The sequence below is a fragment of the Pseudochelatococcus sp. B33 genome, assembly GCF_053570585.1.
Map to the genome: position 1 here is coordinate 228,621 of NZ_JBSEFH010000005.1, position 56,772 is coordinate 285,392.

The 56,772-nt window shown below is 64.9% G+C and carries 52 protein-coding genes and 1 tRNA gene (1 of these 53 cut by a window edge); 35 read left to right on the forward strand and 18 right to left on the reverse strand.

Features of this window, described 5'->3' with window-relative positions; translation table 11 throughout:
- Positions 1–438: 438 nt before the first annotated feature.
- The 3 genes from adhP to adh all read right to left on the reverse strand — a co-directional run bounded on the left by adhP (position 439) and on the right by adh (position 3,525).
- Positions 439–1,464 carry an alcohol dehydrogenase AdhP gene (gene adhP / locus ACUSIJ_RS07425; protein ID WP_449307743.1) on the reverse strand — a complete coding sequence of 342 codons (1,026 nt, stop codon included), beginning with the start codon at positions 1,462–1,464 and terminating at the stop codon, positions 439–441.
- A 59-nt stretch (positions 1,465–1,523) separates the two neighbouring features.
- Positions 1,524–1,895: a DUF779 domain-containing protein gene (locus ACUSIJ_RS07430; RefSeq protein WP_449307744.1), complete on the reverse strand. Its 372-nt coding sequence runs from the start codon at positions 1,893–1,895 to the stop codon at positions 1,524–1,526.
- Between the two features lie 109 nt (positions 1,896–2,004).
- Complete coding sequence (adh, locus tag ACUSIJ_RS07435; protein ID WP_449307745.1) at positions 2,005–3,525, reverse strand: aldehyde dehydrogenase; 1,521 nt, start codon at positions 3,523–3,525, stop codon at positions 2,005–2,007.
- Positions 3,526–3,775: 250 nt separating this feature from the next.
- Between adh and ACUSIJ_RS07440 the strand changes: the two genes are divergently transcribed.
- Positions 3,776–5,728, forward strand: coding sequence for a sigma-54-dependent Fis family transcriptional regulator (locus ACUSIJ_RS07440; protein WP_449307746.1), 1,953 nt, complete (start codon positions 3,776–3,778; stop codon positions 5,726–5,728).
- A gap of 80 nt (positions 5,729–5,808) precedes the next feature.
- On the opposite strand, the gene ACUSIJ_RS07445 is transcribed toward ACUSIJ_RS07440, so the two are convergent.
- Entirely contained in the window at positions 5,809–6,243 is a 435-nt protein-coding gene (locus ACUSIJ_RS07445) for an energy transducer TonB (RefSeq protein ID WP_449307747.1), read from the reverse strand.
- Complete coding sequence (gene irr / locus ACUSIJ_RS07450; protein ID WP_449307810.1) at positions 6,243–6,770, reverse strand: Fur family transcriptional regulator Irr; 528 nt, start codon at positions 6,768–6,770, stop codon at positions 6,243–6,245. The genes ACUSIJ_RS07445 and irr overlap by 1 nt, the downstream gene beginning before the upstream one ends.
- A gap of 1,390 nt (positions 6,771–8,160) precedes the next feature.
- Here irr and ACUSIJ_RS07455 point away from each other — a divergent pair.
- The 3 genes from ACUSIJ_RS07455 to repB all read left to right on the forward strand — a co-directional run bounded on the left by ACUSIJ_RS07455 (position 8,161) and on the right by repB (position 11,879).
- Positions 8,161–9,153: a hypothetical protein gene (locus tag ACUSIJ_RS07455; protein WP_449307748.1), complete on the forward strand. Its 993-nt coding sequence runs from the start codon at positions 8,161–8,163 to the stop codon at positions 9,151–9,153.
- Between the two features lie 361 nt (positions 9,154–9,514).
- Entirely contained in the window at positions 9,515–10,762 is a 1,248-nt protein-coding gene (repA, locus tag ACUSIJ_RS07460) for a plasmid partitioning protein RepA (protein WP_449307749.1), read from the forward strand.
- 109 nt (positions 10,763–10,871) lie between these two features.
- Positions 10,872–11,879 (forward strand): plasmid partitioning protein RepB, encoded by a 1,008-nt coding sequence (gene repB, locus ACUSIJ_RS07465; protein ID WP_449307750.1) that lies wholly within the window; start codon positions 10,872–10,874, stop codon positions 11,877–11,879.
- A 94-nt stretch (positions 11,880–11,973) separates the two neighbouring features.
- On the opposite strand, the gene ACUSIJ_RS07470 is transcribed toward repB, so the two are convergent.
- The 8 genes from ACUSIJ_RS07470 to dusA all read right to left on the reverse strand — a co-directional run bounded on the left by ACUSIJ_RS07470 (position 11,974) and on the right by dusA (position 20,240).
- Entirely contained in the window at positions 11,974–12,855 is an 882-nt protein-coding gene (locus ACUSIJ_RS07470; RefSeq protein ID WP_449307751.1) for an alpha/beta hydrolase, read from the reverse strand.
- Between the two features lie 159 nt (positions 12,856–13,014).
- Positions 13,015–14,031, reverse strand: coding sequence for a hypothetical protein (locus tag ACUSIJ_RS07475; RefSeq protein WP_449307752.1), 1,017 nt, complete (start codon positions 14,029–14,031; stop codon positions 13,015–13,017).
- Positions 14,032–14,196: 165 nt separating this feature from the next.
- The gene (locus tag ACUSIJ_RS07480; protein ID WP_449307753.1) at positions 14,197–15,228 is read right to left on the reverse strand and encodes a peptidoglycan -binding protein; all 1,032 of its coding nucleotides are present in this window, start codon (positions 15,226–15,228) and stop codon (positions 14,197–14,199) included.
- Positions 15,229–15,230: 2 nt separating this feature from the next.
- On the reverse strand, positions 15,231–16,241 hold the full coding sequence (locus ACUSIJ_RS07485; RefSeq protein ID WP_449307754.1) for a flagellar motor protein MotA: 1,011 nt from the start codon (positions 16,239–16,241) through the stop codon (positions 15,231–15,233).
- 133 nt (positions 16,242–16,374) lie between these two features.
- The gene (locus ACUSIJ_RS07490) at positions 16,375–17,175 is read right to left on the reverse strand and encodes an inositol monophosphatase family protein (RefSeq protein ID WP_449307755.1); all 801 of its coding nucleotides are present in this window, start codon (positions 17,173–17,175) and stop codon (positions 16,375–16,377) included.
- A gap of 142 nt (positions 17,176–17,317) precedes the next feature.
- Positions 17,318–18,487, reverse strand: coding sequence for a tetratricopeptide repeat protein (locus ACUSIJ_RS07495; protein ID WP_449307756.1), 1,170 nt, complete (start codon positions 18,485–18,487; stop codon positions 17,318–17,320).
- Entirely contained in the window at positions 18,484–19,143 is a 660-nt protein-coding gene (locus tag ACUSIJ_RS07500) for a thiamine phosphate synthase (protein ID WP_449307757.1), read from the reverse strand. The genes ACUSIJ_RS07495 and ACUSIJ_RS07500 overlap by 4 nt, the downstream gene beginning before the upstream one ends.
- Positions 19,140–20,240, reverse strand: coding sequence for a tRNA dihydrouridine(20/20a) synthase DusA (gene dusA, locus ACUSIJ_RS07505; protein ID WP_449307758.1), 1,101 nt, complete (start codon positions 20,238–20,240; stop codon positions 19,140–19,142). The genes ACUSIJ_RS07500 and dusA overlap by 4 nt, the downstream gene beginning before the upstream one ends.
- 664 nt (positions 20,241–20,904) lie before the next feature.
- Between dusA and ypfJ the strand changes: the two genes are divergently transcribed.
- Positions 20,905–21,792 (forward strand): KPN_02809 family neutral zinc metallopeptidase, encoded by an 888-nt coding sequence (gene ypfJ, locus ACUSIJ_RS07510; protein ID WP_449307811.1) that lies wholly within the window; start codon positions 20,905–20,907, stop codon positions 21,790–21,792.
- 15 nt (positions 21,793–21,807) lie between these two features.
- Here the strand turns inward: ypfJ and ACUSIJ_RS07515 are convergent, their stop codons facing one another.
- Complete coding sequence (locus tag ACUSIJ_RS07515; RefSeq protein WP_449307759.1) at positions 21,808–23,013, reverse strand: FAD-dependent monooxygenase; 1,206 nt, start codon at positions 23,011–23,013, stop codon at positions 21,808–21,810.
- A gap of 28 nt (positions 23,014–23,041) precedes the next feature.
- Positions 23,042–23,317, reverse strand: coding sequence for a zinc-finger domain-containing protein (locus tag ACUSIJ_RS07520; protein ID WP_449307812.1), 276 nt, complete (start codon positions 23,315–23,317; stop codon positions 23,042–23,044).
- Positions 23,318–23,685: 368 nt separating this feature from the next.
- On the opposite strand from ACUSIJ_RS07520, the gene cydD reads away from it, so the two are divergent.
- From cydD to cydX, 5 genes are read left to right on the forward strand one after another with little or no spacing between them, the layout of a single operon-like run.
- Positions 23,686–25,461 carry a thiol reductant ABC exporter subunit CydD gene (gene cydD, locus ACUSIJ_RS07525; protein WP_449307760.1) on the forward strand — a complete coding sequence of 592 codons (1,776 nt, stop codon included), beginning with the start codon at positions 23,686–23,688 and terminating at the stop codon, positions 25,459–25,461.
- The gene (cydC, locus tag ACUSIJ_RS07530; protein ID WP_449307761.1) at positions 25,458–27,176 is read left to right on the forward strand and encodes a thiol reductant ABC exporter subunit CydC; all 1,719 of its coding nucleotides are present in this window, start codon (positions 25,458–25,460) and stop codon (positions 27,174–27,176) included. The genes cydD and cydC overlap by 4 nt, the downstream gene beginning before the upstream one ends.
- Before the next feature lie 57 nt (positions 27,177–27,233).
- Positions 27,234–28,826, forward strand: coding sequence for a cytochrome ubiquinol oxidase subunit I (locus tag ACUSIJ_RS07535; protein ID WP_449307762.1), 1,593 nt, complete (start codon positions 27,234–27,236; stop codon positions 28,824–28,826).
- A gap of 5 nt (positions 28,827–28,831) precedes the next feature.
- Positions 28,832–29,983, forward strand: coding sequence for a cytochrome d ubiquinol oxidase subunit II (gene cydB, locus ACUSIJ_RS07540; protein ID WP_449307763.1), 1,152 nt, complete (start codon positions 28,832–28,834; stop codon positions 29,981–29,983).
- Positions 29,984–30,007: 24 nt separating this feature from the next.
- Positions 30,008–30,136, forward strand: a complete 129-nt coding sequence (gene cydX / locus ACUSIJ_RS07545) for a cytochrome bd-I oxidase subunit CydX (protein WP_449307764.1) — start codon at positions 30,008–30,010, stop codon at positions 30,134–30,136.
- Positions 30,137–30,201: 65 nt separating this feature from the next.
- Here the strand turns inward: cydX and ACUSIJ_RS07550 are convergent, their stop codons facing one another.
- The gene (locus ACUSIJ_RS07550; RefSeq protein ID WP_449307765.1) at positions 30,202–32,559 is read right to left on the reverse strand and encodes a hypothetical protein; all 2,358 of its coding nucleotides are present in this window, start codon (positions 32,557–32,559) and stop codon (positions 30,202–30,204) included.
- A gap of 154 nt (positions 32,560–32,713) precedes the next feature.
- Entirely contained in the window at positions 32,714–33,883 is a 1,170-nt protein-coding gene (locus ACUSIJ_RS07555) for a hypothetical protein (RefSeq protein ID WP_449307766.1), read from the reverse strand.
- 327 nt (positions 33,884–34,210) lie between these two features.
- Between ACUSIJ_RS07555 and ACUSIJ_RS07560 the strand changes: the two genes are divergently transcribed.
- From ACUSIJ_RS07560 to ACUSIJ_RS07675, 24 genes are all read left to right on the forward strand, one after another.
- Complete coding sequence (locus tag ACUSIJ_RS07560; RefSeq protein WP_449307767.1) at positions 34,211–34,615, forward strand: hypothetical protein; 405 nt, start codon at positions 34,211–34,213, stop codon at positions 34,613–34,615.
- A 19-nt stretch (positions 34,616–34,634) separates the two neighbouring features.
- A complete protein-coding gene (locus tag ACUSIJ_RS07565) occupies positions 34,635–36,659 on the forward strand; it encodes a hypothetical protein (protein ID WP_449307768.1) in 2,025 nt (674 codons plus the stop codon).
- 157 nt (positions 36,660–36,816) lie between these two features.
- On the forward strand, positions 36,817–37,413 hold the full coding sequence (locus tag ACUSIJ_RS07570; RefSeq protein WP_449307769.1) for a hypothetical protein: 597 nt from the start codon (positions 36,817–36,819) through the stop codon (positions 37,411–37,413).
- Between the two features lie 53 nt (positions 37,414–37,466).
- Positions 37,467–38,477, forward strand: coding sequence for a type III secretion system translocon subunit SctE (gene sctE / locus ACUSIJ_RS07575; RefSeq protein ID WP_449307770.1), 1,011 nt, complete (start codon positions 37,467–37,469; stop codon positions 38,475–38,477).
- A 55-nt stretch (positions 38,478–38,532) separates the two neighbouring features.
- The gene (locus ACUSIJ_RS07580) at positions 38,533–39,465 is read left to right on the forward strand and encodes a hypothetical protein (RefSeq protein WP_449307771.1); all 933 of its coding nucleotides are present in this window, start codon (positions 38,533–38,535) and stop codon (positions 39,463–39,465) included.
- Between the two features lie 469 nt (positions 39,466–39,934).
- Positions 39,935–40,435: a tetratricopeptide repeat protein gene (locus ACUSIJ_RS07585; RefSeq protein WP_449307772.1), complete on the forward strand. Its 501-nt coding sequence runs from the start codon at positions 39,935–39,937 to the stop codon at positions 40,433–40,435.
- Between the two features lie 57 nt (positions 40,436–40,492).
- Complete coding sequence (locus tag ACUSIJ_RS07590) at positions 40,493–41,134, forward strand: hypothetical protein (RefSeq protein ID WP_449307773.1); 642 nt, start codon at positions 40,493–40,495, stop codon at positions 41,132–41,134.
- 120 nt (positions 41,135–41,254) lie between these two features.
- Positions 41,255–41,638, forward strand: coding sequence for a DUF6157 family protein (locus ACUSIJ_RS07595; protein WP_449307774.1), 384 nt, complete (start codon positions 41,255–41,257; stop codon positions 41,636–41,638).
- A gap of 600 nt (positions 41,639–42,238) precedes the next feature.
- Positions 42,239–42,313 (forward strand) — tRNA-Met (locus ACUSIJ_RS07600).
- 62 nt (positions 42,314–42,375) lie between these two features.
- Positions 42,376–42,561: a hypothetical protein gene (locus ACUSIJ_RS07605; RefSeq protein WP_449307775.1), complete on the forward strand. Its 186-nt coding sequence runs from the start codon at positions 42,376–42,378 to the stop codon at positions 42,559–42,561.
- A 114-nt stretch (positions 42,562–42,675) separates the two neighbouring features.
- Positions 42,676–43,074 (forward strand): HNH endonuclease, encoded by a 399-nt coding sequence (locus tag ACUSIJ_RS07610; RefSeq protein WP_449307776.1) that lies wholly within the window; start codon positions 42,676–42,678, stop codon positions 43,072–43,074.
- A 9-nt stretch (positions 43,075–43,083) separates the two neighbouring features.
- Entirely contained in the window at positions 43,084–43,479 is a 396-nt protein-coding gene (locus ACUSIJ_RS07615) for a hypothetical protein (protein WP_449307777.1), read from the forward strand.
- Positions 43,480–43,618: 139 nt separating this feature from the next.
- Positions 43,619–45,232: a terminase large subunit gene (locus ACUSIJ_RS07620; protein ID WP_449307778.1), complete on the forward strand. Its 1,614-nt coding sequence runs from the start codon at positions 43,619–43,621 to the stop codon at positions 45,230–45,232.
- Positions 45,229–46,638 carry a phage portal protein gene (locus ACUSIJ_RS07625; protein ID WP_449307779.1) on the forward strand — a complete coding sequence of 470 codons (1,410 nt, stop codon included), beginning with the start codon at positions 45,229–45,231 and terminating at the stop codon, positions 46,636–46,638. The genes ACUSIJ_RS07620 and ACUSIJ_RS07625 overlap by 4 nt, the downstream gene beginning before the upstream one ends.
- Positions 46,639–47,523 (forward strand): HK97 family phage prohead protease, encoded by an 885-nt coding sequence (locus ACUSIJ_RS07630; protein WP_449307780.1) that lies wholly within the window; start codon positions 46,639–46,641, stop codon positions 47,521–47,523. It abuts the gene before it with no gap.
- A 70-nt stretch (positions 47,524–47,593) separates the two neighbouring features.
- A complete protein-coding gene (locus ACUSIJ_RS07635; protein ID WP_449307781.1) occupies positions 47,594–48,961 on the forward strand; it encodes a phage major capsid protein in 1,368 nt (455 codons plus the stop codon).
- A 62-nt stretch (positions 48,962–49,023) separates the two neighbouring features.
- Entirely contained in the window at positions 49,024–49,416 is a 393-nt protein-coding gene (locus tag ACUSIJ_RS07640; RefSeq protein WP_449307782.1) for a hypothetical protein, read from the forward strand.
- A gap of 11 nt (positions 49,417–49,427) precedes the next feature.
- A complete protein-coding gene (locus ACUSIJ_RS07645) occupies positions 49,428–50,003 on the forward strand; it encodes a head-tail connector protein (RefSeq protein ID WP_449307783.1) in 576 nt (191 codons plus the stop codon).
- Positions 50,004–50,042: 39 nt separating this feature from the next.
- A complete protein-coding gene (locus ACUSIJ_RS07650; RefSeq protein ID WP_449307784.1) occupies positions 50,043–50,357 on the forward strand; it encodes a phage head closure protein in 315 nt (104 codons plus the stop codon).
- 72 nt (positions 50,358–50,429) lie between these two features.
- Positions 50,430–50,621, forward strand: coding sequence for a hypothetical protein (locus tag ACUSIJ_RS07655; RefSeq protein ID WP_449307785.1), 192 nt, complete (start codon positions 50,430–50,432; stop codon positions 50,619–50,621).
- Positions 50,608–51,117 (forward strand): HK97-gp10 family putative phage morphogenesis protein, encoded by a 510-nt coding sequence (locus tag ACUSIJ_RS07660; protein ID WP_449307786.1) that lies wholly within the window; start codon positions 50,608–50,610, stop codon positions 51,115–51,117. Before ACUSIJ_RS07655 ends, ACUSIJ_RS07660 begins: the two co-directional genes overlap by 14 nt.
- On the forward strand, positions 51,118–51,528 hold the full coding sequence (locus tag ACUSIJ_RS07665; protein ID WP_449307787.1) for a DUF3168 domain-containing protein: 411 nt from the start codon (positions 51,118–51,120) through the stop codon (positions 51,526–51,528).
- Positions 51,529–51,540: 12 nt separating this feature from the next.
- Positions 51,541–51,987: a phage tail tube protein gene (locus ACUSIJ_RS07670; protein WP_449307788.1), complete on the forward strand. Its 447-nt coding sequence runs from the start codon at positions 51,541–51,543 to the stop codon at positions 51,985–51,987.
- 2 nt (positions 51,988–51,989) lie between these two features.
- Positions 51,990–52,448: a gene transfer agent family protein gene (locus ACUSIJ_RS07675; protein ID WP_449307789.1), complete on the forward strand. Its 459-nt coding sequence runs from the start codon at positions 51,990–51,992 to the stop codon at positions 52,446–52,448.
- A 143-nt stretch (positions 52,449–52,591) separates the two neighbouring features.
- On the opposite strand, the gene ACUSIJ_RS07680 is transcribed toward ACUSIJ_RS07675, so the two are convergent.
- Positions 52,592–53,329 carry a DUF4214 domain-containing protein gene (locus ACUSIJ_RS07680; protein ID WP_449307790.1) on the reverse strand — a complete coding sequence of 246 codons (738 nt, stop codon included), beginning with the start codon at positions 53,327–53,329 and terminating at the stop codon, positions 52,592–52,594.
- Positions 53,330–53,966: 637 nt separating this feature from the next.
- Here ACUSIJ_RS07680 and ACUSIJ_RS07685 point away from each other — a divergent pair.
- Positions 53,967–56,772 carry the 5' portion of a tape measure protein gene (locus ACUSIJ_RS07685; RefSeq protein ID WP_449307791.1) on the forward strand. It continues 773 nt past the right edge of the window, so only the first 2,806 of its 3,579 coding nucleotides appear in the window; its start codon is at positions 53,967–53,969; the stop codon falls past the right edge of the window.

Here is a 56,772-nt window from a genome sequence, read left to right on the forward strand (position 1 = left end):
CTCGCCCCAGCATCGCGCATCTCGGCGAGGTCGGGGCGGTTGGGAGGTCCCAACACCTCATGGCTGGATAGTCCCGGCCCGGAAGAGCGGGAACGGCGGTCACGATTGCAATTCGCCAATGATCGCAACCTGTTCGCGCTGGTGCACGTCCTACCGTACACGGACCTTTCCCGCCACGTCTCGTTCAGCCGGAGGAGGAGCGCGTCCGATTGACGTTCGTGACGGGAGTGCCCGGGGCTGCCGTCATATCGGCCGCCGCATGACGAAAGGAACCGGCATCCGTGTCTTTCCGTTACCGTTGTTCCCGCCTTTGGGCAGCGAGCCGGCCGGAGACGCGGGTTGAAGCGCCTCCGAACGGAAACGGCGGACGGACCCTGCCGGGGCCCGCCCGCCGCTTTCATGTCGAACCGCGGATCGTCCGGACGACCCCGCCCCGGCTTACTGCAGGTCGAGCACCACGCGGCCCTCGATCTGCCCCTTCTTCATGCGGTCGAAGATGGCGTTGATGTTTTCGAGCTTGTCGGCGGTCGTGATCGCCTTGACCTTGCCCTCGCCGGCGAAGGCGAGCGATTCCTGCAGGTCGAGGCGCGTGCCGACGATGGAACCGCGAACCGTGATGCCGTTCAGCACCATGCCGAAGATCGGCAGCGGGAACGAGCCCGGCGGCAGGCCGTTCAGCGAGACGGTGCCGCCCCGGCGCACCATGCCGAGCGCCTGCTCGAAGGCGATGTTGGACACCGCCGTGACCAGCACGCCGTGCGCCCCGCCGATCTCTTTCTTGATCACCGCCGCCGGATCGCCGTTCTTCGCGTTCACCGTCAGGCTCGCGCCGAGGCGTTTTGCCAGCGCCAGCTTGTCGTCGCTGACGTCCACCGCCGCCACGTTGAGCCCCATGGCGCTGGCGTATTGCACCGCCATGTGGCCGAGCCCGCCAATCCCCGAGATCACCACCCAGTCGCCGGGCTTGGTGTCGGTCACCTTCAGCCCCTTGTAGACGGTGACGCCCGCGCACAGCACCGGCGCGATGTCGACGAATTCGACGCTCTTCGGCAGATGTCCGACGAAGTTCGGATCGGCGACCACATAGTCGGCGAAGCCGCCGTTCACCGAATAGCCGGTGTTCTTCTGCTCCTCGCACAGCGTCTCCCAGCCGCCGAGGCAGTGCGTGCAATAGCCGCAGGCGGTGTAGAGCCAGGGAATGCCGACGCGGTCGCCTTCCTTGACATGCTTGACGCCGGTGCCCACCGCCGACACGTAGCCGACCCCCTCGTGGCCGGGAATGAAGGGCGGATTGGGCTTCACCGGCCAGTCGCCGTCGGCTGCGTGCAGATCGGTGTGGCAGACACCGGATGCCGCGATCTTGACCTGGATCTGGCCCTGGCCGGGCTCCGGAATCGGCACCTCGTCGATCGTCAGCGGTTCCCCGAACGCGCGCACGACTGCGGCCTTCATGGTCTTGGCCATTGTAGCTCCTGTGGATTTCCTGGGTGAAAAGGATGCGCCGCCGGGCGGCGCATGGGATGTCACAACGCCGGCAGCGCTGCTTCCTCTTCCTCGCTGAACAGACGCGAGCGCGTCAGGAAACGCACGTCGCGGCCGTTTTCGAGGGAGAACATGCCGCCACGGCCGGGCACGACGTCGATGATCAACTGGGTGTGCCTCCAGTATTCGAACTGCGAGCGGCTCATGTAGAACGGCGCGCCGCCGATCTCGCCCATCAGCACGTCGCCGTCGCCGACGAGGAATTCGCCCTGCGGATAGCACATGGGCGAGGACCCGTCGCAGCAGCCGCCCGACTGATGGAACAGGACCGGCCCATAGTCGGCGCGCAAGGCATCAATCAGGTCGAGTGCGGCATCGGTCGCCAGAACGCGGAGTATGGGTGCTTCGGTCATCGCCAGTCTCCCTGCCCGTCCGCCTTTCCCCGCTTGGGGGCGACGGCGGCTCATCGGAGGCCCCGCCGTCGGTCGAGAAACGGCGAGGCATCGTATTCGTTCCGTTTTATCAGAAGAAGCCGAGCTTCTTCGGGCTGTAGCTGACGAGCAGATTCTTTGTCTGCTGGTAATGGCTCAGCATCTGCTTGTGGTTCTCGCGGCCGATGCCGGACTGCTTGTAGCCGCCGAACGCCGCATGCGCCGGATAGGCGTGGTAGCAGTTCGTCCATACGCGGCCGGCCTGGATGGCGCGACCGAAGCGATAGGCGCGCGTGCCGTCGCGCGTCCATATGCCGGCGCCGAGCCCGTAAAGCGTATCGTTGGCAAGGGTGAGCGCTTCCTCGTCGTCCTTGAAGGTGGTCACGGCCACGACCGGCCCGAAGATCTCCTCCTGGAAGATGCGCTGCTTGTTGTGGCCCTTGAACACCGTCGGCTTGACATAGTAGCCGCCGGCGAGATCGCCCTCGAGCGTGGCGCGCTCGCCGCCGATGAGCACTTCCGCGCCCTCCTGCTTCCCGATGTCGATGTAGCTCAGGATCTTCTCCAGTTGCTCGCTCGACGCCTGGGCGCCGAGCGCCGTCGTGGGATCGAGCGGGTTGTCCTGCTTGATCGCCTTGACGCGCGCGAGCGCGCGCTCGATGAAGCGGTCGTAGATCGATTCATGAATGAGCGCGCGGCTCGGGCAGGTGCAGACCTCGCCCTGATTGAAGGCGAACAGCACGAACCCTTCGATGGCCTTGTCGAAGAAGTCGTCGTCCTCCTCCGCAACGTCGGCGAAGAAGATGTTGGGCGACTTGCCGCCGAGCTCCAGGGTGACGGGGATCAGGTTCTGGCTGGCATATTGCGAGATGAGGCGGCCCGTCGTGGTTTCGCCGGTGAAGGCCACCTTGGCGACGCGCGGGCTCGATGCCAGCGGCTTGCCGGCTTCGAGGCCGAAGCCGTTGACGATATTGAGCACGCCGGGCGGCAGCAGATCGGCGATCAGTTCCGCCAGCACGAGAATGGACGCGGGCGTCTGCTCGGCCGGCTTCAGCACGATGGCGTTGCCGGCGGCAAGCGCCGGGGCGACCTTCCAGGTGGCCATCAGGATCGGGAAGTTCCACGGGATGATCTGGCCGACGACGCCGAGCGGCTCGTGGAAGTGATAGGCCACCGTGTCCTGGTCGAGTTCGCTGATGCCGCCCTCCTGCGCCCGGATCACGCCCGCGAAGTAGCGGAAATGATCGGCGGCGAGCGGGATGTCGGCGGCGGTCGTCTCGCGGATCGGCTTGCCGTTGTCCCAGGTCTCGGCCAGTGCCAGCAGGTCGAGGTTCTCCTCGATCCTGTCCGCGATCCGGTTGAGGATCAGCGCCCGCTCGGCGACGCTGGTCCTGCCCCAGGCGTCCTTGGCGGCGTGCGCGGCGTCGAGCGCGAGTTCGATGTCTTCCTTCTGGGAACGGGCGACCTCGGTGATCTTCTTGCCGGTGATCGGCGACGTATTGTCGAAGTAGCGTCCATCGACCGGCGCCACCCAGCGTCCACCGATGAAGTTGTCGTACCGCTCCTTGAACGGCGAGCTGGTCAGGGCGGTAGCGGGTTCGTACTTGTTCACGGCGATCCTCCTGGATATTTGTTGCCATCACCCTACGAGCATCCGTCGTGCCAAGCGGGATCGCGCACTGCGACAATTCGTTGTTGCAGTGCGGCAAGTATTGTCGGAAATGGATAAATCGGCTGCCTTTGAACGTGAGCGCGCGAATCTGCCGCGGCCTCCAGGACGATGTGGCTGGAAAGCCGTTGCAAAATGCATCATGATCCTGCCAAAGGGCTGCGGCAAATAACAACATTTCAGAGGAAACGCCATGGCGACAGACAGGAGGACCATGCCGGCCGGCGACGCGGTGATGGCTGCCCGCCACCAGTTCTTCTCCCAGCGGAAGGTGCCGGAATCGCTTGTCTCCCAGACAATCCTGAATTCCTGGATACGGTGCGCGCGGCTCGGCCACGATGCGGCGCGCACGCCGGTGTTCGAGCCCATCGAGACGTGCAATCTGCGGGAAAAGACGGAGCAGCACGAGCGGCTGCGCCGTCTGTGCCGGGCGGAGATGGAAGCGTTGCGCCGCGAGGCGCGGGCGACCGGCGGCATTGTCGTGCTGTCGGACCCGGACGGCATGGTGCTCGATGCCGACGGCGACGCCTCGTTCGCCGGCAAGGCGGCGGGCGTGGCGCTGCGGCCGGGCGTCGCCTGGAGCGAGGCATCCATCGGCACGAACGCCATCGGCACCGCGCTTTACGAGCGCCGGCCGATCATGGTGCGCGGGGCCGAGCATTTCTACGAGCCCCACCGGGTGATCAGTTGCGCGGCAGCGCCCATTTTCGATCCGACCGGCACGATCATGGGTGCCCTCGATCTGTCGAGCCACGCCTCGGTGATGCCGCCCCATACGCTGTCGATGGTGCGCCTGGTCATCGACCAGGTCGAGCACCGCTTGTTCGACAACGCCTTCGAGGGGCTTGAGGTACTGCGCTTCCACACCGATCCCTCGCTGCTTGGCACGGTGCGGGAGTGCATTCTGGTGTTCGACGACGACCGGCTCGTCGCTGCCAACCGTTACGGGCTCAAGAGCATCGCGCGCGACTGGAACGCCATCGGCCGGATGACCTTCGGCGACGTCTTCGACGGTACGGACGGCAGCAGTCGCCATGGCAATGCCTTGCGCTTTCGGAACGGCGAGGTCGCCCATTGCCGTTCCCAGCTGCGGGATCGCGGCATTTCCGTCCGGAGGAGGATCGATGGCGAGAAGCGCGACCGCGATACGATGGACCGGTTCGGCGATGCACCGCACCGTGAGGGCGCGATCGGGTGGGGGCCGGTTCCATGGCCGAAGCCGGCCTTCGATCCGCAGACCATCACAAGCCTGGATCATGCCATACGCCTCGTCGAAGCCGATGTGCCGCTGCTCATTCAGGGGGAAACCGGCTCCGGCAAGGAGGCGTTCGCGCGTGCCGTACACGCGGCCGGCAGTCGCCGGGACAAGCCCTTCGTGGCCGTCAATTGCGCCGCCATCCCCGAGAGCCTGATTGAATCGGAGCTGTTCGGGCACGAGGAAGGTGCGTTCACCGGCGCGCGCAAGCACGGCGCCAAGGGCCTTTTGCGCGAGGCAGACGGGGGCGTGCTGTTCCTCGACGAGATCGGCGACATGCCGCTGCCGCTGCAATCGCGGCTGTTGCGCGTGTTGCAGGATCGGCAGGTCGTGCCGTTGGGCGGCGGCCGTCCGGTTCCGCTCGATGTGCGCGTCATCAGCGCCACCCACCGCGATATCGGCGAGCTGACGCAGCACAATCAGTTCCGGGTCGATCTGTACTACCGCCTTGCGCAGTTCACGATCACGCTCAACCCGTTGCGGGAGCGCGCCGACAGGCCCCTGCTCATCGACCGGCTATGGGAGGAGGTGTCACGCGGACAGGTGCGTCTGCCCGCCGACGTGCGCGACCGGCTTGCGGCTTATGAATGGCCGGGCAATTATCGCGAGCTCGTGGGAACGCTGCGCGCGCTGGCGGCACTGGCGGGCACCGGCCAGGCGCCCTTGCAGCAGTGCCTGCCGCCGGCATTGCGGGTCTTGCCCGCGACCGCGAGCTCGCCGGCCGAGGTCCCCTCCCCCTCCGAGCCCGGCCTGCTCCAGAACCACACGCGCGAGGTGATGCGCGCCGCGCTGGAGGCATGCGGGGGCAATGTTTCGATGGCGGCACGCAAGCTCGGCATCAACCGCAGCACGCTCTATCGCCATCTGCACCGGCCGGATGCGATGCAATGACGCCACCGGCCCATGTCTGCGACCGATGGAGCGGGCTCGGCCATAAGGCAGAGCGTCTCACCGCACCGTCTGGCCGGTGGCTACTTCTGCTCCGATGCCGGCATCTCTTCCGGCAGTGAAAAGCGTATCGGCAGCGACACCTTCATGTCCACGGCGACGCCGTCGCGCTTTCCGGGATCGAACCGCCAACGGCTCACGGCCGCGACCGCCGCTATGTCGAGCGACGTGACGGAACTGCTGCGCTGTACGCTGATGTCTTCCGGCTCGCCCGTCGCCGTCACCCGCAACGCGACGATCACGGTGCCCTCTTGGCCGGCGGCAAGCGCATCCTCGGGATAGGCGGGCCAATGGCGCATCACGTCGCCCGGATGCGGCCGGGGCGGCTCGATTCTGCTGTCCGCTGTGCCGGGCTGCACTTCCGTACCCTGGGCGAGAGCATCAAACGACGCTACCGGCGCGCCAAGCCAGAAACTCGCCCACAGTACGAGACCTGCGTATCGCGCCAGCCGCCGCATCACGCATCGGCAAGCTGAGCTGCAGCCCGGGAGGTGTTGGTCCGCGCATTCTTGCGGCGCAGGCGGATGATCACCTCGACGCAGACGACCTCGGATCCCTCCGGCGCCTCCGGTACGTTCGCTACGGAGATCAGGCCGTCCGGGACGTCGACGAGGGTCTGGTCGTCCTCCATGAAGAAATGATGGTGCTCGGCCACGTTGGTGTCGAAGTAGCTCTTGGTGCCGTCGACGGCGAGCTGGCGCAACAGCCCGGCCTCGCGAAACTGATGCAGCGTATTGTAGACGGTCGCAAGCGACACGCTGATCCGCGCTTCGCACGCCTCGTCATAGAGCATTTCCGCCGTGATGTGGCGGTGGCCGCGGCCGAACAGAAGCCATCCCAACATGACGCGCTGGCGGGTGGGACGCAGGCCGGCGGCCCGGAGGATCTCGCGAACGTCATGGAAGCCGCATCCCGTTTTGACCGGGCCGGCGACGCTCTGAACAAGAGTTTCGGGATCGGTCTGAACCGGAACGCCGCGAAGCATCATGGCGCGGAAGGGGCTGGACATGGCTAAACCTCAACGGTCGGGTGTCGGAAGACACTTCTTCATACGGAAAGCATACTTATTGAACCCTTATCGGACAAATGTAAACGATAATATGCTTTTATTTTATTATAATAGTTCCAATAAAGATTGAGAAAGACACCTCTGCATGCGTGTTTCATTGCGGGTTGTCCGCCTTTCGGGACACGACAATTCAACCTGCTTTGCCGTTCCGTCATTGGCCGTCATCTTTCGGGCGACGTGTCTTGTGGTTGTGTCTTGTGGCCTTGGGCGAAGCAGGCGCGCGATTCCGTGGCCGTTATTCCCGTGGTCAGCGCTCGCCGTTCCATGCGAGGAAGAACGCGATGATGCATAAAATAACGTATCAGCGTTCGGGGATTCCGTGACCGCCGTTCCCAGAAGTGAGATCGATTTATCTGTTATATATCAACGTGTTGAATTACATGAGCCTCCGATCCACACCGTTTCCGCATGCGTTAACCTCTCCGTAAGGAGATCCAAGCAGTGTGGCGTGATTTGAGGGCGATTCTCTTTTCCTCGCAAATCGGCAACGGCTGAAGCATCCGAAAATGGCAGGTGCGAAGAGCTTTCCGTGACCGCTGTTCCAAATATTATATTGATATTACAGATGGTTACAGAATCGCGGGGAGAAACTCCGACCTTTGTTGTCTCGTCCCGGATGAACACCGGCCGGCTCAGTGGACTGAATGGGCCGATGGGCTGCGGCACGGTTTGCCTTCAGTCGATGTGGCATGTTCCGTGACCGATGTTCCCGCTTATCTGTTTGGTGAATTTGTGGATTTTTTGAGTGCTGATTTTTCGGAAGAGAAGTTTGCTAGCGAATCGGTTGATGGTCTTGCCGCGATTCTGTGACCGTGATTCCCGAAGATGTTGTTTTATATCAGTATGTTATTTTCCGATGGAACTAGATAGGTTCTCATTGGCGAGGCTGGTGGAGATGCTGCGACCATGATTTGTGGGGCTGGCCGGTTTTGATGGTGTCGAGCGGGTGATGGCGCATGTTTTGGGGGACGATGGTCTTTAAGAAAATATCCTTAATTGAATCTTTTAAAAAGAGTCGCATGTGTCGGGTTGTGTTGTTTCAATATCTTAGTCGCCGAATCCGTGACCGCTGTTCCCGGTTTCCGTGACCGTCATTCCTGGTTTCGTGACTGTCGTTCCCGCTGCCGGGGCTGCGGTTCCGGTTGGCGTGACCGCTGTTCCGGTCCGGCATGCCTGTTGAAAACCCGTCGTTTCCGTGACCGCTATTCCCGTTTGCTTGACGCCCATGGCGGATGTCGCCAATGCTGACGTCGTTCAATGACTTCGATCGCGGATCGGGTCGTTTCGCGGTGGCGCGGAGGATGGCATGACTGGGGAACTCAGCGAAGTTGAGCGCAAGCGTCTGGAACGCGACCGCCGCACCCGACAGAACCGGCGCGGCAGGCGCAACCCCGCTCCCGTGCCAGCGAAATTGACCCGCACCTCGGCTTTTGCACCGAAACGCCGTGGCATCATCGATTCGAACATCGAGCGCATCTTCTACGTTCCCGGCCAGTCCGTGGTACAGGTGCGCGGCGGTGAACTTGGCAGCCTGCATCGGGATGTGATCTACGCCCTGTTTCGCCTGAAGGAGCGGATGGCGACGCTGCGTATTCCCAATCCCGATGCACCGCAAAACGGCACGTTGCATGGCGTTCCGACACATTTCGAGGTGATCGAGGTCGTTACGACATGGCGGGAACTGCTCAAGGCCCAGGGATTGACCCAGCACGTCAACAACCTGCTGACGCAAAAGCAGGTGTTTCAGGATCTGCGTCAGGTCGTGATCACCATTTATGAGGGTAATCCCGACCAGATCATGGAAAAGCTGCACCGTGGGCGTCTGGGCGGGCGCGGTATGATCACGGGTATTATCGACACCGTCGAGTGGGACGGCGTGAACCTCGACAGCAGGGTGAAGGTGCGTTTCGGCCGCGGCGTGCTCGCAGCTTTCCGCACCAAGAACCTCGTCTCGCTCAACGCCGAAGTGCAGTTCGCCCTGAAATCCGACTATGCCAAGTCCTTCTGGCCCTATATCGATTCCAAGCCGACGCACCTGTTCATCGACGAGACGATGCTGGCGAGCCTCGTCGATCGGGAGGTGTATGGCGAACGCGAGACCGATTCCACCCGTTCCCAGTTTCGCAAGGATTGCCGTCAGGCGTTCGACGATATGGTGAGAGCCGGCGGGCTCAAGGAATGGACGATCGAGCTGCTGGGCGCGGGCAAGCGCAAGATCCGCCGCTATCACTACAAGCACGCACTGCCGCGCAAGATCGAGCAGGAGCAGATCGAGCTCCCCTTCCAGCTCGCGGTCTGAACGCTCGGGAGCGTTTGCCCTTCGGGTGGAATCATCTGACAGGCCAGCATCTGCCCAAGATTCATGAGGCCAAGATCATGAGTTGTGGAGTCCGACCCGATCCGATGGGATCGGGTCGGGCTTTTCGTATGGGCCGAGGGGGCGTGCAGCTCGAGCGCGGCGGCTTCGGCAAGCGGGTTGCTGCCGCAGTGATTTTTCGCAAGGGATAAAAAGCGTGATCACGCCTAAAAGCGCTGCCGGAATCGAGGGCAGCGTGGAATTTGCCCACATCCGTGTTTTCACGCTGGCGTTATGGGGTAAATTTGCTATCATCACGGAAAATTTGCGGATATAACTCCAAATCCGTGATGGTAGATTGATCATGACAACGCTTCAAGCCGCTGCGCGTCCGCCCAGGACAGCCGTAGACGCGACCATCGGAGAGCATGCCGAACTGCTCAGCAGCCAGTTGCAGGCCATGAGCGACGCGCTGTTTCCGCCCACGTCGCGCAAGACGTTGCGTCGCTTTACATCGGGCGAAACCGCGCGCCTCATCGGCATATCCGATTCCACCCTGCGCAAGTTGTCGCTGGCGGACGAAGGCCCGGCGCCGCAGGTTTCCCCCAGCGGGCGCAGGCTCTACTCGCTGGCGCAGATCAACGAGCTGCGGCAGTTGCTGGCAACGAGCCTGCGCGGGCACGATCCGCGCGCCCTTCTGCCGCATCGGCGCAACGGCGATCATCTGCAGGTTCTCGCGGTGACCAATTTCAAGGGCGGTTCCGGCAAGACCACGACGGCGGCGCATCTGGCGCAATACCTCGCCCTGCACGGCTATCGGGTGCTGGCGGTGGACCTCGATCCGCAGGCGAGCCTGTCCGCCCTGTTCGGTGTAATGCCGGAAATCGACGTCAAGGCCAATGACACGCTTTATGCGGCCATCCGCTACGACGATCAGGCGCGTCCGCTGCGCGAGGTGGTGCGCACAACGCACTTCGACGGGCTCGATCTCGTGCCCGGCAATCTCGAACTCATGGAGTTCGAGCACGATACGCCGCGGGCGTTGGCGGCCGGCGGGGCGGAGGGGATTTTTTATACGCGCATCGCCCGCGCGCTCGACGATGTCGCCGATCGGTACGATATCGTCGTCATCGATTGCCCGCCGCATCTCGGATTTCTCACGCTCAGCGGCCTGTGCGCGGCGACGGCGATGATCATCACCGTGCATCCGCAAATGCTCGACATCGCGTCGATGAGCCAGTTCCTGCTGATGACCCATGACCTGCTCAGCGTCGTGCGCGATGTCGGCGCGAGCCTCGACTATGATTTCGTCCGCTATCTCATCACGCGCTACGAGCCGCAGGACGGGCCGCAGACGAAGGTCGTCGCGCTGCTGCGCAACCTGTTCGGCGATCATGTGCTCACCAGTCCGATGGTGAAATCGGCTGCCGTGTCCGACGCCGGTCTGACCAAGCAGACGCTGTACGAGATCGGGCGCGAGAATCTGACGCGCTCGACCTACGATCGCGCCATGGAGGCGCTGGACGCCGTGAACCGCGAGGTCGAGGGCCTGGTTCTCGCTGGCTGGGGGCGCGCCGCTGCGGGCGACGCAACGATTGGCGGAGACGATTGATGGGCGCGGGGACACGTGTTGGGAGCTCCCAACGGAGGGGCGACGCGAAGCACGCCGCCACCGGATCATGGTCCGATTCTGAGTCATGGTTTGATTCTCGGAGGTCTCGATGAGCCGCAAGGACACCATTGCCGCCCTTTTTACGCAGAAGAAGGCGGCGACGGCCGCGCCCCCGACCGATCCGGAGCGCGAGCGCGTCAAGACCGGCGCCATCTCGGCCATGGGCGCATCGCTGCAGCATTTGACGGAGAGCGCCCGCAATGCGGCCCGTCTGCAGGAGCAGATCGAGGAAGGGACGGTCATCGTGAAGCTCGATCCGGCCGCGATCGACAGCGGCATGGTGATGGACAGGCTGCAACCCGCCGTCGATCCGTCGTTCGATGCTCTGGTCGCCAGCATCAGGGAGAGCGGCCAGCAGATCCCGATCCTGGTGCGCCCGATCTCCGAAGCGCCGCGCCGCTATCAGGTCGCCTACGGCCATCGCCGGCTGCGCGCCGCGCGGCAACTGGGCATCGAGGTCAAGGCCATCGTGCGGCCGATGACCGATGCCGAGATGGTCGTGGCCCAAGGCAAGGAAAATCTGGAGCGCCGCGACCTCTCCTATATCGAGAAGTCGATCTTCGCCCGCCGGCTGGAGGATGCCGGGTTCGACCGGGCGACGATCATCGCCGCGCTCTCCACCGACAAGGCCGATCTCAGCCGCTATATTTCCGTGGCGCGGCTCATTCCGGACGCGCTGGCGCAGGCCATCGGGCCGGCGGACCGCATCGGGCGTGCGCGCTGGCTGGTGCTGGCGGACAACCTCCAACGCCCGGACGCCGCGAAGCAGGCAGAGGCCGTTCTCGCCGGGGAGGCGTTCGCGCGGGCGGACAGCAACGCCCGCTTCGCGCTGGTGCTGAAGGCCGTCAGCGAGCCGGAAGCCGCCGCGAAAAAGCCAGCGGTGCGCATCTGGCAGGACCCCGACGGAAAGAAGGTGCTGCGCATCGAATCGCGCAAGGATGAGACCGCGCTGGTTGTCGATGAGGCGGTTGCGCCGGCTTTCGGTGATTTCCTGCTTGGCGAGATCGAGACGCTCTATCAGCGCTATCTGCAAAGCCGATCCGACAGACGGGACTGACGCTTTCGCGGCAGAGCAAGGGTTTGATTTCCCATCAGGGAACCGCTTATACGGAACGCAACACGCGCTTGCATTCCGTCACCTGAACGCCGGCTCAGATATTGTGCAGGACGACGGCGCCCGGCCACAGGGCAAAGCGCAACCCGCGACCGATGCCTACCATGGCCGAGGATGAATGGTCCTCGCCGGCCAATTCTTCAAAACGCACGATCAGGCGTGGCGCGTGGCCTTCCGACAGGCGGCGGGCGAAGCCGTGGGCCTTGTCGCGCATGGCGCGGGCCTGGCGCATGGCGAGCACGCGGTCGCGGTCGGGCAGGTCTGCTTGCCACGGCGCGAGCGTCTGCTCGAACTCGCCGACGGTGATCATCACCCGCCGGGGCGGAAGGTCCGCCGAAAGGCGCGCGCCGATCGTTGCCGCCTGCGCGAGGAGCCAGTGTTCATCCGCCCACACGGAAGGGCTGATGGCGATGTAGCTTTCGAACGCGGCCGGGTTCTCGACGAGCCGCGAGAGCACGTAGCACCCGCCGAGCGAATGGCCGATCAGGGTCTGGCGGGCGGGATCGAGCGGCGCATCGGCGGCGGCGGTGGGCCGCACCACCTCATCGATCAGGCGAGTCAGCACGCCCGCGCCGCCGGGGACCGGAGTGTCGGGCCGCTCCGGATGGCGCACTTCGCGGGCGAAATCGTGCCTGCGCCGCGCTGTGTCGTAGGCGGCGTCGGTGTCGTGGCCGATGCCGACGACGACGGCCGGCGGAATGCCGGTGGAAGCCTGGCGGCGCACGCGCATGCGCAGCGACTCGACGGTGCTCATGAAGGTGGCGTTGGCATCGAGCAGGAAAACGGCCGGATAGCCGCCTTCCGGTGGCGGCTGTTCGGGCACGGCGACGAAGATGCGATAGGGGACGCCGTTGAACGGGGAACGGATGACGCGCACGCGCGCGCCCGGAAGGAAGAGCGGTTGCGGATCTGCATTCATGTCCGGCCCATCGGAGGTATGAAGGAAGGCGCGGCTATTCGCACCATGGCAGTGGCCATGGCTGCGTCGACGCCTGTCGCCTTCCTCCATACATCATCCGTGTCCGAAAGCGAATCCGGATCAAGCCTTCCATCCAGCCTGCGCCCGTTGCCGTCAGGATCAAGCGGCAAGCCGGCGATATTTGGCGATTTCCTCCTCAAGCTCCTGGCGTCTTTGACTGGCCAGAGCGTATTGATCCCTGACGTGTGGGCTATCGTCGCTCGCCAGAAGCTCGCGCCATTCGGCCTCTGTTTCGCGATAGATTGCCAGTGCTTCATTTGCGTCCGACAGGGCCCTCGCGTAAATATCTTTACGGTCCCTTGGCGCAATTTGTACCTGTGCTGCACGCATCTGCTGCTCGCAGATCAAAACGGTCGATCCGTCCTCCGCGTATCTCAGGCTTGCAGCGTTGAGGCAGTCTTGCGAGGAAGGCCTGGTACGAGCCAGCTTGCCACGTTTCGGTTGAGCGATGTCGCCCGGCTGTAGGGCTATCGTGATTTCTTCGATATCAACCGCGCCTGCCAGCGCCGAGGAGGCGAAGGTATCCCCGGGAGGGAGTTTCAACACGGATGCCCGCACGTTATTCGGCAGCCTGTCGAACTCGCCGAGGTCGAAGCTGGTGGTATCCCCCGCGAAGGCGTAACGGCCATTCGGATCTGCTATTCCACCCATAACGAAGCGAGGCGTTTCCTGCCGCGTGACGACAGCGACCGTTTCGTTGAACGAGATCGTCGTCGGGCAGCCGCGTACGATATCGCCAATGCCGCCGGCAATGAATCCTCCTATCGCCGTGAGGATGGTGCCGACGGCGCGCACGATGGTTGCCGGAATGGCAAGGAAGAACCGCCCCACAAGCTTGCCGATGGTCGATGGGCTGGTGTCGATCTTTCGATCCCCGGCGTCTTCGGCCGACGCAAACATGTCCCGTGCCTGTTTGACAAAGCCGGTGTTGAGCCAATCCGAATTCCACACGGCGCCGGCCGCTGTCTTCGGCCAGGAAACGAACCGGCAGTCTGCCGTGCCGCGCCTTGGAGCGCGCGTCGGTTCAGTCGACTGTTGCCGAAGGCAGGACTTTCTCGCCGGTACTTCGCTCGACTCCTGAAGAGTTCTGCCGTTGATAGCCGACACGGATGACATGATAGGCCCCTGCAATACATAAAATAAGGACGATATCGACAATCTTCAGAGAGATAGCTTCAAACCAAACAATCAAGGCAAAATACATTTCAAGTATGTCGTCAGCTGATGTCGTCTGTCAACCGAGTGCGCGAAAAGCCGCCACACAGGCAGCGCTCCCCCGCCTCACCTCTCCGTCAGCTTCAGCTCGATGCGCCGGTTGCGGCGGAAGGCTTCTTCGTTGTCGGCCACGTCGAGCGGCTGGAACTCGGCGAAGCCCGCCGCCAGCAGCCGTTGCGGCGGCAGGCCGCGCGATTGCAGGTAGCGCACCACCGCGATGGCGCGCGCGGCCGACAGTTCCCAGTTGGAGCGGAACGCGCCCGCGCCCGACAACGGCCGCCGGTCGGTGTGGCCGTCGACGCGCAGCACCCACGGGATGTCGGGCGGGATCTCCTCGGTGAGCTCGGTGAGCGCCTGCGCCACCTTGTCGAGTTCCTGCTGGCCCTCGGGCAGGAGCTCCGCCGCGCCGGTGTCGAAAAACACCTCCGACTGGAACACGAAACGGTCGCCGACGATGCGGATGTCCTGCCGATCGCCCAGGACCTGCCGCAGCCGGCCGAAGAAGTCGGAGCGGTAGCGCGCCAGCTCCTGCACGCGCTGTGCCAGCGCGACGTTCAGGCGGCTGCCGAGATCGGCGATGCGCTCCTGCGACTCCCGGTCGCGCGCCTCGGAGGCCACCAGCGCGTCCTCCAGCGCCGCCAACTGGCGGCGCAGCGCCGCGAGCTGCTGGTTGAGCAGGTCGACCTGCGCCAGTGCGCGGGCGGAGATCTCCCTTTCCCCGGCGAGCGCGCTCGACAGGCGCCCCACCTCCGCCGAGGCGGACGTGCTGGCATCCGTGCCGGCGTCGAGCAGCCCCTGCAGGCGCGACTGTTCCGCCTCGCTCGTCTGCAGCGTGGTCTGCAGCGCGGCGAGGTTGTCTTCGAGCCCCCTGTTCTCCGAGCGCGCCAGGGCGAGCAGATCGGTGAGCTCCGCGATCTGCTGGTTGAGACGGCGCAAGGCCTCGTCCTTGCCGGTCAGCTCCTGCGACAGGAAGAACTGCGTCAGCACGAACACGGACAGCAGGAACACGATGGACAGTACCAGCGTCGACAGGGCATCGACAAAGCCGGGCCAGTAATCGATGCGCCGGCCTTCCCGGCGCGCGCGCGACAGGGCCATGGTCAGTCAATCCGTGGGGCAGGGGGGGCGGTGAGGCGTTCGAGCACCCGCCGGATCTCCTCCTGCTGTCCCGCCTGCGCCTCCACCCAGTCGCGGATGAGCTGCTGCTCGCTGCGCATGTGCGCGACCAGCGACTGGATGCCTTCGGCGAGATTGGCGAGCGCCTGGGTCGCGGCACGGTTGCTCTGGTTCTCGCTCACCAGGGCCGAGAGCTTGTCGAGAGCGTGGGTGATCTCGGCCGTGCCGGGCGCATGGGCGGCGGCGATATCCCGGACGGGCGCGCCCGCGGGCGGCGTGAGCGTCGGCGTGTCGGTGACGGTATGAGCGAGCAGATCCTCGAGCTCGGTGTAGAAACGGTTCTGCGCCTGTCCGGTCTGGAGATCGAGAAAGCCGAGGACCAGCGAGCCTGCGAGCCCGAACAACGACGACGAGAACGAGATGCCCATGCCGGACAGCGGCGCGGCGAGGCCGGTCTTGAGATCGTCGAACATCACCGACGAATCGCCGTCGGTGCGCAGCGTGCCGATGACGTTGCCGATGGAGCTGACCGTCTCCAGAAGGCCCCAGAACGTGCCGAGCAGCCCGAGGAACACCAGAAGCCCGGCCAGGTAGCGGCCGATGTCACGGCTCTCGTCGAGCCGTGCCGCGAGCGAATCGAGCAGCGCGCGCACGGTCAGTGCCGAGGCCGAGGCGCGTTCCAGCCGGTCGCCGAAGATGGCGGCCATGGGCGCGAGCAGCACTGGCGGCGGCGCGATGGCCAGGCCCTCGCCGGTCAGATGCGAGGCGTTGACCCAGTTGACCTCGCGGAACAGCTGCCAGATTTCCCGCAGCGCCAGGACGATGCCGACCAGCAATACCCCGACGATCAGCCCGTTCAGCCCCGGATTGGCCATGAACGCCTCGACGATGCGCCGTTGCAGCACCAGCACGAGAAAACCGATCAGCACCAGAAAAACCGCCGCGCGGATGAGGTAGAGGCGCGGCGCGGACAGTTTGGGGGTGGCAAGCGTCATTGTTTCGATCCAAACCTCATCATCAAAGCCTCGGCATGCTGTGCTGATCGCCATGAAGGCTAAGGTCAAATCGGCGAAACGGCAATGACTATCGGCCCCCGACCATCGTATTTGGCCTGCCGCGTCCGTCGGATCAGCGGGCCTCGCGCGCGCCGCGCAGCAGGCCGAGCAGATCGCGCTGCACCGCCTCGTTGCCGCAGACGATGGAGCCCTTGCCCAGCACGTCCTCGCCGCCGTCGGCGTCGGCGATGAAGCCGCCCGCCTCGCGCAGCAGGACGAGGCCGGCGGCGATGTCCCAGCTGTTGAGGCCGCGCTCCCAATAGGCGTCGTAGCGGCCGCAGGCGACATAGGCGATGTCGAGCGCCGCCGCTCCCATGCGGCGCACGCCGGCCGCGCGCACCATGACGCCGGCGAGTTCCCTGATGAATGTCGCGTGGCCGCTCTTGCCCATGTGCGGAATGCCGGTCGCGATAACGGCGCTGGCGAGGTCGCGCCGGGCGGAAACACGGATGCGGCGGTTGTTGAGATAGGCGCCGGCGCCCTTTTCGGCCACGAACAGCTCGTCCTTGATCGGGTCGTAGATGACGCCCGCGACGATCTGTCCCTGCCGCTCCAGCCCGACCGACACCGCGAAGTGCGGGATGCCGTGCAGGAAGTTGGTGGTGCCGTCGAGCGGGTCGACGTGCCAGCGGTGGGTGGTGTCGGTGCCTTCCACGACGCCGCCTTCCTCCAGCACGAAGCCGTAGCCGGGGCGCGCCTTCTCCAGTATCTCGCGCAGCACCTTCTCGGCCTTCTGGTCGGCGGCGGAGACGAAGTCGCCCGGCCCCTTCAGCGACACCTGCAGGGCTTCGAGCTCGCCGAAATCGCGCTTGAGCGAGCGGGCCGCCTTCATGACGGCGTCGGTCATGACGGTGATGATGGGAGAGCGGATCATGATGGGCGCGCCTTTATGACGGGCCGGAAAAGCACCGGCGCCGGACTGACGGATCGTGCAAAGAACAAACCCGCCACCGGCGGGATGCGAGATCTGGTGAAGGATGTTATCTGCCTTCGCGGGCAGCGATCGTCAAGGGCCGTCATGGCTCCAGGCCGAAGTTGATGTCCTCGGTGCGCTCGCGGGCGAGCGCCTCCGCACGCCCGCGCTCATCGGGCGAGAGGCTTTTCAGCGCGGAGTCGAGCCAGGGGTCGGCGCGGCCCTGCCTCGATGCCATCAGGTGCCACGCGGCGGCGCTGACGAGGTCGCGCGGCAGGCCCCGGCCCGCCGCCTGGATGCGCGCCAGGCGGTTCTGGGCGATGGCGTTGCCGCGCGCCGCGGCGACGGAGAAAAGGCGCGCGGCCCTTCCCTCGCTCGCCTCGATGCCGGTGCCGTTGAACAGCATGATGGCGAGTTCCACCTGGGCGTCGAGATAGCCGTTGGCGGCGGCGCGCGCCATCCACTGTGCGGCTGCGGCGGCGTCCGGTGCCACGCCCCGTCCCTCGCGCAGCAGCACGGCGAGCGCGTATTGCGCGTCCGGCACCTCGCGTTCGGCGGCTTGGCGCAGCAGGTCGATGGCGCGCGCGAGATCCGCCTGCTGGCGCTCGCCGATGAGCGCCACCGCTAGATTGTAGGCCGCGAGCGGGTGGCCGCGATCCACCGCTCTCTGCAGCAGCGCGAGCGCCTCGCCGTGCTTGCGCGACTTCTCGGGCTCGGCTGCGGCGGCGCCGTCTTCCAGCACGAGCATGGCGAGGGCGAACAGGGCGTTGGCGTCGTTCTGCGCGGCGGCGCTCTCGTACCAGCTTCGCGCTTTGGCCGGATCGCTCGCCACGCCGAGCCCATGCGCGTAGATCTCCGCCAGCAGGGTCATGGCGGCACCGTCTTGCGGATTGCGGCCGACGCGCAGCAGCGCACCCTGCAACGCGGCCTTGTAGAAGCCGCGCTGGTAATCGGCGAAAGCGTAGTCCGCCCGATAGTCGGGCAGGGTCGGCACAGCGGCCGCGTTGGCGGGCTGGTTGACCGGGGAGGGGAGGAAGCCCGGGTCCGGGCGCGGGACGGTTTCCAGCGGCGAACGGTTCTTCGACGAGCCGGATCCGTTGATGCCGAAGCCGCCCGTATACGGAATGGTGAGCGGCGGCGCTCCTGCGCCGTCTCCCTGCTGGGCCGGCGCCGTCTCCGGCGGAAGGCCGAACGCGGCCAGCGCCGCGCCCATGAGCGCCGTGCGGATGAACGCCGGCCGCTCCGGCCTCCGGGGCAAGATTTGCCGGCTCATGGGCTGCGACTCTCCGGCTCGTCGTCGCCGACGTCGGTCGTGTCGATGATCGCGCGCGCCTGCGCGATCGCCGCCGCCGGTCCGTCGGCATGCGACCAGACGGCGTGTCCCAGGCCGACGAACTCCGCCCCCGTCGCGGCGATGGCGCCGACGCTGTCGAGATCGGGCGCGAAACCGACACAAGGGACGGCGAAAATCTCCGCCCACCAGCCCACGCGCTCCAGCGTGGTCTCGAAGTCGGGCAGGCCACCGTCGGGAAACGGCTCTCCGAACAGCAGATAGTCGATGTCGGCTTCACCGATCGTCATGGCCTCGTGGCGGGTGTGCAGGCCGCCGACGCCGACGATGCGCTCGGGCTTCAGGGCATCGACGGCCTCGTCGACCGCCTCTCCCCGCGCGGCAACATGGACGCCGTCCGCGCCGCCCCTGGCCGCCACCGACGGGGAAGCCGCGACGAGCACGGCCGTGCCGGCCTTTTGCAACGCCGGCGCGATGGCCTTCAACTGCCTGATCTGCTCGCGTTCGTCGCTGGTGGCGAAGGACAGCACAATCGCGGCGACGTCCCCCGTGGCGCAGGCGGCGCCAAGCCGCTCGAGCGCGGCTGCGACATCGGTGATGGGAGGGGCGATGAGGAATATCTGGGCTTTGTCGGTCATGAGGCCCTCCGCAAGGGCGGGGTATCGGAAAGTTCGCGCTCGCTGTCGCGTTCGAGGTGGGCGATGGCGTTCCTCAGCACCGCGATGCCGGCATCGCGGTGCACGGCCTCGGTGGAGAGGTGGCGGCGGAAGAGCCGCGCCCCGCGCCGGCCGGGGAACAGCCCCAGCAACGGGCGGGTGAGCTGGTGCAGCCGCACGCCGCGCCGCAATGCGCCTTCGACATACGGAATATAGGCATCGAGCGCGGCGAAGCCATCGGCCACCGGCGGGGCCTCTCCGGTGGTGAGCGGATCGACGCCGAGCAGGATTTCCGGGTTCTGGTAGGCGGCGCGCCCGATCATCGCGCCATCAAGGGACATTCCTGCGAGGGGTATTCCTGCGAGCAGGCCATTGGTGCCCGCGATGGCCTCTTCCGCCGCTTCCAGCGAGGCCAAACCGCCGTTGAGCATGATCGGCAGCGCGGGGCGTGCCTGCTTCAGCCGATGGACGCGGCCGTAGTCGAGCGGCGGGATGTCGCGGTTCTCCTTCGGGCTCAGGCCCTTCAGCCACGCCTTGCGGGCGTGGACGACGAGCCCGTCCACACCGGCCCCGACGACGGCCTGCGCCAGCGCGTCGAGCGCCTCCTCGCTGTCCTGATCGTCGACGCCGATGCGGCATTTGACGGTGACGGGAATGCGGACCACGGCCTTCATCGCCGCCACGCAATCGCCGACGAGCGCAGGCTCGCGCATCAGGCAGGCGCCGAAGCGCCCGTTCTGCACCCGGTCCGACGGGCAGCCGACGTTGAGATTGATCGCGTCATAGCCCCAGTCGGCGCAGATGCGGGCGGCCTTCGCCAGATCGTCCGAGCTGGATCCGCCGAGCTGCACGGTCACGGGGTGTTCGGCGGGCGAGAAATCGAGGAACTTCGCGCGCTCGCCGAACAGGATCGCGCCGGTGGTGACCATCTCGGTATAGAGTTCGACGCGGCGCGACAGCAGCCGGTGAAACACGCGGCAATGGCGATCGGTCCAGTCCAGCATCGGCGCGACGGCATAGCGCGCGCCGCCGAAAGCGGTCGCGTTCGCGGATGCGATGGAACGGATGCCGGTTGTCATGGTGGCTTGTCTATCCGGTGACTGCTGCGGGCGGTTTCGGGCTGTTGCCGAGGCGAATCATTCCGCACCTTTGTATCACGATCCCGCCATGCTGCCTGTTCATACCGCGCCGGGCGCCGCTGGAGAATATGGTGCCGAGTGTCGGGATCGAACCAACGACCTACCGCTTACCATCCCACCTCGGCTTTCGCCGCCGCTCGGGCTTTCGCCGCCGTTTGCGTTCGTGGGCTGGACTATCCCTTCGCCATAGCCGGCGGGACTTGCGTCCCGCGAAAGCCTTAGGCGCTGCCCGTCTAGTCTCTACACCTTCCCCGCGCGGAGCGGGGCTTGGCTCGGGATTGGCGTGGCCTATCCCGGGCGGGACGGGCTTTAGCTTTCCCCGAATTTGGGCAGTTCTACGCCCGGAATTTCTTCCGGGGCACTCGTCAATTCAAGGCGGTTGCTCTACCAGCTGAGCTAACCCGGCAATCGGCGACCTTGTGCCACGAACGGCGCCGGCACGTCAAGTCTGGCCACGGTTCCGGCCCTGCCCGTGCGATCGCGGCCGGGAACGATTATGATCTCGCGTTGGTCCGCCGAGCGTTATAGATGAAGCATTCGGCGGCGGCGTCCGTTGGGAGCGGCCAACGGCGCCACGGAACTGTGAATGCGACGGGAGGACGGCATGCGGTGGGACAATTTTCGCCGGTCGGGCAATGTCGAGGACAGGCGCGGCGGCGGCCTGCGCCTGCCGGGAGGCGGCGGCGGACGCGGCGGGCTCGGCCTCGGCGCGATCGTGATTCTCGGCATCGTCGGCTGGGCGCTCGGCATCGATCCGCGCCTGCTGATCGGTGGCGCGGAGATGCTGACGGGGTCGGGCTCCGGCTACGTCGCCGAGGAGCAGGGCCGGACCGGCACGCCGACCGACCAGAGCGGGCAGTTCGTCGCGGCCGTGCTCGGCAATACCGAGGATGTCTGGAGCAAGGTGCTGCCCCAGCAGGCCGGCACGGACTACCGCGAGCCCGGCCTCGTGATGTACACCGGCGGCACGGGCTCGGGCTGCGGCGCGGCGCAGTCGGCCATGGGGCCGTTCTATTGTCCGCTGGATCAGAAGGTCTATCTCGACGTCGCCTTTTTCAACGAGATGCGCACGCGCTTTGATGCCGGGGGCGATTTCGCCTATGCCTATGTGATCGCCCACGAGGTCGGGCATCATGTCCAGAACCTGCTCGGCATCCTGCCCAAGGTGCAGCAGGCCCAGCAGCGCGCCTCGTCGCGGGCGGAGGCGAACCGGCTGTCGGTGCGCGTCGAGCTGATGGCGGATTGCTTCGCCGGCGTGTGGGCCTATCACAGCAACACCGGCTGGAACGCGCTCGAGCCGGGCGACATCGAGGCAGCGCTGAATGCGGCCTCGGCCATCGGCGACGACCGGCTGCAGCAGGCTTCGCAGGGGCGGGTGGTGCCCGATTCCTTCACCCACGGCACCTCGGACCAGCGTATGCGCTGGTTCATGCGCGGCTTCCAGTCGGGCAAGGTGGCGAGCTGCGACGCGTTCGCCGCTCAACAACTGTAGCGATGATGGCAGCGCTTACTCCGCCTGCCAGCCGTAGAGCCAGTCGTAGCGGGCGCTGAAGCGCTCGCCGCTCCAGCGGTGCAGCAGCATGTCGCGGATGAGCCCGATGACACCGGAGAAGTGGAATGAGCGGCTGTTGGCGCGCGATTCCTCCATCACCCGGCGCACGCGCGGATAACGCTCCTCCTCATAGGCCGCGAGCGCGGCGGGCGTATCGCCGGGATGAGTGGCGAGCGCCTTCACCAGCACGGCCGCGTCCTCGATGGCGAGCGCGCCGCCCTGTGCCAGGAAGGGCAGCACCGGGTGGGCCGCGTCGCCGAGCAGCGTGGCGTGGCGCAGGCTCCAGCGCACGGCCGGCAACGCGTCGTGGAGCGACCACAGCCGCCAGTTCTCGCCCGCGAGCAGCAGGGCGCGAAGGTCGGCGAGCCCCGGCGCAGCGAGGGAGGCGACGAGCGCGTCGAGCCGGTCGCGCTCCATCGGCATGCCCCATCCGTCGACCGCGCTTTTGGCACTCACGATGACGACGATGTTCCAGGCCTCCGCGCCGGCGACGGGATAATGCACGATATGCGCGCCGGAGCCGAGCCACAGCTCCGATTGTCTGGCGGCCAGCGCTCCGGGCACCATCCGGGCCGGCACGACGCAGCGCCAGGCCTCGAAATTGCGGAAGCGCGGCGGGTCGCCGTCGCCGATGACGGAGCGCAGCGTCGACCACACGCCATCGGCGCCGACGAGAAGCGGCGTGCGCACCGTCTGCCGTGCGCCGTCCCCGGCCTCGAAGGCGACGTCGGCGTGGTCCTCGCCGTCGGTCACGCCGGTGACGCCGCGCCCGACGAGCAATTGCACCTTCGGCTCGGACCGCACGGCGTCGAGCAGCACCCCGTGCAGATCGGCGCGCATGATGACCCAGTAGGGCGCGCCGTGCCGCTCCCGGATCGCCCGCCCCAGCGGCATGCTGCCCAGCGCCCGGCCGTCCCGCAGGCTGCGGATCAGGAGCTGTTCCGGCTCCACCGCGCGCCGGTTCAGGGCGGCGCCGAGCCCGAGCCCGATCAGAATGCGGCTGGCGTTGGGCGACAGCTGGATACCCGCGCCGGCTTCCACCAGCGCCGTACGCTTCTCGATCACGGTGACCGGTATGCCCCGCCGCGCCAGCATCAGCGCGACGGTCAGCCCGCCGATCCCGGCGCCGGCAACGACGACGGGTTCAGATGCGTCGCTCATCGAACGTTCCCGGTTCGAGGGGATGAATTCAGGCGGCGGAGGGGGCTGCCGCGACCGGTTCGCTCGCGTGGTCGTCCCATAGACATTCCGCCGGCAGGCACGTGCCTGCCGCGAGCGACGGGTCGAAACGGTAGAGCGTCGAGCAGTAGCTGCACACGGTTTCCGTATCGTCGCCCAGATCGATGTAGATGTGCGGGTGATCGAAGGGCGGCAGCGCGCCGATGCACATGAACTCGCGCGAGCCGATATGGACGACGCGCACGCCGGGCGTGTTGTGGAAATGGGGAATGGTGCTCGCGGCCATCGTTGAATCCTTCGCCAGAACGCGTCCTGTCATGGCACCATCGCTGCCGGGCGGCGGGCCGCCGGCGCGGGGATGCGTTGTCTCGCTTCAGTTCGCGGCAGGATTGGCCCGGCGGGTGAATGGCCCCGCGCGGCTGAATCCCGGTTCGCAGTGAGCGCACCATAATCGTTTGCGCTTTCAACGCCAACTGTCGTGTGACGTTTCGCCGCCATCGACGGCCATACCGTATTTTTCAGAATGATTGAAAATTGCACATAGTGATTGAAATTCGGCTTAATTGAAACTTGGCGTGCCCGTCGCCGCCGGAATGCGGATGCGGCGTCGGCCGCTACGCAGCGATGGGCGCAACTGCGACGGGTAGCGCGGTGATGGGAAATTCGGTTTCGGACGACACCGTATCGGCGCGGCTTCGCGGCGCGGGCGCGTCGCGGCCCGTGTCCGTGCCGGCGCGCCCGGCCGGGTCGTCGCGCACGTCCGCTTCCGCGCAGCCGGGGGGGCGCCCCTTGCAGGCGGGGGCGATCCTGCAGACGCTGGCTGCGCTCTGCTGGATTCCGCAGGCGGCCTGTCTGGCCTGGGCCGTCGGCGCGCTTGCCGGCGGCGCGGGTGCTCGCGCCATCCTGCCGCTGGCCGTTGCCCTGCTGCTGCTGGGATTGCTGCGCGCCGGGCTCGACGCCAGGGGAGGGCGGCTCGCCTTTCGTCACGCGCGGGACGACCTGTCGCGCCTGCGCGCCGCCGGCGTGCAGGCGCTCGCCCGCCGGTCGCCGTTCGATCGCGGGCGCCCCGCTTCGGGCGAAGCCGCGAGCGTCATCGCCGAGCAGGCGGACGCGGTGCTGCCCTACCTGTCGCGCTATCGTCCGGCGCGGGGCAAGGCGACGGTCGTGCCGCTCGCGATTCTGGCCGCCGTGCTGCCGTTCTCGTGGGTCGCGGCGCTCATCCTGCTCCTCGCCGCGCCGCTCATTCCGCTGTTCATGGCGCTGATCGGCCTGAAGGCCAGGGAGGCCAGCGAGGCGCAGATGCTGGAGATCGGCGGCATGAACGCTTTCCTGCTCGACCGCCTGCGCGGCCTTGCCACCATCCGCGCCATGGATGCGGTGGACGCGACGGCGACGCGCCTGCGGGCGTCGGCCGAACGGCTGCGCACGCGCACCATGGCAGTGCTGCGGGTCGCCTTCCTGTCGTCCGCGGTGCTGGAGCTGTTCTCGGCGCTCGGCGTGGCGATGGTCGCAGTCTATGTCGGCTTTCACTTTCTCGGCTCCCTGCCCTTCGGGGCGTGGGGCGGCAAGCTGACGCTGACCGAGGGATTGTTCATCCTGCTGCTCGCGCCGGCGTTCTTCGAACCCTTGCGCGAACTCGCCGCCGTCTGGCACGACCGGGCGGCGGGCGTCGCCGCCCTCGACGCGCTCGACCGGCTGTCGCAGCCGGCAGAACTGCCGCTGCCGTGCGGGATTGCGCCGGCTCATGAAACGGTCGCACACCCGCCCGCGGTGGCGGTCGAGCGGCTCGTGTTCGGCTATGGTGGAGAGCGCCCGGCCATCGACGGCCTGTCGTTGCATGTCGGCGCGGGTGAGAAGATCGCGATCACGGGCGCGAGCGGCAGCGGCAAGTCGACCCTGCTCGCGCTCATCGCCGGCCTCGTGGCGGCCGATGCCGGGGGGATCGTCGTCGGCGGCGTGGCACTCACCGACGAGACGGCGGCGCGGCTTCGCGCCCGCATGGCCTGGGTCGGCCAGAAGCCGCATCTCTTTGCCGGCTCCATGGACAGCAACGTGGCGCTTGGCCGCCCCGGCATCGGCAGGGCCGAGATCGACTCTGCCATCGGGCAGGCGGCGCTTGCCGAGGTGGTCCGCCGCAGGCGGCCGGGCGCGCCGGTGGGTGAGGGCGGCGCCGGCCTTTCCGGCGGCGAGGCCCTGCGGCTGGCGCTGGCGCGGGCGGCGGCCGATCCGCGCGCGGACATCATCCTGGCCGACGAGCCCACGGCCCATCTCGATCCGGAGACGGCGGCGCAAGTCCGCGCCGGCCTGTTGCGGATCGCGCAAGGCCGGACGCTGATCGTCGCCACCCATGACCCCGTTCTCATGGCTGACATGGACAGGATAGTAACATTGGACAGGGGAGTGACATTGCCGGCGGGGAGGCAGGGATGACGCCACGCGGACTGCGCCATCTGCGCCCGGTGCTGGGCCTGTTCGTGGCGGCGGACGGCGGGCGCCGGCGCGCTTTGCTGCTCGCCGGTCTGGCTCTGGCGGCGGCGACGGTGCTCGCCGGCGTCGCGCTGCTCGGCCTGTCCGGCTGGTTCATCACCGCGACCGCCATCGCCGGGCTCTCGACCGTCACCGCGCTGATGTTCGATGTCTTCGCGCCGGCGGCGGGCATCCGCTTCCTGGCGCTGGCGCGCACTGCCGCGCGCTACGGCGAGCGGCTCGCGACCCATGACGCCACGCTGTCCATCCTCGCCGCATTGCGCGAAAGGCTGTTTCGCGGCTTCGCGCGGGCAGGGGAGGCGCGCCGCCTTCTGGGCCGGCCGGCGCTGCTGCTGTTCCGGCTGACGGGCGATGTCGACGCGCTCGATTCGCTCTATCTGCGGCTGATCGTGCCGCTCGCCGCCGCGCTCGTCACCGCACTGCTGGCGGGGCTCGCGGTGGGGCTCGCCCACCCGGCGGCGGGCGTCGCGCTCGTTGCCGTGCTGTTGCTCGCCGGCGCCGGTGTGCCGCTTGCCTTGGCCAGCGCCGGCGAGAGGAGCGCACGCCGCCGCTCGCATGCGCTGGAGGCGCTGCGCGCCCGCACGATCGACCTCTCCGCCGGCCAGATCGAGCTCACGATGGCCGGGCGCGTCGAGGCGCAGATCGCGCATATCGGCCGCGCCGAGCGAAGGCTCGCCGATGCCGACGACCGGCTGAACCGGCTCGATGCCGCTGCCGGGGCAGCACTGGGCGCCACGTCAGCGGCGATCCTCGCGGGGATGCTGGTGGCCGCTGCCGCGCTGGTGGAGGCGGGGACGATCGGGGCGCCGGTCGCGGCCTTCATGCTGCTTGTCTCCTTCGCGGCGCTGGAGCCGTTCGCCGCCCTGCGCCGCGGGGCGCTGGAACTCGGGCGCACACTGCTCTCGGCGCTCCGCCTCGGCGGACGGCTCGATGCGCGCCAGGAAAGGCAAGTGACGCCGTGCGAGCGTCCCCCGGCCGGTCTGTCGGTGGCCGTCGACGATGCGTCCGTGTTTCATGACGGGGCGGACCGTCCCGTCCTCGACGGCGTGACGCTGCATGTGACGGACGGCGAGGTGGTGGCGCTCGTCGGCGCGAGCGGCGCCGGCAAGTCGACGCTGCTGGCGCTGATCGCGGGCGAGGTCGCTGCCCGGTCGGGGCGTGTCGCCGCGCGTCATCATGCCCTGCTGACACAGCGCGCCGAACTGTTTCAGGACAGCGTGCGTGACAACCTGCGCCTCGCCGCGCCCGATGCCGACGACGACGCCCTGTGGCGGGCGCTCACCGTCGCGGGCCTCGCCGCCGATATCCGCGCGCTCCCCCGGGGGCTCGACACGCCGCTCGGCGAGGGCGGTGCGGGCCTGTCGGGCGGGCAGGCGCGGCGGCTGACGCTGGCGCGGCTGCTGCTGCGCCCCACGCCCCTGTGGCTCGTGGACGAGGCGAGCGAAGGGCTCGACGCCGCCACCGCTCGCGACGTGCTGGCGCGGCTCCATCGCGCGGCCCGCGAGACGGGGCGCAGCCTCGTGATCGCCACCCATCTGCGGCGCGAGGCGCAAGCGGCGGACCGTATCGTCGCCATCGCGCGCGGGCGCGTCATTGCCGAGGCGCATCGCGACACGCCGGCATTCGGCGCGCTGCTCGGGCGCTTGCGGCCCGATTGATTTCAACCTGCCCGGCCAGGGCGGATGCAGAGGAGGCCGGCTCGCCGGCACGGGAATATGGAACTCGATATCGTATCGCTCTCGCGCTTCCAGTTCGCGCTCACGGCGCTCTACCATTTTCTGTTCGTGCCGCTGACGCTGGGGCTCTCCGTGCTGCTCGCCATCATGGAGACGGTCTATGTCATGACGGGCCGCCCCATCTGGCGGCAGATGACGCAGTTCTGGGGCACGCTGTTCGGCATCAATTTCGTGATGGGCGTCGCGACCGGCATCGTGATGGAGTTCCAGTTCGGCATGAACTGGAGCTACTACAGCCATTATGTCGGCGATATCTTCGGCGCGCCTCTCGCCATCGAGGGCCTGATGGCCTTCTTCCTGGAGGCGACCTTCGTCGGCCTGTTCTTCTTCGGCTGGGACAGGATGTCGAAGCTCGGCCATCTCGCCGCCACATGGGCGGTCGCGATCGGGTCGAACTTTTCGGCGCTGTGGATCCTGATCGCCAACGGCTGGATGCAGAACCCCGTCGGGGCGGTGTTCAACGTCGAGACCATGCGCATGGAGATCGACAGCTTCTACGAGGTCCTGTTCAATTCCGTGGCGCAGGCCAAGTTCGTCCATACCGTCTCCGCCGGCTACGTGACCGCTTCCATCTTCGTGCTCGGCGTCTCGGCGTGGTATCTGCTGAAGGGCCGGGTGCCGGAACTCGCCAAGCGGTCGATGACGGTCGCGGCCTCCTTCGGCCTGGCGTCTGCGCTGTCGGTGGTGGTTCTCGGCGACGAGAGCGGCTATCTCGCCAACGAGCACCAGAAGATGAAGCTCGCCGCCATGGAGGCGATGTGGGAGACGGAACCCGCGCCCGCCGGCTTCACCCTGTTCGGCTTTCCCGATCAGAAAACGCGCGAGACCCATTTCGCCATCCATATCCCGATGGTGATGGGCCTTATCGCCACCCGCTCGCTCGACACCCAGATCCCGGGCATCACCGAGCTCGTGGAGAACACCAACGGCAACATCCGCCGCGGCATCGTCGCCTATGACGCCCTGCAGCGCATTCGCGCCCTGCCGCGCGGCGAGGCGATCCCCGACGACCTGCGGACCGCCTTCGAGGACAACGGCCGCTGGCTCGGCTACGCGCTGTTGCTGAAGCGCTACGTCGACGATCCGCGCCTCGCGGACGAGGCGCAGATCGCCATGGCTGCCTGGGATACGGTACCGAATGTGCCGACCATGTTCTGGTCGTTCCGCATCATGGTCGGGCTCGGCTTCTACTTCATCCTGCTGACCGCGACGTTCTTCCTGCTGTCGGCGACGCGCCGGCTCGACCGCAGGCGCTGGCTGCTGCGGGTCGCCGTGGGGTCGATCCCGCTGCCGTGGATCGCGGCCGAACTCGGCTGGATCGTCGCCGAGGTCGGCCGCCAGCCGTGGTCGATCGAGGGCATCCTGCCGACCGCGGTCGCGGTCTCGGACCTCGGCATCGGGACGCTGCTCATCACCATCGCGGGCTTCGCGCTCATCTATACGGTGCTGTTCATCGTCGAGATGGGCCTTATGCTGCGCGCCATCCGCAGGGGGCCGGAGGACGGGGAGCACCACCCCGCGCCGGCCGCCCCCGCCCAAGCCGTTTCCGCTCAAGCCGTCGCCGCGGAGTAACCAAGATGATCCTGCACGAACTCATCGACTATCCGACGCTGCGCCTCATCTGGTGGCTGCTGCTCGGCGTCATCCTGATCGGTTTCGCGGCCATGGACGGCTTCGATCTCGGAACCGCCATCCTGCTGCCCGCCGTGGGGCGGACGGACGTGGAGCGGCGCGTCGTCATCAACACGGTCGGCCCGGTGTGGGAAGGCAATCAGGTCTGGCTCATTCTGGGCGGGGGCGCGATCTTCGCGGCGTGGCCGCAGCTCTACGCGGTGTCGTTCTCGGGCTTTTACCTCGCGATGTTCGCCATCCTGTTCGCGCTCATCCTGCGGCCGGTCGGCTTCAAGTACCGCAGCAAGCGCGACAGTGCGGCGTGGCGTTCGGCGTGGGACTGGGGCCTGTTCCTCGGCGGCTTCATTCCGGCGCTGATCTTCGGCGTCGCCATCGGCAACACCCTCCAGGGCGTGCCCTTCCGCATCGACAACGACCTGCGCATCTTCTATGACGGCACGTTCTTCGGCCTGCTCAACCCCTTCGCCCTGCTGTGCGGACTCGTCTCGGTGGCGATGCTGACCATGCACGGGGCGACATGGCTGGCGCTGAAGACGGAAGGCGTGGTGCGCGAGCGCTCCGTGCGCTACGGCCGGCTTGCGGCGCTCGCCACCATCGTCCTGTTCGCGCTCGGCGGCGTGGGCATCTGGCTCCTCGTCGACGGCTACGTCGTCACCAGCGCCGTTGACCGGGCGGGACCGTCCAATCCGCTGCTGAAGGAGGTGGCGCGCGCGCCGCATGGGTGGTTCGCCAACTACGCCGCCCATCCGTGGACGCTGATTGCGCCCGCTCTCGGCTTCCTCGGCCCGCTGATCGTGCTGGCGCTGATCGGCTCGAAACGCGAGATCCTGGCGCTCGTCGGCGGCATGGTCACGGTGTTCGGCATCATCGCGACCGTCGGCGTGTCGATGTTCCCGATCATCCTGCCCTCGAGCGAACAGCCGAACGCCAGCCTGACGGTCTGGGACACCTCGTCGAGCCACCTGACGCTGTTCATCATGCTGGCGGTGTCGCTGATCTTCCTGCCGATCATCATCGCCTACACCTCGTGGGTCTACAGCATCCTGCGCGGCAAGGTCACGTCCGACCAGGTCGAGGGCGGCGGCCACGCCTACTGATGGCGCACCGGAAAGGAGACGATCATGTGGTATTTCGCCTGGATTCTCGGATTGCCGCTCGCCGCCGCCTTCGCTGTGCTGAACGCGATGTGGTACGAGCTGATGGACGACGAGGCCAAGCAAAGGGAGGCCCGGCCGCGCAAGAGGCCCTGACCCCCAGCTTTACCGACGAAAGTGGATACCATTTTTCGTCGACAAAGCTGCGCAAAATCAAAAATCTAGAGCGCGAGCTTGCGCCGCTTGGGCTCCGGCTGGTCCGGCATGCCGGCCTTGAGCTGGTTCAGCGCCTCGTAGACGGCGACGACGGGAAGGGCCAGCCGCTCGGCCTCGCGCCGGGCGTCGTCCTGCGACTTGACTTTCCCGTATCCCGACGGCACGCGCTTGACCTCGCCTTCCTGATTTTGCGCCAGGCGTTCCTCGGGCGCCAGCGCCCAGAGCACCGGGCGGGCGGCGGCGCGCCGGTTCCTGTCCAGTTCCGCGGCCAGATCGTCGAGGATGGACTCGACCAGCGACGCGAACAATGTCGCGACTTTGACCAGACGTTGCGCCTGCGCCGCTTCCTCCGCGCTGACCGTCGCCTGCGGATTCTCCCTCAGGATCGCATCGAACTCGCCGTTCTTGACGGCGATCTGGGCATTGTACTGGGCGATGGCCTGGTCCAGCGCGTTGATCTGGCTGTTGAGGCTGCCGATCTGCGCCTCGATCGGCGGCTTCTGCCCGTTGAGCGTGTTCAGCTCCGCCGTGGCGCTGTTCTTCAGGGCGATGGCGGAAGCCCGCTGGCTCTCCAGCAAAGTCCTGGCGGCGGCGTCGTCTTCCGGGTCGAGCGCGTCGAGCTGCGATTGCAGGAAGGCGATATCGTCCGCCAGCGCGGCGATCTGCCCCGCGAGCTCCGCCCGCGCTGCTGCCGCCGAACCGTCCGTGAAGGCGGCCACCTGGCTGTTGAGCGGTGCGATGAGGCCGTTCAGGGCGCTGACCGTCGCGGAGCGTCCGGTCAGCGTGCCCTCCCGCTCGGCGAGAAGCACCGCATCCTCCAGATCCCGCACGTCCTGGGTGAGCTGCGTCACCGATGCGGCGATGAGCTGGGCTACGTTGGAGGCGACGATATCGTCGATCCGGCCGGAGGCTTCGTTGTCTCTGAGTACCTGCGACAGATTGTCGGACACGGCCGTCAGCGCGTCGATCTCGGCCTGAAACGCCTCGTCGGCGGGGAGGCCCGTCGTGTCCGGCAGGGCGGCCCTGTCGGCCTGGAGCAGCGCCACGAGGTCGTGCAGCGCGGCGATGTCGGCGGCATAGGCAGCGATGTCCGCCTGCGTCGCCTCCTCGTCCAGCCCGTCCCTTTCCGTCTCGAGCGCGGCGATGGCGGCGTTCAGGTTGTCGATCGACCGTTCCAGAGACCGGTCCGCGCCGTGCTCCCGCCGGGCGGAAGCCGCAATCTGCCCCTCGATGCTCGACGTAATGCCGAAGAGCAGGTTGGGGACGATGCGCAGTCCCTCGGCCGCGCCGGGGTCGGCGGGGGGCTCATCCCCCTCCCCGGAGTCGGCCAGCGCATCTCTCCGGGCGTCGACCTGCTCGGCGAGCGCGCCGAGCGCGGCGATCTGCGATTGCAGAGCCGCGATGCTGCCTTTCGTCTCGGGCGCGTCGGCCGTCTCGGAGGACGAAAGGTCCCCGATGTCCTCCTCCAGCGCGGCGATGGCCTTTCCGAGCGCTTCGGAGAAGCCTTCCAGCGTCCGGGCGGCGCCGGCCTCCGCATCGGGCGCCAGATCGTCCAGCACCGTCCGCAGCTCAGGGCTCAGCGCCGAGAGCAGGCCGATCTGCGCCTCCAGTCCGGCGCGGACGGCCGCGTCGCCGCCGCCCAGGGTGGCGAGGTCGGCGTGAAGCTGCATCAGCGAACCGTCGACCGCATCGGCGATGGCCTGCAGCGATTGCTGCGCGTCCGGCGCCGCCGCCGCCTCCAGCCCTGTGAGCCCGGCCTCAAGCTGCACGAGGCGTGCGCCGAGCCTATCGATCTGGGTTTGCAGGGCCTCTCTGGCGGTGACGTCCGCCCCCTCCTCGTCGTCGAGCGCGGCCAGAGCGGCGTCGATCTGCTGGATGAGCGTGTTCTGCGCGTTGATCAGGCCCTGCTTGGCGCTGATCTGGGCGTTCACCGTGTTGAGCGCGCTCTGCTTGGCGTCGCGGCTCGTCAGCAGGTTCTCGCGCTGTGTCTCCACATCGTTCCTGCCGTTCTCGATGGCGACGACTTCGGCTTCCAGCCGGGCCAGTTGCGCCGCCGCTGCCGCGTTCCCGGCGATGGCCGTCTGTATGCGTCCGCTCAGGGAGACGTTCTTGGCGTTTGCGTTCTCGAGGCGCAGCTTCTCGTTCTCGGCCAGCACCTCGGCCACGAGGACGGAGGTGTCGCCGCCGGCGGCGGCGGGGCCGGCGATGCCGAGCGGGCTCCCCGTGACCTGCAGGAAGCCGAGATCGAGGTAGGACGATGACGACGTCCCCGACGGGGTCGACGTCTGGGCGCCGGCATCGAACGGATCCTCGGGATTGATCAGAGGGGAGGATGCGCCACCGGCAATCGGGGAAGTCGACATGACACGGCTCTCCTGCATCGGAAATGAAACGAAGCTCGTCGGGCGTTGCGGCTCCATGCCCCGCCATTATGCATGCGACCCCGCTTCTCCCTGTGCCGAACGGCACGTTCGGACTTTGCAACGGCGTCGCGGCTCGCCGGAACAGCGCCGCGCGTCATATTGAGAGCCTGGCGCGGCTCGACTGCGGTTCTGCGGCGGCTTCGGTCGCGAGGAAGGACAGGGCCCGGACGACCGAGACGACGGAGAAGGCGAGCATCTGGCCTTGCAATTGCGCCGATTGATCGAGCGCGCCGTCCGGGGCCTCCGCCGATGTCGTTTCTTCCGGGTCGCCGGCGGCTTTCGCGTTCTCGGCGCGCTTCTCGCGCAGTTTGTCGTCGCCGAGATCGTCCAGCGCAAAAAGAAAGCTCTCGGCAAGGATCTGGCTTTTCAGGCGGCTGACCTGCTCGCGGACGGTGTTGCCCGTCTCCTTGTCCAGGGCCTCATAAGCTGACGTGAGCCGCTCGTACTCTTTTTCCAGCGAAGATATTCTGGTCTTGGTTTCCGAGATCAATTGCTTGAGTTCGGATATGCTTCTGTTGATACCTTCCGTGGAGCTGTATATCTGCTGGTCTCTCTGGGTCTCAAGCGCAGCTTTTTCCGCCTGCAGCTGCCTGTACTCCTGTTCCTTCGTCTTCTTCTGCGTCTCCAGCTCCTGCTTTTCCGCTTTCTTTGCGTCGACGGCCTTCTCGTCCGTTTTGGAGCTCTTCTTGCCTCCGAACAGGCCGGAGAAGAAGCTGCCGATTTTTTTCAAGCCGTTGAGAATCTGGTCGCCCAGCCATTTCGCGGCGTCCGCGATCTTGTTGCCGAGCCACTCAATGCCTTCCCAGACCTTCTTCGCCGCGTAGACGACGCCGTCTATCGCCGCACTGAAGGCGGCTTTTATGCTGTCGATGATCGAGTTCTTCTCCCCTTCCAGGGCCTTGAGCTCTTTCTCCATGGCGTCGAGGCTGCTGCGGGCCTCGGAGATTTCGGTATTGACACGCGCCGCGCCATTGGCGAGTTCCAGAAGCTCTCCACCCGCCGCGCGCATGCGCGCGGTCGAGGCGCGGGCTCTGGTGTTGTCGTTGTCGAGTTTCAGTTTTTCCAGTTCGGCCAGCAGCGATTCAACGTCCACGCTCGTGCCGCCGCCGGCGGCCGGTGAGCTGATGCCGAGCCGGCTGGCGGTCATCGCCGGCAGGTTCAGGTCGGCCGTGAGCAGTACGACCGACCGGGAGTCGGACCGCGCGGAGGACTCCACGGCATTCGTGGGGGACAGGTTCTCCCCGGCGATGCGGGTATCGTGCACGCCCCTGCCGGCCAGTGGGGATATCGCCATCGCCTGCCACTCCTGTGCTGGAAACGAGCCGGGCCTGTCCGGTGCTGCGGAGCCGTGCCCGGGTACCATATCCCGCCATTATGCATGCGATCCCGCTTCTCCCTGTGCCGAACGGCACGCCCGCGCGCGGGCGCGCGTCGCCGAAGCCGGAGCGTTTTTCGCAAGCGATGTTCTTGTGACGTTCGGCACAGGGGGCGGCGGGCGCGCTCTGTATGCTCCGGATGAACAGGCCATGTCCGCCGGACAGCCGGCGGCCCGCACCGGCCACGGGACGGACCAACCGCGAGGATTGCCGGCATGAGCGCGAATGCTCCTTCCATATCCGCAGATCCCGTTGACGGGCGCGCCTCCCCGCACGGCGACGCGGCCGCTGCGGCCGCGGCGATCGACGCATGGCTCGGCGAGCGCGATCGCCGGCCGGAGCAGGATTGGGAAGGCCTTCTGACCGCGATCGCCGACCGGCTGCGCGAGATCCGCGCAGCCCCGGTCGTGCGGGACGATGCGGTCATCCTGGGCATTTTCGACGACATGCTCTACGCGCGGAACATGCAGGAACTGGCGGCGGACATCGACCGCCTGTGCGACCGGGTGGCCCATGTTCTGGCGCACCCCGAGGATGTGGAGCCGGTTCCCGCGTCCGCCGCGCAGCCGGAAGTCCCCGGCGCGAAGAAAGTCGCCGGCCGCGTCAAACTCAGACTCTGAAATCATTCAGGAGAATGTCATGAGCGTTTCAACCGTCTCGGGCGCTTCCCAGCCTGCCATGCCGGAACTGCCGAACGATCACGAGACCGAGGCGCAGGAGGTGGCCGCACTGGCGCCGCCGCCGGCCGGCGGCGCGGCTGCTGCCGTCAGCGCGCCGCTGGTGCTGGAGACCTCCGCCCTGGAAGTGATGGCGATGGAGCCCGCGGCCGCCGCGATGAGTACGGCCACGACGAGTTATCCGGCGACGAGTTCCGGATACTGGAATGAGCCTGCGATCATCACTTTCTCGTCACTGGACATGGCGGCGAAGATCATGGGCCTGGACGCAGACGAGAAAGCGCAACTGGCCGCGCTTGGCACGCTCACGTTCAGACATGAAAAAGGCGACACCTATACGAACTTCTGGACGCCGGTCGTTGCGCAACGCACATCCGACGGCAACAGCATCTACAACTTCGCGGATCCGAGCAAGGCCACGCTCAGTTACGTAGAGGCGGGTGCAGCCTTCGTCAAAGTGGAGGACTACGGGAAGGATCAGGAAGACGTGTCCCTGACAAAGGACGAGATTCTCGCCTTGTCGTCGGAAGATCTGAAAGCGTTGGTGCGGCAATATGGCATGCCCGATCTGGACGCAGGCAATAGTGCCGGTTTAGGTATCCATGGTCTCGACATGCACGGCGCCGTCGTACCGGCTACCAATCTGCTCTACTTTCGTACGCCAAGGGATGCGCACGAACTCACTATCATATTGGGCGAATCCGGCCAGCCGATCATCGTGGAGCATCTGGATGTGCGGTCCTTCGCCAAGCTGACAGTGGAAGAGCAGCGGCTGATCTCCGCGCTGCCCGCCTTCACGGGCGGGACAATTGGCCAAGGAGCATCGCAGGAAACATATGCGGGAGGCGCTGGGCTTGCCGCGACACTGGGCCTCGTGACGACGATACCCGCCAGCCTCCAGGATGCGTACAACGCGATCTACAGCCACACCGTGCCCCCGTTCGATGTTGATAATCTCTTCTATCCGAATTGGCCACTGACCAATTTTTCGGAGACCGACAGGCAGGTCTTTCTCGATCAGCTCCAGCTTATCGCAGACAAGCTGAGCAACCAGGCGATCTATCACAAGAAAACCATAGACGACGAAGTGGCCGCCGTCCTGAAGCGCTTCGAGACGGCCTATGCCTATGGCAGCGTTGCTGCGGAGGTGGGGCCGGATGTGTTCCAGATGAATTACCAGGGACACATCGTCGTCAGATACAGCAACGTCGTCAGCCTCGACAAGGGCGCTGCGATCGAGTCAGGTTTCGCGAATTTCATGGCGCAGGAAAGGCGATTGCTCGAACTGGCCGAGGCGCGCGCGAACCTGCAAGCGGAAACCGCCGGCAACAGAAAGCTCGACGTGCCGACAATGCTCGTCCGGTTTCAGCTTTACTACAACCTCGAGATGGAAGCACAAGTCAATATCAAGTCGGAGGAAGTCAAGCAGCAGAACGAGCTGCTGAAGACTTACGCCTACATGCAGAAAAGAGTCTCCGAGCTCGCGGGCACCGGTACTTCAATCGACTATCTGGGGGCATCGGGTGGCGGCGACGGCAACTATCAACGGGACGTATTCCAAGTTCACGCCATTAACAACCCCAATCCTCAAAGGATGTGGGAATACTTCGGCATCACGAGCATGTTTCAAACTCACAACATAAACGCGGGGTTTTTTGCCGATCCCAGCAGGCAATGGGCGGTCATGCAGCCCAAGCACCCGCTTGAGGCCCTGCGCGGCATAACCCGCCCCACGGTGGATATATTTTATGAGAATTCGACCCGCGGCAACAGCGACTGGGGCGAATACGTCAAGCTGAGCGCGAGCGCCTGGTCCCAGTTCGGCACCCGCCTTGCCGATGCCGTGACGCTGATCAATCAGGAATCCCAGATCCAGATGAACGACATCAGCGCGTTCGAAAAGGAAAAAAACCGCTATTTCGAAGCCGGCACCAACGCCCTGTCCCGGCTGAGCGAGGCGATCCTGGCCATTGCCCGCAACGTCTGAGGCCCCGCCCGTCCCATGCGCCGCGCCGGAGGCAAGATTTCATCGAGACGCCAGCGTTACTGTCATTTACGGCACAAATGAACCGGGAAAAAGACGGTATCGTCCGGCTATGTGGCAGAAACCGTCCCATCCGGCCGATCAGTCTAAGGAGCATGCGATGTCGCTTCTCAATAGCGCGCCTCTCGCGCCGCAGGATGCCGAAACGATCAGGACAACGGTCAACCCGGTGATCGCGGCGTATCTGCGGGAGCATTTCGGCATCGACGATCCGCAGGAAGCGATCAGCGAATGGGCCGCGCAGCTCGGCGCCGGCCGGACGCTCGCGAGCACGCTCGACCTGCGGCCGGAGCATATCGACGCCCTGCTCTCGCAGGCGCGTGACCTCATCCGCGCCGGCCAGCTCGCCCGGGCCCGCGACAAGCTGATGCTGGTGCTCTTCCTCGATCCGCTGGAGGTGCGCGCGGTCTACGCCGCGGCCGCCACCCTGCAGATGGAACAGCGCTACGCCGAGGCCGGGCGGCTCTATGCCTCCTACATCGTGCTGGAGCCTCTGGCGGCGGTGGGCTACCTGCGCATGGGCGAGTGCCTGCTGGGGAATGCGGAGCCGGACGAGGCACGGGAGTTCATCGCCAGCGCGCTGTCGCTCGCCCGCGAGCAGGAAGACGTGGCGACCGCCGAACATGCGGAAAAGCTGCTGAGTTTCATCGACACCAATCGCGCGGCAATCCGCGTCCGCGGCGCCTCCGCGCCATAACCCGTACACGTCGTTCTCGCAATCGCGCAGGCCATCGCGCAGGGAGGTATCCCATGTCCTCGATCACCGATGTTCGCGACACTTCAACCAGCGCCTTGGACAACGTCCATGGACGCGGCTCCGCGCGGACCGAGGCGAAAACCGCTGCCCTGGAAAACACCCCGGGCGCGGGCATCAACGGCGAGCCCGCCGCCCTGCCGGGGGCCACTACGCAGCCGCCATCCCTGGGCGCGCTGGTCGCGCTCACGTTCCAGGCGCTGATGGCGTCGCTCGACGAAAAGCTGCCGGGCTTCAGCACCGAGGACACGTCCGTGCTCGTCTCGGAGGTGGCCGCCGCCATGGACAAGCTCCAGAAGGACGTTCTGAAGGAGGACATCCAGCAAAAGGCAGCCCAGCGGCGCGTCGACGTCCAGGAGCTCGGCAAGCAGATGGCGAAGGCGCTCAAGGCGGAGGAGGAGGCGAAGAAGAAATCCGGCATCGCCAAGGCGTTCTCCAAGGCGATGGGCTACATCGTCGGCAGCCTCATGGTGGTCGCCGGCATACTGCTGACGCCGGTGAGCGGCCCGGCCGGTGTCGCGCTGGCCGTTGTCGGCGCCTTGATGATCGCCGATCAGGCCACCAAGGACACCACCGGAAAAGGCATCGGCGGCCATTTCGCCAAGGCGGTCGGTGGCGACGAGATGTGGGGCGACATGGGCTTCTCGATCGGGCTGGCGGTAGCGGGCGCCGTGGCCGGCGGCTTCGCCACCGCCGCGTTGAAGGGCGTGCAGCTGGCGCAGTGGGTGAACTACACCAGGATCGGGGCGTCGGGGGTGGCCGGCGCAGGGACGATCGCCAGCGGCGGCATCAACCTGGACGCCGGCATCACCCAGGCGAAGGCCACGCGCAAGCAGGCCGATACGAAGGATTTCGAGGCGGAGATGGAGCAGTCCCAGGCATTCATCGATCTTGCCATGAAACTGCTCATGGCCGTTTCCAAGAGAATAGCCGACGTGCTGGAGACGGGCACGGAAGTCCTGCAGGACCGGGGCCAGACCCTCAGCCGGGCAAGGCTGACAGCGTGACCGCAGCAACGTCGATCATGCCGCTTTTTTCCGATTTCCGACGAGGAGCCGTATCATGACTGTTATCGAGAGAGCGCCAACGGGCCCAGTGAAACCCGGCCAATATAACGATGGGCCACCCGCCGGTCCGGCGGTGGACAGATCCGGGCGCGCGGGCGGTTCGGACAAAGTGGGCGAGGGCGCGTTCGGCGAAGACCAGACCTCCGTCCCGCCGGTGGAGGAGGAGGCGCTGCCGCAAGTAGGGACGTTCGCCATCGGGCTGGACCCTAAGAAAATGGTAATAGATCTGGAGGGGGCTCTCGAGCTCATGAGCCAGTCGGCTGCCACTGAGATGATGGACAAATTGCTCATCATGGCGGAGAGCAACGCTCTGGTCCGTGCGCTGATAGAAAATGCCACTGAAGGTCTCAAGGCAGCGCGCGAGGCCGGCCAGGTCAACATGATGGCCAATGTAGCCAACCTCCACGCATCGGCCGACGCGACAAGGGGGCAGGCGGCTCTGCAGCTGGCAGCCGCCGTTGTGCAGGGTGTGATGACGATTGCAGCCGGCGCGGTTCAGGTCGGTGGGGCCAACTCAGCCCTCAAGCAGACTGCCTCCAGTCCGGCCGGTGGCGCTAGCGGTGGTAGTGGTGCTAAAGGGCCGACTGACGGGAAGGCCAGCCCCCCGGCCACCTCCGGCGCCACCCCGGCCACTGCCAGCACCTCCACCGACACGGCGAGGATTAATAATTCCCTATACGAGGGCTATGCCATGGGGATGCAGGGCTTCGGGAGTCTGGTCAGTGGGGTGCTCAACGCGTCCGCCACGGGAGTTGGCGCAGACGCCACCGATAGTCAGGCAAAGGCGGCGCTCGAACAGGCCAACTACCAGGAGAAGCAGGCGATCTTCCAGCAACTGGTGCAGCTTCTCAACGACATGATACAGATGGCCAAGGACCTGAGGAACAACGAGGTCGACCAGTTGCGCGCCGTCATCAGCAGCAGGTGATGCGGATCGTCGGGAAAAGAGTAGAGCCGAAGAGGGACCTGAGAAACAACGACCACGACCCGTTGCGCGCCGTTCCGAAACGATGGAAGCCGGCGTGCGTACTGTGAGGCCGGAGGCCGTTCAACGAAAGGCTTCCGCACCGGCGTGCCGGGCCGCGCTGATTTGGGGTCGGCCATCATTCGACGGATCCGTTCATTTGATCGCTCGAGGTTTTCTCCGGAAAGCGGCATCCACTTGTTGGGCCGTACGTCGGTGCATGCAATTCCGGGATCGATTGCACTATTGACCGATCGATGACGAAGCATATGCTATGTTATTATCTTAGATAATATAAGAACAATAACATAATATTGGAATTCATGTCACCGTTGTCGATTGTTAACGATAGTGATCGTATAGTAAAAATGGATTTCAATTTCTGTTTTCGATGGTGTATGCTTCGTTTGTGCTGTGACGAAGAGGGGCTGGAATGGCCATCAGAGAGTCCGAAACGCATCAGACGGCCGGCCAGGAGAGAGCCGACAGCAGCGCTCCTGATGCCGCCCAATCCATTCGGGAATACCTTGGCCTCAAGGTCGAGCATCTGCTGCCGGGGCTGGACATCGCGGCCAATCATCTCAGGCGCGGCGAGCACGCGGAGGCGCTGCGCACCTATTCCACCCTGGTGTTGATGGATCCGACGGAAGCCCGCTTCCAGCGCGGCCTGGCAGAATGCGCGCTCGAGACGGGGGATTTCCATCTCGCCTCGCTCGCGGCGTCGTCGCTCATTGCGGGCGCGCCCGACAAGCCGGAGGGCTATCTCATGTCGGGCCGCGCCTTCTTCGGCCTGCGCGATTTCGATGCCGCCATCGAGGATTTTCGCGAGGCCGTCCGGCTGGCGGAGCAGGCGGGCAATACGGCCCTGGCGCGGCAGGCGGAGCCGCTTCTGCAACGCGCGCTCATCGCGAAGGAAGTTAAGCCGAAGAACTGACCGATATCCACGATCGTCCGGCCGCTTCGCCGCGGTCGGCGCATTCCGGAGGGCCTCATGGCTCAACGCCCCCCAGCTGCCGTCACGGAGCACGATCCGCCGCTCGCCGCGCCCGGCGACGACGAGGACATGGCGGCCGTCCGCCGCATTTTTCGCGATGTCACCGCGGCGTTCGGCATCGACGGTGCGCCGGTGTTCGAGCGTCTCGCCGCGGGGCAGAGCGTCGCGCAGGCGCTGTCGGTCTCCCCGGCGGTGGTCGATGTCCTTTATGCGCGCGCGCATGGCTGGTCTTCACTGGGGCGCGTCGACCGCGCCCAGACGCTGTTCCGGGCACTCTGCCTTCTGGACGAGCGCAATGCCGATTACTGGGTCGGTTACGGCGTGTGTCTGCGCATGGCGCCGCTGCCCGACAGCGCTTCGCGCTCCGAAAGGGCCCGGCAATACGACAGCGCCCGCAAAGCGTTCGAGGCCGCGGCGCTTCTCCGCCCGGATTGGGCGATCCCGCATTTTCACGCGCTCGAACTGTCCCTGTTCCTGCGGCGCTGGGATCAGGCCCGGGCGTGTCTCGTGGCCTACGAGGAGCGGATGACGCCCGAGATCCCGCTGTCGATCGTCCAGGAAGCGCAGCGCCTGCGCGCGATTCTCGAAACCCGGCAGGCAGCAGCCTCCCCCGCGCCCGGCGTCTCCGTCAGCGCGTGACCCGGCGGCTTTTCGTGGCGTTCCGCCGTGTCCGATTGGCGTGAGCACGTGGATCTTCATGATGGCACCGAAAGGGGCCGCGCGTGTTATATTCGGTGCCGGAACCGGGAAGCTGAACCGATGCACAGCACCAATTACCGCGAAACACTGATCACCGTCTCCGCCGATTGCCCCGTGACAGTGGCGACTCCGCCGGCGAAGCGCGGAACGATAGCGGAGCGGCAGTTCACGATGCTTGACGCCGCTCCCTATGCCGTCACCTCGGACGAACTGCTGCTTGCGATCGAGAATGAGCGCAAGGCCCCGGTGACGGCCGCCGACTTCTTCGCCAAGCCGCAGGCCTGTCTGCGCGCGTCGCCTCTGGTCAAGAAACACGGCTATGGCCTGCACCACGACGCGGAGGGGAAAGTCGCGCTCGTGCCGATGGAAAGCGCGGAATACGCACGGCTTCTGGCCGATCGGTTGGTGACGAAACGCCCCGGGATGCGCAGCGCGAGAGGCTGATCTGCCCGGCACAAATCGAAACCCTAAAGCAACCTGCGTGTCATTTGGTGCTCAAATTAAACGCAGGGTATGGAAAATTACAGAAATTAGAGTGGATTGCGCAACAGCCTCTGATTCAACAATCATGCGACCTAATCTAAACGATTTTCATCGCTCTTTTACGGTAGGCTGCTCACGGATGGATTGGTAAAAACGTTAAATTTATCACTAAAATTAATAAAATGGCGGAAGAGGTGGCCATAGATGTTTGTCCATAAGAGCTTGATATGCAATGAAGAATAATCTGGCCTGCATCTAGGATGCCCGCTTAGATGCCCGCAAATTTTACGGTATTATGCCCCGGCTGTGAGTATTTCTCCAGCCTGCCCACAGTATGTCAATTTTTCCCCTCTTGCGTAAGCTGCCAGCTTCATGCTATTTACACGTCATCCCTACCAGAAGGGATCGAGATTGCCCGGCGGAAGTCGGGCTTTTTGATTCGCGGTGCCGCTGCCCGTGGGGTGACGGAACGGTAAACAAGTCCCCGGTGGAAACATAGACACAAATTCCAGGTGGAAACCGAATAGGGGGTTCGACTCCCTCCGGCACCGCATTCCATATAGCAGGGTAGAGCAGCAGTAGCTTGCTTGGCTCATAACCAAGAGGTCGCCGGTGCAAATCCGGCCCCTGCTTCCAGAATTTCGCCCCGCCACCGCGCGGGGTTTTTCTTTGCCTGATATCGGAATCCCGAGGGAGCCATGGCCAAGGTTGCTGTCACAATCAGCGTCAAGCCCGCGTGGTGGGTCCGGCACCTGCTATTCCCCGCGGCATTTCCGTTTGTCCTTCTGAGCGCCCTGTGCGGCGAGCGTGGGACGCAGTGGGCGCTCGCCGTGATCCTGATGCTGGCGGCACGAGGTCTACGCACCACGGTGGCCGATGGCTGAGGTGCCCGTCATAATCATTGCACCCTTCACCATGCCCCAGGATTTGTTGATAGGCATCGCTGCATCAAGCCTTCTCGCTTGGCATGTGATCGCCTTCCCGTGGTCGCTTTGGGCATGGGCGACGCGTTGAAACAGGAGCCCAAACTTTTTGGCTTCCGGCCACGCCCCAAGACGCTGAAGGTCCCGACCGGTCGAGAACGGCGGGAATCGCCGCGCAAGAGAGGGTACGATTCGGCTTGGGACCGCCTCTCGCGTCAATACCGCGAGGAAAACCCGTTCTGCGAGATGTGCGACCAGGCTGGCCGCATCCGGTTTTGTGACGTTGTCGACCATATGTACCCGGTCGCGGACGGCGGCCCTGTCCATGACCGGAGCAATCTGTGGTCGCTCTGCTACCACCATCACCATGGCTGGAAGGCGCGGGCCGAGGCGCTGGCGCGGCGGACCGGTCGCCTCCATCGGATCGCAGAATGGTGCCGTGAGCCTGATAGCCGGCCGCTAGAGTTGAAGTGAGGCTCCCCGATGGCGAAAGCGAAGAAGGTGGCCGGCTCGCCCGAGGATGCCGCGCCGGCTGGGAGCGTCATTGAGCACCCGGCGCGCAACACGATCCCACGTTGCAAACTCCCGCTCCGCACGCGAGAGGCGCAGGAGGAGTACGACACGATCGCCCGCCAGCTTTTCACCGCCGGCCGGCTGACTGATAACGCCCACCGTCACCTGTCTGCCTATGCCAGTTCGTTCGATCAGATCACCGTCGCGACGGTCGAGGGCAACGAGGTGCGGGCATCGTGGCGAGCCGAGATGCGTAAGTCGCTCGACAAGCTCGGGCTTGATGACCTGGAAACGCAGATAGCAGCACCGAAGAATGCGGCGGAAAACAAGTTCTCGCGCTTCGGTCGCGCGCCCCGTCGCGGATAAGCGTTTCCCGAAAGTCGAGCACAATGGCGAGCTCGTGCCTGACTATGCGGGGATGGCGCGTTGGTATTGCGAGGAGGTCGTAGCCGGGCGAGTACCGGCATGTAGATTGGAACGGCTTGGGTGCAAGCGCTACCTTGCCATGTTGGAGAAGGCGGAGCGGCCTCGATCGCCTTACCGATTCGACCCTTGGCATGTGAATGACGCTTGCGCCTTCATCGAGGATCTGCCCCACGTCAAGGCGCGGGACGGCACCATCGTTCTGGAGCCGGTGCAATGCTGGTGGCTGGCTGCGATTTTCGGCTTCCGGGATCGGGCCAATGACCTGCGTTGGGTGCGGACGGTCGAGCTGTGGATCCCGCGTAAGGCCGGCAAGACGACCCTGGCCGTGGGCATTATCCTCTACTGCATGGGGTATGAGGGCGAGGTCGGCGCCGAGACGGTTATATCGGCCGGGTCGGAAGACCAGGCCAATGTCCCGTTCTCGGCCATCGCAAAGACGTTCGAAGCCGCCGTTGACCTGAAGGAGCATTTCAGGGCTCACGTCACCAAGGATTATGCTGACCTGCGGGCCGTCGGCGGCATGATCCGCAAGGTGTCGTCGCGGGCAAAAAACCTGGACGGCCTCAACCCGCATGTTGTGCTCGCGGAGGAGTTGCACGCACAGAATCAGGATGTCATCGGAGTCCTGAAAACGGCTATGGGCTCGCGGCTGGCGCCGTTGTGGCTGTCGATCTCGACGGCCGGTCGGCAAGCGTTCGGCCCGGCCTATGAGAGCTTCAGGGAGTGCCAGGCTATCCTTGAGGGCCGTCGCTCGGCGGATAGGCTGTTCGCTGCCGTGTACACGGCCGATGATGGGGATTCGGACAAGCGGTTTGATCTGCGGGTCATCGAAAAGATCAACCCGCTTTGGGGCGTGACGCTCTATCCAGCGTCGATCGACGAGGAGAGGCGCGAGGCTCGTATCAGCCCGTCGAAGCTGCAGGAGTACCTGCGCACGCGGCTCAACATCTGGTCGCGGGCGGCGGGGAACCTGATCTCGGTTGAGGCGTGGGACCGGTGCGCCGATTCGGCGTTGAGCCTCGATATGTTCAAGGGCTTCCCGATGTATGTCGGGATCGACCTTGCCAGTCGATCGGACCTTAACGCCGCGGCTTTCATGATCAAGGCGGGCGAAAAAGTCTACGTGAAGGTCCTCTACTGGATCTGCGAACAGTCGCAGCGGATGACGGACGATCGATATGCGGACGATTTTGCTGCATGGGCGCGGAATTGCTGGCTGCGGCTCACGCCCGGCGGCTTTATCGACTACCGCGTGATCCTGAAGGACATCTTCGAGATGGTACAGGGCCATGATGTCGTTGCCGTTGGGCTCGACGATTATCAGGCCAACCTGATGTCCGGCGAGATCGGCTCTGCTGGCTACGAAACGTTCATGCTGCGCAAGGTGGCGCGGCAGATCACGCCGGCAACGGACGACTTCCTCGCTCGCATCGACGCTGGCCTGTTGGCCCACGACGGAAGCCCGGTCAGCGCCTGGTGCGCGGGGAACGTAGTCGGCCATTGGGACGCGAACGACAACGTGCTTCCGAAGAAGGAAAAGCGCGGGTCGAAAGAGAACATCGACGGGATCGACGCCGCGATCATCGCCAACGCCCTTCGGCTCGCCGATGAGTCGGGCACCCTGCACGAGATGAGAGAGAACGACGTGCCAAATCCGTACATGGAACGCGGGCTGGCCGGGAGCGACGTATGAGCGACACAATCGATGCGGGGTACGTGGCGCTTGGCAGCGGCCATCCACCTGCCGAGAAGGGCCTGACCGCTTCGTCGTCTGACGGATGGGATATGTTCAACGTCGGCTGGACGGACTTTGCTGAATCGCTCGGTCTGGGCGGCGGCGCGCTTCCGACATTGAACCGTCTCGATGCCGTGGGCGTCAGCCTCGCCATCCAGTGCGCAGACGTGAAGGCCCGCGACATTGCCAAGTCCGACATGGTGCTGTGGAAGCGCGAGCGGCCGAGCCGGAGGAGGCGAGGCGGCTGGGTGGAAGTTCTCCCTGGAGAACATTGGTTTGCCCGATTGCTCGCCCGCAAGCCGAACGATCTGCATTCCTGGGCTGAATTCTGGCGGATGATCATCCTGCACCTGGACCTGACGCAGAATGCCTACATCTTCAAGCGCGTCACGCGCTCCGGCGAGGTACAGGAGTTGATCCCGATACTGCCCGGCCGGTGCCTGATGCGCGTCGATCCTCAAAGCCGTCGGGTCTATTACGATATCAACGCCAGCACGGATTTTGAACGGACACAGCTCGGCGGCGACTCGCACATCATCGTGCCGGCCGAATATATCATCCACCTTCGGGGACGGCTCTATGACGGCGCCTACGGCCTGTCGAGCCTGGCCCTCGGCAATCCGATCTTCACGCTGCTGAAGGCGATCAACGACTATCAGACTAACCTGTTCGGCAGCGACGGCAAGCAGCCCCTTGTGTTCGAAACCGCGCAGACGTTCACCGGCGAACAGGCGGACAGGGCATTTCGCCGTCTGAAAGACCAACTCACGGAGCGCGTGCGGAAATTCAACCGGAACGGCGACCCGATCCTGTTGGAGGCCGGATTGACGGCGAAAGCCATCGCCATCGGCAGCCGGGACGCGCTCACGACGGATTCGTTCAACCAGCAGGTGGCGCGAGTGTGCGGCGTGATGCAAACGCCGCCCCATAAAATTTACCACTACGAGAGCGTGAAATACGACAACCAGGCCGCGGCGGATGACCAGTACGCCAATGACTGTCTGATCCCGATCGCGCGCAACGTCGAGGAGAAGTTCCGCAACGGCCTCCTGCGCGAAGACGAGTGGGATTATCTGCTCCCGGAGTTCGACCGGGAGGCCATGCTTGCTGGCGACCGCAAAACGATGATGGACCGCATCGAGCGGGCGGTGAAAGTCGGGCTGATGGAGATCAATGAGGGGCGCGAGCGCCTGTCCCTTAACCCGCGCGAGGGCGGTGACGTACTCCTCGTACCGGTCAACATGGCGATGGTCGACCGCAAGGGCAGGGTGATCGTGCATGCGGCGTTCGGCCAGAATGCCAATCTCCCCGGCGCTGGCGAGCCCGTTGCCGACGACAACTCTTCGAAAGATCAGGAGCAATAGATGCCCGACCATACCGTTTCGGTTGACGAGTACCTTTCCCAGCGAAAGGACTTCGTTTCATCCGGCGACGTTCTCGTGAAGGGCGTTGCGGCGCCGGCATCGTGGAACGATAACGCCCGTTCGGCTCGGTTCGTCATGTCGAGCGAGGCTGAGGACCGCGCCGGCGACATTATCGTGCAGTTGGGGATCGACCTTCGCGGCTTCCTCGCCAATCCGGCCGCATTCTTCAATCACCGCTCGTATGGTTTCCCGATCGGCACGTGGTCGGAAGTCGCCAGGATCGCCGACACGCCGGCGCGCACCGAAGGCACTATCACGTTCCTGCCCGAGGGTGACAGTGTCGACGCCGACCAAGTGGCAAAGCTGGTTGCTCGCGGTGCGCTTCGCGGTGCCAGCGTCGGCATCCGGCCGAAAGCGATCACGCGCCGGATCAATGAGGCCGGCGAGCCGATCCGCGGTTTCCACATTCGCGAATCCGATTTGATCGAATGCAGCGTGGTGCCGATCCCGGCTCATCCCTCTGCTATCGTCAAGGGCGCGGGTAGCGATACCCGGCTTGCCTACGATGCCATTGAATACGTGCTCGACACCTGGGTGAAGGGCGCCGATGGCCTGATCGTGCCACGCGAGGAATACGAGGCCGCCCAGCGCGCGCTGAAGGAAAAGGCGGCGGCGGAAGAAAAGGCCGCGCGCAACCATTCGTTCACTCAGCGGATGAAGTCGTTCTTCGGGCTCGGCGACGCGCCGGCCGGGGAGGCTGACCCGCAGGCAGAGCTTGAGAAGGCGGCGCTGTCCGTCGCCGAGAGGATCCGTCGTCGCGATGCGGCGGCAGAGAGGGCGAAGTCGCTGCTTGAGAGGCAGCAGAGCGCGCCCGGCGCTGGGTGAGATCAATCAACCAGTCTTGTTGTAGTCCCCGGCGCTTCGAGCGCCTTTTTTATTGTTCGGAGAAATCATCATGACACTGGCAGAACTCCGTGCCGCCCTTGCCACCAAGGTCGCGGCCATTGACGGGTTGAAGGAGAAGGCTTTCGCGACGGAAGCGAGCGCCGAGGACATCGAGGCGTTCGACAAGGCGATCGCGGAGGCGGAGACGATCGAGAAGCAGGTTGCGCTGGCCGAGCGCGCCGAGGCGGTGGCGGCGAAGTCGACCGCTACGGTGCCGCATATCCCTGCGCCCGGCAACGCCGCACCGGTGCCGGCTGCGGCCGTCATCGAACTCAAAGCCGAAGAGAAGCTCGGCCTGCTTGCCGCAGCGCAGGTGAAGTCGTTCTTCAATAAAGAGCCGATCGTCAAGGTTCTCGACGACAACGGCTATGGCGTCTTCGCCAAGTCCATCACGACGGCGAGCGATTCCGCTGGCGTTCTCGTGCCCCAGCCGCTCCAGCGCGAGATCATCGAGCTGCTGCGGCCGCAGACGACGTTCCTTCAGGGTAATCCCCGCCGCGTGCCCCTTACCCACGGCAAGTTCAAGCAGCCGCGCGGCGCAAGCGGGGCGCAGGCCGGGTATGTCGGCGAGGGCGCGCTGAAGCCGATCACGGGAGTGACCTTCGACAGCGTCGATCTGTCGGCGAAGAAGCTGACCGCAATCGTGCCGCTCACTGATGAGGCCAAGGCGTGGTCCCTGCCCGATCTGGAAGGCTACGTCCGCACTGATCTCCAGCGCTCCATGTCTCAGGCGATCGACACTGCGGCGTACTGGGGGCCGGGCACGAATAGCGCGCCGAGGGGCATTTTGACTATCGCCGGGATCGGCACCCGTGACACGGTCGCGACCGATGCGAAGTGGCCCACGATCCAGGAAATCGACCGGGAAGCCTCTTGGGCCGTCCTTAGTCTGACCACCGCGAACATCGCTGCGTCGGAATCGTGGGCATGGCTCATGTCGTACCGCACGCTGGAGTTCCTGAAGAACATCCGCGTCGGCGATACGACAGGCGTCTACGCCTATCCCGAGCTGCGCGGCACCTCTCCAACCTGGAATGGCTTCCGCGTGCTGGTGTCCAATCAGGTGCCGGACAACGGCGGCGGGACCACGGACGAATCCAGCATTTCGCTGATCGATTTCGCGCACGTCCTGTTCGGCGAGGATGGGACCGGGACGCGCGTAAAGGTGTCCGATCAGGCCACGTTGCAGGTCGGCACGGAGACTGTGACCGTCCCCGGTGTTGGCGAGGCCCCGGACGTGGTCACCGAGGTCCCGGTACTCCTGCATCTCTTCCAGCAGAACCAGTTCGCGATCCTGATCGAAAACCAGCACGACTTCGGCCTGCGCCACCTCAAGGCGGTCGCGGTGCTGAAAAAGGTCCGCTGGGGCGCGCCGTAAACCCGTGAAGCGTTCGCCGCCGGTCGCCTACGGGCGGCCGGCGCCTTTTGCTGGAGAGCATCATGAACCTAGACGATTTTCAGGCGCTGGCATTGCCAACGACCGGGCTTGTGCCGATGGTCATTCTTGCCGAATCCGTCGATCAGCACCAGCAGGGCGACGTCGCCGGCTTCCAGCCGGACGCGGCCTTCCGCCTGTTCGCTGCGCGGCGAGCGGCAGTGTACAATCCCGCCACCGGTGAGACGCTGGCGTCGGACGGCAAGCCTGCTGCAGTCTCCGCGCCCGCCGCACCGGCCGCCTACGACGTCGAGATCCCCGACGACTGGCAATCGCTGCACCATATCCGCCTGATCGCGCTCGCGGCCAAGATCACCGGCGACAAGGTGGCGTCGAAGGATGAGGCTATTGCGATCATCGAGCGCGAGCTCACGGCCCGCGCCGGCGAGAGCGAGTAGGGCTCGTCGACATGGCCGACGTCATCCGCATCTCCCCGGCATTGACCACGGAACGGGTGCTCGCCGTCGTTTCCGTGGCAGAGGTCAAGGCGCAGTTGCGCGTCACGCATGATCGCGAGGATAGCCTGATCGCCGGGTACATCGCGGCGGCCTATGACTATCTGGCCGGGGAAGATGGCTGGCTGGGCGGGTATTGCCCGTTGCAGCAGGAATTCGAGGCGCATTTCCCAGGAGGGCGGCGCTCGTTCGAACTGCCGCTGCGCCCCGTGCGTGCCGTCGACGTCCTTTCCGTGACTGGCGTTCCGCAACATATAGTGCTCGACGGCCGGCTGTTCACGAAGATCGAGGCGCCCAGCATCGTCGGGCTGGCGAGCAATGCCCGAGCCGTGACCGTGCGGTTTCGCGCCGGCCACGACATTCCCGCGGACGTCCCCGCTGGAATCCGCAAGGCCATCCTGTTGCTCGCTGCCGATCAGTATCAGAACCGTGAGGCGTCGGCTCTCGGATCGGCCGCGACCGCTCGCGAGATCGAGTTCGGCCTCCGAAAATTCGCCGGCCGTTATCGCATCTCCCCCGATCACTCATGAGGTTCCGACGTGGCCTTGGCTGGTAAGAGATCGTGTTTCGTGACCGTGAAGCGGTACGCCACGCCGACGCGAGATCCGGACGCCGATCCAACCAGCGCATGCGACGAGACTGTAAAGACACTCTGGGGCGCCATCACACCGCTGCGAGGGACAGAGTCCTTTACGGCGGCGCAGATGGGCGCTGCCACGACGCATCGTGTTTCCTTGGACTTTTACGACGCCGAGGGCATTACGGCTGACATGTTCCTCGAATTTGAAGGCCGTCATTTCGACATTGAGGCCATCCTGCGGGACGAAATCACCAAGCGCGACGTGGTGCTGACCGTGGTCGAGCGAGCCTACAGCAGCCGGTAAGCGCCCTTCATCAATGCCCCGAATCTCGCCCGCCTCGCGCGGGCTTATTGTTGCCTGATACCGGAGGAAGCCATGCCCAAAGTGGAGTTCACTGAAGATTTCGACTGGTACTTTCAGAGCGGATGCTGCGGGTTCGGTGTGCGAGCGTACCAGGCCGGCTGGTCTGGTGACGTTGATGATGACGTTGCAGATGCAGCCACGAAAGCCGGCAAGGCTCGGCTGGTAGAGCCTGAATCCGAAGCCGAGGCCGATGGCGAAGTTTGAGGGGCGTGAAAGCCTTCTTCGCAAGATGAAGGCGATGCCTCCCGCCGTTCGATCTGCGATCAAGCAGGCTCTCGCGCAAGGGGCAGACGAAATCACCGCCATGCAAAAGCGTCTGGTTCAGGTGAAGGACGGCGATCTGCGCGACAGCATCACCCAAACATGGGGCGGGGGAAAGGTCCGATACGCCTCGGTCGGCACACGATACGAAGACAAGGGAGATCCGGATCTTACAGTCAGGCTGTCGGCGGGCAATGCCCAGGTTCGATACGCTCATCTCGTCGAGTTTGGCACCGGTCCGCACAGTGTGGCCAAGGGCGCGCGCAGGAAATACTCCGGCATGGTCCATGCGCTGACCAGCAAGGGCAAGGCCCGGCAGCACCCCGGCTCCAAGCCGCAACCGTTTTTCTTCCCACCCTACCGCGCGCTGCGCCGCCGCGTCCTGTCGCGCGTCAGCCGCGCGACGTCCCGTGCTGTCAGATCGATGGCGAGAAAATAGATGAGCGACGATCTATCCGGCCCCATCCAGACGGCAGTGCATGCGCTGTTGCTCGCCGATACTGGCCTGTCGGCCATCGTCGGTACTCGCGTCTTCGATCGGGTGCCTAGCGACGCGCAACTGCCGTTCGTCTACACGTCCGGCTGGCAGATGATCGGTGACGAGCTCGATTGCTACGACGTCACAGAATACTTCTTCGACGTGCAGGTGTTCGGCCGCAGCGGAATAGGCCGGCTGTCCATCACGCCCGCTGCCGGCGCAGTGCGCAAGGCGCTTCATCGCCAGCAGATCACCATCGAAGGCGGCGAGATCGCCTGGATATCCCATCGCACCACTTTCTACTTCGACGAGCCGGACGGTCTGACGCGCCGGGCCGTCTTGAACTTCCACGTCACGTCAGACCAGTTTTAGGAGGTCATCACTATGGCACTGGCAAAAGTTTTCAATTTCTCGGGGATCCGGGTGCTGATCGGCGATGGCGCAAGCCCCGAGGTCTTCGGGGCACCATGTGGCTTCACCGAGCGTGCAATTACATTCAATAAGAGTCTTGGGGAATCGAATATCCCGGACTGTGACAACGAAGATGCCGCTTCATGGACTGGGCGCGATGTCATCGCTAAGTCCGCGTCAATCCGAAGCGCTGGCCTCTTGGACGAAGATGCTCTGTCAACATGGCAAGGGATGGTTGAGAGCGATGAACCCAAGAATGTCCGTGTCGAGCTTTGGCGAAGTGGGACAAAGAAGGGACATTGGCAAGCACCCTTCCACCTGGAGAGCTTTGAGCCGGGCGGCTCGCAGGGGCAGAAGGTTGCGGTGTCTGTGAGCCTTCAGAGCGACGGTGAGGTGGCGTGGACCGCTGGCGGCGGCTGATCATGTCGGACAACAACCGCAACGGTGCCATCACGACGGATTTCGGAGACGGCACCTATACGTTCCGGCTCGCGCTTGGCGAGCTGGAAGAGCTTCAGGAGAAGACCGACGCGGGACCGTTTGTAGTTCTGCGCCGGCTCTTTGATGGCGCATGGCGCGTAGCGGACATTCGCGAGACGATCCGCCTCGGGCTGATCGGCGGCGGCGCGGAGCCGTTGCAGGCGCTCAACCTCGTACGCCGCTATGTCGACGAGCGCGCCAATTGGATTGGCAATGCGTCGATTGCACAGGCCGTGCTCGGTGCTGCGCTGTCCGGTGCGCCGGAGGAGGAGGCGGGAAAAGACGACGCGCCGGAGGCCGGGAAAAATCCGCCGAGCTCCCAAACGGACGGATCGCCTTCGGCGCAGTCTACGGATCAGCGGCCGCCTGCGGAATCAGCCCCGCCGATCTCCGGCGACTGACTCTCTGGCAATTGTCGGCGGCCGTCGACGGCTGGCTTGCCGCTCATGCGCCGGAGAAGGACGAGGGGCTGAGTGCCGACGAGGAGGCGAACATTCTCGCCATGCTGGAGGCGACGGGGTAACATCGCCTCCGGGCAGATGTCTTAACCGAGCCAAATACCGTTGATGAGCTCGTCTGCGACGCCGATGATGTTCTCTTCGCTCTCCGAAAATCCGATGAGAACGTCGGTTCTGGACTGTCTGCCGGAATTCAGTTCCTCGTTCCAGTAGGTAATGCCACCTTCATCGCCTCCGCGCCCGAGCACGTTCTGATAGAGAGCGTCTACGAAGGCGGCGTTGGAAATGCTCTCGCCATAAATGATCCGGAATTCCTGAGAGTCAATGAACCGATCGGCGACGAACGCTAGGTCATTGCCATCATCCAGAACGTCAATCCAGTATTTGAGGCCGTCAAGGTCGGGCGCGCGATCGAATGCGGACTGATAGAGGCGGAAAGCTTGGCCGGCGTTTCCGTTTACGTCGACCGCAAGGACTCCATCGGAGAATTGTATCCGCTCGATATCTTCAAGCCATGTCATCAACGTCTCGTCATGGTCTTCAATTGAAGTCGGGGTTACGGTTCGGTTGAACTTGTAGTCGTCCCTTGCCCGTTCGAATATCGCAGTATCAATTCCGTCTCCGCCATAGATACTTGTTCTGCCAGACGGGATATAAAATATGTCATCACCCGTTCCGCTTGATACCACGGATCGCCCATAACCCGACCACCAGCGGACAGTCCCATAATACGTTGACGTGGAAATGTCTGAACCTTCTCCGGCAATATATCTTACCTCCGGTGCGGGCGCGGGTTCAGGTGGAACGTAATCTCCAATAGCCATGTGCTTCTCCGCTGGTGCAATGTGACCAAAATAAGGCAGCATGTGCACAGCGGTTTTGCAAACAGTCTTTTGTCTCATGGGGTGAGCGGCTGGCCGAATTCCCCTCCGGCTCACGAGGCCGGGGGCATCATTTTGAGTGCAGACAATCAGAACTTTCGTTCAACGGCATCACATTGGTACTGCGCATTCGGCTCTCCAGGCTGCTTGAGCGTTCCTCCGCCAGTTGTGCGGTCCGCCGAAAAAATCCAGTAGGGGAAGAAGCCGCTACCGGCGACTGACCCGCCATGGAAGTAAATCTCTTCTGGGAATAGCCCGTGCGCAATTATGTGTAGGCCAGAAAACAGGTATTCTGCTTCTTCGAACACGACTTTCACAAGTTTGGATCTGGTCTCGTAATCGTATAGCCCAAATCCATTGCGTGGCGCGCAGTGGGTTACACCTTTGGTAAAATCAGCGGATATACAATTTAAGCGATGGCCAAACGCGGACCTCGCGTCGAGAGTTATTGTTACGGACTCTTTGTCGCCGCCGGTACACTTAATAAACGTCTCCCCAGCGGCTGACGAAAGGGAAAATGCTGTAGCAAATGCGCTGAATAGGAGTCGTCTCACTCCACTTCCCCCTTATAGGCCCCAGAATGGCAAAAACCGACATCGAAACCCTTACCATCTCGCTTGAAGCGAGGATATCGTCTTATGAGCGCTCGCTGAAAAAGGCGCAAGAGACGACGAACAGACACCTGAAGGCCATTGAGGACCGGGCGACAAAGGCCGGCGGCGGCATCAGCAAGGGTCTGACGAACAGCCTGAAAGAGGCGGAACAGCAGGCGGCAACGTCCGGGGCAGCGATCAGCGCTGCCTTGTCCAGGGGCCTCAAGGGCGCCGGCGCCGCCGTCATCACCAATGAAATCCGCAAGATGGCGGACGCTTGGCAGGAGGCGACAAACAAGATCCGGGCGGCAGGCGCAAGCGGCACCTCGCTTGATCAGATCGTAGACATTGCCCAGCGATCCCGCGCAGAGCTCGCGCCGACGGTCGATCTGTACGCGCGCCTGACGCGGTCGGCCGCCGACCTCGGCGCATCGCAGGCGGAAATCGCCGTGGCGACAGAGGCCGTCGCTAAGGGCCTCAAGATTTCCGGCGCGTCCGCCCAGGAAACCAGTGGCGCACTGATCCAGTTGTCTCAGGCTCTCCAATCTGGGCGGCTTCAGGGTGATGAACTGCGTTCGCTGCTCGAAAACGCGCCGGTGCTCGTGCGCGCAATCGCAAAAGAGTTCGGGGTTGCCGTTGGCGAGTTGAAAACGCTCGGCTCGGAGGGCCGTCTGGTGTCCGACAGGGTGTTCAAGGCGCTGGTAGATAGCGCTGCGGAGGTCAACACCGCCTTCGCGAAGACTGAGGCGACGAACCGGGATTACTGGACGAATCTTCAGACTGCGGCAACGCAGTATGTCGGCCATTCGAGCACCGTGGCGGGCGCGACATCTCTGATTAATGCGGGCATCGAGGGGCTGACGAACAACTTTGCCCTGCTCGGGGATGGCGCGATCGCACTCGGTGCGATACTCGCGGCACGGCTTGTCGCGGCTGGCCTCAAGCCACTGGCTCTCCAGATCGGGATGGTGGCGACGCAATTCATGACAGCAACGCCCGCGATCGCCGCAACCAACGTGGCACTGGTCGCGACTGCGCAGCGCGCTACGGCCGCCGCTATGGCGGCGCGGGTTTTGTCGGGGGCGCTCGCGCTGGTCGGCGGTGTGCCTGGCGCCATCATCCTTGGCGTAGGCGCTGCCGCTCTTTACGCCTCCAGCCAGATGAAGGACGGCGCGCAGGAGGCGCAGCAGTATGCCGATGCGCTGGACCGCGTCCGGGAGAAGGGCGAGGGGGCGACGGATGCGGTCAAGGGCACAGGTGACGCAGTCGTTCTTGCCGCTCGCCAGCAGGCGAAGGCACAGACAGACGAGATCCAGAAGGGCATGGCCGCCGCCAACGACGCGATCGCTGAGGCGGGTGGCGAGTTGGACAAGGTGCAGAGGCAGCTGAAAGCTCTCGCGAGAACGCCGGTCAGGATCGCGCCCGAAATTGCGATGGAGAATCTGGAGCGATATGGCGTCGAAAGCCGAGAGCACGCGCTGGCGCTGGATGCCGACAGGATGGCCGCACTCCAAAGTCAACGGTCCATGCTGCAGGGGAGGCTGGAAAGTTTGAGCGGCCGCAGCGGTATTGGTGCTGCCGCCACGGACTATGCGAGGAGGGGATTCGAACGTCAGATCGAGGAGACATCAAAGCGTATCGCGGAGATTGAGGACCAGATTGCCAACTTCAAACCCCACCCGGCGATCGAGGCCATCGCGCCGGCGACGTCAGCGATCGGGGAAGCGGCGGCCCAAATTGACGATCTCCTGACAAAACTTCGTGACGGACTGATCACCGTCGACAAATTTGAGCTTGAACTGTCCAACATCGGAAAGGCCAATCCAGCCTTGGCCGGCCTTGCCGACGCCGCGCTTCGTCTCAGCAGAACGATTGCCGGCGCAACCGCGAGCTTGAAAGAGTACAACGAGCAACAGGAGAAGGCGAACAAGCTCGAAGCCGAAGCTCGGGAAAAAGTCCACAAGCGAGAGATGGAGCGCCAGGGCCGCATCGCTATGGGCGATCCGCGAGTGACGGCGCCGACTTTGTCATTCGAGAACGCACAGATCGAAGGGGCCAGGAAATCTGCGGAGGCAAAGGAGATCGAGGCCGAGGCGCAACGCATCCTGAACGAAGCGAAGAAGAAGGGCATCGAATACACGGAGCAGCAGGCGGGGGCGCTGGCGAAGGAGACCATTGAGGCGAAGAAAGCGCTTCAGGAAGCCGAGGCGCTGAAAAAGAAAGGTTTCCTTGATCTCATCGGGTATGCCGAGGGGACAGACAAAGCGCGCGGTTACAACGAGACGCTTGGTTACGGCAAGTTCAGTGGCGGCGATAGAACTCTCGTCACAATGACCATCGGGCAGATCAAGCAGCTACAAGCCGAGATGCTTGCCCATCCTGACAACAAGTTCAACAGCTCCGCAGTGGGCCGCTACCAGATCACACGGCGCACGCTCATCGACCTGCAAAAGCGGCTCGACATCTCAGACGACGATTACTTTAATCCCTCAATGCAAGACCGGCTGGCCCTCGACCTGATGCGCCGGAGGGGCAGGAACACCGCCGGACTCAGGAATGAATGGGAGGGGTTCCGGAAAGTTGATGAGGCAACCATCCTCGCCGCTTTCGACCGGCAATCGATCAGCATGCCGGCTGTTGACGAGTCGGTGACTGAGAAGAATAAAGCGCTTGAGGAGCAGAAGAAGGCATACGCTGACATCAATACCGAGGCCGAGCGGTATATCGAAAGGCAGAGCCTGGAGGCTGCGGCGGTTGGCAAGACAGAGCTCCAGGCCCGTGCCATGGTACACA

Coding starts and splice junctions, on each gene's coding strand:
- irr (WP_449307810.1), bottom strand. CDS start 6,770: ATGCTTCGCGGCGTTCCGGTTCAGACCGATCCCGAAACTCTTGTTCAG.
- ypfJ (WP_449307811.1), top strand. CDS start 20,905: ATGCGGTGGGACAATTTTCGCCGGTCGGGCAATGTCGAGGACAGGCGC.
- ACUSIJ_RS07515 (WP_449307759.1), bottom strand. CDS start 23,013: ATGAGCGACGCATCTGAACCCGTCGTCGTTGCCGGCGCCGGGATCGGC.
- ACUSIJ_RS07595 (WP_449307774.1), top strand. CDS start 41,255: ATGCACAGCACCAATTACCGCGAAACACTGATCACCGTCTCCGCCGAT.
- ACUSIJ_RS07610 (WP_449307776.1), top strand. CDS start 42,676: ATGGGCGACGCGTTGAAACAGGAGCCCAAACTTTTTGGCTTCCGGCCA.
- ACUSIJ_RS07565 (WP_449307768.1), top strand. CDS start 34,635: ATGAGCGTTTCAACCGTCTCGGGCGCTTCCCAGCCTGCCATGCCGGAA.
- ACUSIJ_RS07635 (WP_449307781.1), top strand. CDS start 47,594: ATGACACTGGCAGAACTCCGTGCCGCCCTTGCCACCAAGGTCGCGGCC.
- ACUSIJ_RS07485 (WP_449307754.1), bottom strand. CDS start 16,241: ATGACGCTTGCCACCCCCAAACTGTCCGCGCCGCGCCTCTACCTCATC.
- ACUSIJ_RS07615 (WP_449307777.1), top strand. CDS start 43,084: ATGGCGAAAGCGAAGAAGGTGGCCGGCTCGCCCGAGGATGCCGCGCCG.
- ACUSIJ_RS07500 (WP_449307757.1), bottom strand. CDS start 19,143: ATGACCGACAAAGCCCAGATATTCCTCATCGCCCCTCCCATCACCGAT.
- ACUSIJ_RS07630 (WP_449307780.1), top strand. CDS start 46,639: ATGCCCGACCATACCGTTTCGGTTGACGAGTACCTTTCCCAGCGAAAG.
- ACUSIJ_RS07570 (WP_449307769.1), top strand. CDS start 36,817: ATGTCGCTTCTCAATAGCGCGCCTCTCGCGCCGCAGGATGCCGAAACG.
- ACUSIJ_RS07550 (WP_449307765.1), bottom strand. CDS start 32,559: ATGTCGACTTCCCCGATTGCCGGTGGCGCATCCTCCCCTCTGATCAAT.
- ACUSIJ_RS07590 (WP_449307773.1), top strand. CDS start 40,493: ATGGCTCAACGCCCCCCAGCTGCCGTCACGGAGCACGATCCGCCGCTC.
- dusA (WP_449307758.1), bottom strand. CDS start 20,240: ATGACAACCGGCATCCGTTCCATCGCATCCGCGAACGCGACCGCTTTC.
- cydD (WP_449307760.1), top strand. CDS start 23,686: ATGGGAAATTCGGTTTCGGACGACACCGTATCGGCGCGGCTTCGCGGC.
- cydC (WP_449307761.1), top strand. CDS start 25,458: ATGACGCCACGCGGACTGCGCCATCTGCGCCCGGTGCTGGGCCTGTTC.
- repB (WP_449307750.1), top strand. CDS start 10,872: ATGAGCCGCAAGGACACCATTGCCGCCCTTTTTACGCAGAAGAAGGCG.
- ACUSIJ_RS07645 (WP_449307783.1), top strand. CDS start 49,428: ATGGCCGACGTCATCCGCATCTCCCCGGCATTGACCACGGAACGGGTG.
- ACUSIJ_RS07580 (WP_449307771.1), top strand. CDS start 38,533: ATGACTGTTATCGAGAGAGCGCCAACGGGCCCAGTGAAACCCGGCCAA.
- ACUSIJ_RS07660 (WP_449307786.1), top strand. CDS start 50,608: ATGGCGAAGTTTGAGGGGCGTGAAAGCCTTCTTCGCAAGATGAAGGCG.
- ACUSIJ_RS07680 (WP_449307790.1), bottom strand. CDS start 53,329: ATGGCTATTGGAGATTACGTTCCACCTGAACCCGCGCCCGCACCGGAG.
- sctE (WP_449307770.1), top strand. CDS start 37,467: ATGTCCTCGATCACCGATGTTCGCGACACTTCAACCAGCGCCTTGGAC.
- ACUSIJ_RS07430 (WP_449307744.1), bottom strand. CDS start 1,895: ATGACCGAAGCACCCATACTCCGCGTTCTGGCGACCGATGCCGCACTC.
- ACUSIJ_RS07620 (WP_449307778.1), top strand. CDS start 43,619: ATGTTGGAGAAGGCGGAGCGGCCTCGATCGCCTTACCGATTCGACCCT.
- ACUSIJ_RS07535 (WP_449307762.1), top strand. CDS start 27,234: ATGGAACTCGATATCGTATCGCTCTCGCGCTTCCAGTTCGCGCTCACG.
- ACUSIJ_RS07440 (WP_449307746.1), top strand. CDS start 3,776: ATGGCGACAGACAGGAGGACCATGCCGGCCGGCGACGCGGTGATGGCT.
- ACUSIJ_RS07455 (WP_449307748.1), top strand. CDS start 8,161: ATGACTGGGGAACTCAGCGAAGTTGAGCGCAAGCGTCTGGAACGCGAC.
- ACUSIJ_RS07670 (WP_449307788.1), top strand. CDS start 51,541: ATGGCACTGGCAAAAGTTTTCAATTTCTCGGGGATCCGGGTGCTGATC.
- ACUSIJ_RS07490 (WP_449307755.1), bottom strand. CDS start 17,175: ATGATCCGCTCTCCCATCATCACCGTCATGACCGACGCCGTCATGAAG.
- ACUSIJ_RS07655 (WP_449307785.1), top strand. CDS start 50,430: ATGCCCAAAGTGGAGTTCACTGAAGATTTCGACTGGTACTTTCAGAGC.
- ACUSIJ_RS07665 (WP_449307787.1), top strand. CDS start 51,118: ATGAGCGACGATCTATCCGGCCCCATCCAGACGGCAGTGCATGCGCTG.
- ACUSIJ_RS07605 (WP_449307775.1), top strand. CDS start 42,376: ATGGCCAAGGTTGCTGTCACAATCAGCGTCAAGCCCGCGTGGTGGGTC.
- repA (WP_449307749.1), top strand. CDS start 9,515: ATGACAACGCTTCAAGCCGCTGCGCGTCCGCCCAGGACAGCCGTAGAC.
- ACUSIJ_RS07625 (WP_449307779.1), top strand. CDS start 45,229: ATGAGCGACACAATCGATGCGGGGTACGTGGCGCTTGGCAGCGGCCAT.
- ACUSIJ_RS07470 (WP_449307751.1), bottom strand. CDS start 12,855: ATGAATGCAGATCCGCAACCGCTCTTCCTTCCGGGCGCGCGCGTGCGC.
- ACUSIJ_RS07475 (WP_449307752.1), bottom strand. CDS start 14,031: ATGTCATCCGTGTCGGCTATCAACGGCAGAACTCTTCAGGAGTCGAGC.
- ACUSIJ_RS07640 (WP_449307782.1), top strand. CDS start 49,024: ATGAACCTAGACGATTTTCAGGCGCTGGCATTGCCAACGACCGGGCTT.
- ACUSIJ_RS07480 (WP_449307753.1), bottom strand. CDS start 15,228: ATGGCCCTGTCGCGCGCGCGCCGGGAAGGCCGGCGCATCGATTACTGG.
- ACUSIJ_RS07445 (WP_449307747.1), bottom strand. CDS start 6,243: ATGCGGCGGCTGGCGCGATACGCAGGTCTCGTACTGTGGGCGAGTTTC.
- cydB (WP_449307763.1), top strand. CDS start 28,832: ATGATCCTGCACGAACTCATCGACTATCCGACGCTGCGCCTCATCTGG.
- cydX (WP_449307764.1), top strand. CDS start 30,008: ATGTGGTATTTCGCCTGGATTCTCGGATTGCCGCTCGCCGCCGCCTTC.
- adhP (WP_449307743.1), bottom strand. CDS start 1,464: ATGGCCAAGACCATGAAGGCCGCAGTCGTGCGCGCGTTCGGGGAACCG.
- ACUSIJ_RS07495 (WP_449307756.1), bottom strand. CDS start 18,487: ATGAGCCGGCAAATCTTGCCCCGGAGGCCGGAGCGGCCGGCGTTCATC.
- ACUSIJ_RS07560 (WP_449307767.1), top strand. CDS start 34,211: ATGAGCGCGAATGCTCCTTCCATATCCGCAGATCCCGTTGACGGGCGC.
- ACUSIJ_RS07585 (WP_449307772.1), top strand. CDS start 39,935: ATGGCCATCAGAGAGTCCGAAACGCATCAGACGGCCGGCCAGGAGAGA.
- ACUSIJ_RS07675 (WP_449307789.1), top strand. CDS start 51,990: ATGTCGGACAACAACCGCAACGGTGCCATCACGACGGATTTCGGAGAC.
- ACUSIJ_RS07520 (WP_449307812.1), bottom strand. CDS start 23,317: ATGGCCGCGAGCACCATTCCCCATTTCCACAACACGCCCGGCGTGCGC.